43 protein-coding genes and 1 pseudogene are annotated in these 45,960 nt (G+C 63.8%); 21 read left to right on the top strand and 23 right to left on the bottom strand.

Translation table 11 applies throughout. The features are described from left to right. Nucleotides 1-79 precede the first annotated feature (79 nt). From NKI06_RS25575 to NKI06_RS25565, 3 genes are read left to right on the top strand one after another with little or no spacing between them, the layout of a single operon-like run. Nucleotides 80-1,159: an ABC transporter permease gene (locus tag NKI06_RS25575; RefSeq protein WP_502900618.1), complete on the top strand. Its 1,080-nt coding sequence runs from the start codon at nt 80-82 to the stop codon at nt 1,157-1,159. Beyond that, nucleotides 1,156-1,992, top strand: coding sequence for an ATP-binding cassette domain-containing protein (locus NKI06_RS25570; protein ID WP_023712088.1), 837 nt, complete (start codon nt 1,156-1,158; stop codon nt 1,990-1,992). The genes NKI06_RS25575 and NKI06_RS25570 overlap by 4 nt, the downstream gene beginning before the upstream one ends. A gap of 32 nt (nt 1,993-2,024) precedes the next feature. Then, nucleotides 2,025-3,131 carry a Gfo/Idh/MocA family protein gene (locus tag NKI06_RS25565; protein WP_352812022.1) on the top strand — a complete coding sequence of 369 codons (1,107 nt, stop codon included), beginning with the start codon at nt 2,025-2,027 and terminating at the stop codon, nt 3,129-3,131. 140 nt (nt 3,132-3,271) lie between these two features. Here the strand turns inward: NKI06_RS25565 and NKI06_RS25560 are convergent, their stop codons facing one another. Together NKI06_RS25560 and NKI06_RS25555 are read right to left on the bottom strand one after the other, a co-directional pair. Continuing rightward, nucleotides 3,272-4,048: a FadR/GntR family transcriptional regulator gene (locus NKI06_RS25560; protein WP_023682233.1), complete on the bottom strand. Its 777-nt coding sequence runs from the start codon at nt 4,046-4,048 to the stop codon at nt 3,272-3,274. A 107-nt stretch (nt 4,049-4,155) separates the two neighbouring features. Then, the gene (locus NKI06_RS25555) at nt 4,156-5,046 is read right to left on the bottom strand and encodes an NAD-dependent epimerase/dehydratase family protein (protein ID WP_352987545.1); all 891 of its coding nucleotides are present in this window, start codon (nt 5,044-5,046) and stop codon (nt 4,156-4,158) included. 117 nt (nt 5,047-5,163) lie between these two features. Between NKI06_RS25555 and NKI06_RS25550 the strand changes: the two genes are divergently transcribed. Then, nucleotides 5,164-6,102, top strand: a complete 939-nt coding sequence (locus NKI06_RS25550; RefSeq protein ID WP_352987544.1) for an NAD(P)-dependent oxidoreductase — start codon at nt 5,164-5,166, stop codon at nt 6,100-6,102. A gap of 18 nt (nt 6,103-6,120) precedes the next feature. On the opposite strand, the gene NKI06_RS25545 is transcribed toward NKI06_RS25550, so the two are convergent. Continuing rightward, on the bottom strand, nt 6,121-6,903 hold the full coding sequence (locus tag NKI06_RS25545; protein WP_023682236.1) for a FadR/GntR family transcriptional regulator: 783 nt from the start codon (nt 6,901-6,903) through the stop codon (nt 6,121-6,123). A 179-nt stretch (nt 6,904-7,082) separates the two neighbouring features. Beyond that, a complete protein-coding gene (locus NKI06_RS25540; protein WP_023673050.1) occupies nt 7,083-8,072 on the bottom strand; it encodes a sugar-binding protein in 990 nt (329 codons plus the stop codon). A 465-nt stretch (nt 8,073-8,537) separates the two neighbouring features. On the opposite strand from NKI06_RS25540, the gene NKI06_RS25535 reads away from it, so the two are divergent. The 12 genes from NKI06_RS25535 (at nt 8,538) to NKI06_RS25480 (ending at nt 19,515) form a co-directional block, all read left to right on the top strand. Continuing rightward, the gene (locus NKI06_RS25535; RefSeq protein ID WP_023682237.1) at nt 8,538-9,278 is read left to right on the top strand and encodes an ATP-binding cassette domain-containing protein; all 741 of its coding nucleotides are present in this window, start codon (nt 8,538-8,540) and stop codon (nt 9,276-9,278) included. 41 nt (nt 9,279-9,319) lie between these two features. After that, the gene (locus tag NKI06_RS25530; protein WP_023673048.1) at nt 9,320-10,318 is read left to right on the top strand and encodes an ABC transporter permease; all 999 of its coding nucleotides are present in this window, start codon (nt 9,320-9,322) and stop codon (nt 10,316-10,318) included. Between the two features lie 39 nt (nt 10,319-10,357). After that, a complete protein-coding gene (locus tag NKI06_RS25525; RefSeq protein WP_352987543.1) occupies nt 10,358-11,128 on the top strand; it encodes an SDR family oxidoreductase in 771 nt (256 codons plus the stop codon). Nucleotides 11,129-11,278: 150 nt separating this feature from the next. Further along, nucleotides 11,279-12,106, top strand: a complete 828-nt coding sequence (locus NKI06_RS25520) for an AraC family transcriptional regulator (RefSeq protein ID WP_023673046.1) — start codon at nt 11,279-11,281, stop codon at nt 12,104-12,106. A 111-nt stretch (nt 12,107-12,217) separates the two neighbouring features. Next, nucleotides 12,218-12,661, top strand: a complete 444-nt coding sequence (locus NKI06_RS25515) for an SRPBCC family protein (protein WP_023687951.1) — start codon at nt 12,218-12,220, stop codon at nt 12,659-12,661. Between the two features lie 16 nt (nt 12,662-12,677). Then, nucleotides 12,678-13,472 carry an FAD binding domain-containing protein gene (locus NKI06_RS25510; protein ID WP_352987542.1) on the top strand — a complete coding sequence of 265 codons (795 nt, stop codon included), beginning with the start codon at nt 12,678-12,680 and terminating at the stop codon, nt 13,470-13,472. 60 nt (nt 13,473-13,532) lie between these two features. Then, complete coding sequence (locus tag NKI06_RS25505) at nt 13,533-14,015, top strand: (2Fe-2S)-binding protein (RefSeq protein ID WP_352987541.1); 483 nt, start codon at nt 13,533-13,535, stop codon at nt 14,013-14,015. Between the two features lie 11 nt (nt 14,016-14,026). Beyond that, a complete protein-coding gene (locus NKI06_RS25500) occupies nt 14,027-15,394 on the top strand; it encodes a xanthine dehydrogenase family protein molybdopterin-binding subunit (RefSeq protein ID WP_352746584.1) in 1,368 nt (455 codons plus the stop codon). A 1-nt stretch (nt 15,395) separates the two neighbouring features. Beyond that, nucleotides 15,396-16,400 carry a xanthine dehydrogenase family protein molybdopterin-binding subunit gene (locus NKI06_RS25495; RefSeq protein ID WP_023699673.1) on the top strand — a complete coding sequence of 335 codons (1,005 nt, stop codon included), beginning with the start codon at nt 15,396-15,398 and terminating at the stop codon, nt 16,398-16,400. Nucleotides 16,401-16,407: 7 nt separating this feature from the next. Further along, nucleotides 16,408-17,289: an AAA family ATPase gene (locus tag NKI06_RS25490; RefSeq protein ID WP_352987540.1), complete on the top strand. Its 882-nt coding sequence runs from the start codon at nt 16,408-16,410 to the stop codon at nt 17,287-17,289. A gap of 202 nt (nt 17,290-17,491) precedes the next feature. Beyond that, nucleotides 17,492-18,628 carry a vWA domain-containing protein gene (locus NKI06_RS25485; protein ID WP_352987539.1) on the top strand — a complete coding sequence of 379 codons (1,137 nt, stop codon included), beginning with the start codon at nt 17,492-17,494 and terminating at the stop codon, nt 18,626-18,628. Beyond that, nucleotides 18,628-19,515 (top strand): amidohydrolase family protein, encoded by an 888-nt coding sequence (locus NKI06_RS25480; RefSeq protein WP_352739157.1) that lies wholly within the window; start codon nt 18,628-18,630, stop codon nt 19,513-19,515. The genes NKI06_RS25485 and NKI06_RS25480 overlap by 1 nt, the downstream gene beginning before the upstream one ends. 45 nt (nt 19,516-19,560) lie before the next feature. On the opposite strand, the gene NKI06_RS25475 is transcribed toward NKI06_RS25480, so the two are convergent. The 7 genes from NKI06_RS25475 to NKI06_RS25445 form a co-directional block, all read right to left on the bottom strand. Beyond that, entirely contained in the window at nt 19,561-19,968 is a 408-nt protein-coding gene (locus NKI06_RS25475; protein WP_352739155.1) for a carboxymuconolactone decarboxylase family protein, read from the bottom strand. A gap of 248 nt (nt 19,969-20,216) precedes the next feature. Next, a complete protein-coding gene (locus NKI06_RS25470; protein ID WP_023736014.1) occupies nt 20,217-21,713 on the bottom strand; it encodes a sugar ABC transporter ATP-binding protein in 1,497 nt (498 codons plus the stop codon). Beyond that, nucleotides 21,713-22,756, bottom strand: a complete 1,044-nt coding sequence (locus NKI06_RS25465; protein WP_023696217.1) for an SMP-30/gluconolactonase/LRE family protein — start codon at nt 22,754-22,756, stop codon at nt 21,713-21,715. Before NKI06_RS25465 ends, NKI06_RS25470 begins: the two co-directional genes overlap by 1 nt. Then, nucleotides 22,753-24,876, bottom strand: coding sequence for an ABC transporter permease (locus NKI06_RS25460; RefSeq protein ID WP_023746981.1), 2,124 nt, complete (start codon nt 24,874-24,876; stop codon nt 22,753-22,755). The genes NKI06_RS25465 and NKI06_RS25460 overlap by 4 nt, the downstream gene beginning before the upstream one ends. A gap of 79 nt (nt 24,877-24,955) precedes the next feature. Then, a complete protein-coding gene (locus NKI06_RS25455) occupies nt 24,956-25,981 on the bottom strand; it encodes a sugar ABC transporter substrate-binding protein (protein ID WP_023668177.1) in 1,026 nt (341 codons plus the stop codon). Nucleotides 25,982-26,041: 60 nt separating this feature from the next. Continuing rightward, nucleotides 26,042-27,028 (bottom strand): ABC transporter permease, encoded by a 987-nt coding sequence (locus NKI06_RS25450; protein WP_023668176.1) that lies wholly within the window; start codon nt 27,026-27,028, stop codon nt 26,042-26,044. A 272-nt stretch (nt 27,029-27,300) separates the two neighbouring features. Next, nucleotides 27,301-28,734, bottom strand: coding sequence for a DHA2 family efflux MFS transporter permease subunit (locus NKI06_RS25445; protein ID WP_023714823.1), 1,434 nt, complete (start codon nt 28,732-28,734; stop codon nt 27,301-27,303). 109 nt (nt 28,735-28,843) lie between these two features. Between NKI06_RS25445 and NKI06_RS25440 the strand changes: the two genes are divergently transcribed. Together NKI06_RS25440 and NKI06_RS25435 are read left to right on the top strand one after the other, a co-directional pair. Next, complete coding sequence (locus tag NKI06_RS25440) at nt 28,844-29,845, top strand: ornithine cyclodeaminase family protein (protein WP_023829197.1); 1,002 nt, start codon at nt 28,844-28,846, stop codon at nt 29,843-29,845. Beyond that, nucleotides 29,842-31,350, top strand: coding sequence for an HAL/PAL/TAL family ammonia-lyase (locus NKI06_RS25435; protein WP_352987538.1), 1,509 nt, complete (start codon nt 29,842-29,844; stop codon nt 31,348-31,350). The genes NKI06_RS25440 and NKI06_RS25435 overlap by 4 nt, the downstream gene beginning before the upstream one ends. Here NKI06_RS25435 and NKI06_RS25430 read toward each other — a convergent pair whose 3' ends face one another. The 12 genes from NKI06_RS25430 to NKI06_RS25375 all read right to left on the bottom strand — a co-directional run bounded on the left by NKI06_RS25430 (nt 31,351) and on the right by NKI06_RS25375 (nt 43,104). After that, on the bottom strand, nt 31,351-32,154 hold the full coding sequence (locus NKI06_RS25430; RefSeq protein ID WP_023682254.1) for a 3-methyl-2-oxobutanoate hydroxymethyltransferase: 804 nt from the start codon (nt 32,152-32,154) through the stop codon (nt 31,351-31,353). A gap of 85 nt (nt 32,155-32,239) precedes the next feature. Beyond that, complete coding sequence (locus NKI06_RS25425; RefSeq protein WP_352987537.1) at nt 32,240-33,334, bottom strand: fatty acid desaturase family protein; 1,095 nt, start codon at nt 33,332-33,334, stop codon at nt 32,240-32,242. Nucleotides 33,335-33,350: 16 nt separating this feature from the next. Continuing rightward, a complete protein-coding gene (locus NKI06_RS25420) occupies nt 33,351-34,265 on the bottom strand; it encodes a sugar phosphate isomerase/epimerase family protein (RefSeq protein ID WP_023804913.1) in 915 nt (304 codons plus the stop codon). Between the two features lie 54 nt (nt 34,266-34,319). Next, a complete protein-coding gene (locus NKI06_RS25415; RefSeq protein WP_352629231.1) occupies nt 34,320-35,408 on the bottom strand; it encodes a Gfo/Idh/MocA family protein in 1,089 nt (362 codons plus the stop codon). Between the two features lie 101 nt (nt 35,409-35,509). Then, nucleotides 35,510-36,574, bottom strand: a complete 1,065-nt coding sequence (locus NKI06_RS25410; protein ID WP_023714829.1) for an ABC transporter ATP-binding protein — start codon at nt 36,572-36,574, stop codon at nt 35,510-35,512. Then, nucleotides 36,574-37,362, bottom strand: coding sequence for an ABC transporter permease (locus NKI06_RS25405; protein WP_023685259.1), 789 nt, complete (start codon nt 37,360-37,362; stop codon nt 36,574-36,576). Before NKI06_RS25405 ends, NKI06_RS25410 begins: the two co-directional genes overlap by 1 nt. Next, nucleotides 37,362-38,231 (bottom strand): ABC transporter permease, encoded by an 870-nt coding sequence (locus tag NKI06_RS25400; RefSeq protein ID WP_023685260.1) that lies wholly within the window; start codon nt 38,229-38,231, stop codon nt 37,362-37,364. The genes NKI06_RS25405 and NKI06_RS25400 overlap by 1 nt, the downstream gene beginning before the upstream one ends. A gap of 66 nt (nt 38,232-38,297) precedes the next feature. Next, a complete protein-coding gene (locus NKI06_RS25395) occupies nt 38,298-39,359 on the bottom strand; it encodes an ABC transporter substrate-binding protein (RefSeq protein ID WP_352987536.1) in 1,062 nt (353 codons plus the stop codon). A 60-nt stretch (nt 39,360-39,419) separates the two neighbouring features. Further along, nucleotides 39,420-40,367, bottom strand: a complete 948-nt coding sequence (locus NKI06_RS25390) for a PfkB family carbohydrate kinase (protein WP_023685262.1) — start codon at nt 40,365-40,367, stop codon at nt 39,420-39,422. Next, a complete protein-coding gene (locus tag NKI06_RS25385) occupies nt 40,364-41,398 on the bottom strand; it encodes an ADP-ribosylglycohydrolase family protein (RefSeq protein ID WP_352987535.1) in 1,035 nt (344 codons plus the stop codon). Before NKI06_RS25385 ends, NKI06_RS25390 begins: the two co-directional genes overlap by 4 nt. 3 nt (nt 41,399-41,401) lie before the next feature. Beyond that, the gene (locus NKI06_RS25380; protein ID WP_023687928.1) at nt 41,402-42,127 is read right to left on the bottom strand and encodes a GntR family transcriptional regulator; all 726 of its coding nucleotides are present in this window, start codon (nt 42,125-42,127) and stop codon (nt 41,402-41,404) included. A gap of 206 nt (nt 42,128-42,333) precedes the next feature. Further along, a complete protein-coding gene (locus NKI06_RS25375) occupies nt 42,334-43,104 on the bottom strand; it encodes an IclR family transcriptional regulator domain-containing protein (RefSeq protein WP_023714833.1) in 771 nt (256 codons plus the stop codon). 116 nt (nt 43,105-43,220) lie between these two features. Here NKI06_RS25375 and NKI06_RS25370 point away from each other — a divergent pair, with 116 nt between their 5' ends. The 3 genes and pseudogenes from NKI06_RS25370 to NKI06_RS25360 all read left to right on the top strand — a co-directional run. Continuing rightward, nucleotides 43,221-44,078, top strand: a complete 858-nt coding sequence (locus NKI06_RS25370) for a CoA transferase subunit A (RefSeq protein WP_023685266.1) — start codon at nt 43,221-43,223, stop codon at nt 44,076-44,078. Continuing rightward, on the top strand, nt 44,075-44,863 hold the full coding sequence (locus tag NKI06_RS25365; protein WP_023685267.1) for a CoA-transferase subunit beta: 789 nt from the start codon (nt 44,075-44,077) through the stop codon (nt 44,861-44,863). The genes NKI06_RS25370 and NKI06_RS25365 overlap by 4 nt, the downstream gene beginning before the upstream one ends. A gap of 1 nt (nt 44,864) precedes the next feature. Next, nucleotides 44,865-45,869: pseudogene (locus NKI06_RS25360) on the top strand (thiolase family protein); the annotation flags it as partial. Nucleotides 45,870-45,960: the final 91 nt, after the last annotated feature.

The raw sequence follows: 45,960 nt of genomic DNA, 5'->3' as shown, positions 1-45,960 counted from the left end.
CCCCCCCCCGCCCCCGGGGGCCGCGGCCCCGCCCGGGCGGGCCTTCCCCCCCACCCGCCCGGCCGGTGCGGCCGCGCGGCTGGCCAGCACGGGCCGGCTGACTCAATGGCTGCGCCGGCCCGAAGCCGGTGCCGCCGGCGGCCTCATCGCCACCATTATCATCTTCGCCCTGCTGCCGGGTGCATCGAACCTCTATTCGCTGCAGGGGTCGATGACTTTCCTGACGCTGGCGGCCGAACTCGGCATCATCGCCACTGCCGCAGCCCTTCTCATCATCGCCGGCGAGTTCGATCTCTCGGTCGGCTCGATGGTCGGCTTCGCCGGCGTCGTCATCGGGCTGACGGTGAAATACTGGGGCCTACCGCTGTGGGGCGGCATCGCCTGCGCCTTCGCTGTCGCCATCCTCACCGGCTACGTCAACGGGCTGATCGTTGTGAAGACCCGCCTGCCCTCCTTCATCGTGACGCTGGCGTCGCTCTACATCCTGCGCGGCCTGTCGATCGGCATCACCCGCGCCGTCACCGGCCGCACGCAGATCCCCTACATCCTCGACGGCGCGCCGGACCCGGCAACCGCGGGCCTGTTCAACGGCCATCTCCTGACCGGCTTCTTCCAATGGATGGGCACGCAAGGCTGGATCGCCACCCGCACCGACGGCATTCCCTTCGTCGTCGGCATTCCGATGTCGATCGTCTGGTGGCTCGGCCTGACAGCGCTTGCCGGCTATGTCTTGACCCAGACCAAATACGGCAACTGGATATTCGCCACCGGCGGCGACCTCAATGCCGCCCGCAATGTCGGCGTGCCGGTCGACCGGGTTAAGATCGCGCTGTTCATCTACACCGCCTGTGCCGCGACCTTGCTTGCCACCATCCAGGTGATGGAGGCCGGCTCCGCCGACACCACGCGCGGCCTGCTCAAGGAATTCGAGGCAATTATCGCCGCGGTCATCGGCGGCGTGCTGCTCACCGGCGGCTATGGCACCGTCTATGGCGTGCTGTTCGGCGCGCTGATCTTCGGCCTGGTGCAGATGGGCATCTTCTACACCGGCATCGACACCGACTGGTTCAAGGTCTTCCTCGGCATCGTCATTTTGATGGCCGTGCTGGTCAACAACTACATCCGCCTCAAGGCGCTCGGACGCGGAGGTGGCAAATGACCTACCCAAACCCGTCCCCGGCCATCCAGCCAGCCATGGAATTGCGTGGTGTGTCGGTCAATTTCGGCTCGGTGCGCGCGCTCCAGGATATCGACATCAAGGTCTATCCCGGCGAGGTGCACTGCTTGCTGGGCGACAACGGCGCCGGAAAATCGACGCTGATCAAGGTTCTGTCGGGCGTGCACCGGCCGACCAAGGGCGAGATTTTCGTCGACGGCAAGCCCGTCACGTTCCGCAGCCCGCGCGACGCGCAGGACCTCGGCGTCGCGACGGTCTTCCAGGACCTCGGCATGATCTCGCTGATGTCGATCACGCGCAATTTCTTCCTCGGCCGCGAGCCGACCAGAAGCCGCCTGCCCTTCTCGCGCTTCGACAAGGAGCGCGCCAACACAATTGCCCGCCAGGCGATGGCCGATATCGGCATCGACGTGCGCGACCCGACGCAGGCCGTCGGCACGCTGTCGGGCGGCGAGCGCCAATCGGTGGCAATCGCGCGCGCAGTCCACTTCGGCGCAAAGGTGCTGATCCTTGACGAGCCGACCTCGGCGCTCGGCGTGCATCAGGCGGCCATGGTGCTGAAATTCATCATCGAGGCGCGCATGCGCGGGCTGGCGGTGATCTTCATCAGCCACAACATCCACCACGCCTACCCTGTCGGTGACACTTTCACGCTGCTCAACCGCGGCCGCAATCGCGGCACATACGCAAAGTCCGAGATCTCGCGCGACGAGGTGATTTCCATCATGTCGGGCGGCGAGGATCTGAAGGCGGTGGAAGCTGAGATTGCCGGGCTGTTGGCGCAGATCGGCAATCGGCCGGCCGCCGCACCCTGAGCCTGGAACACTTTGCAGAGAGTTTTAGCAGCATGAGCAGGATACGGGTTGGCGTTATCGGCGCCGGCATGATCTCGCAGGTCGAGCATATTCCGAATCTGTTGCGGCTCGGCGACCTGTTCGAACTGGTCGGCGTCGCCGACCCGTCAAGGATTTCGCGGGAATATGTCAGCGAAGTTCACGGCATCGCCAATTTCGAAACGCCGGAGCAACTGTTCGACCATAAGCTCGACGCCGTCGTGATCGGCTCGCCCGACCCGCTGCATCACGAGCAGGTGCTGGCCGCACTGGGGCGCGGCCTGCATGTCTTCTGCGAAAAGCCGCTCTGCTATTCCCCGGCGGAAATCGCCGAGATCATCGCCGCGCGCGATAAGGCCGGCAAGGTCATGCAGGTCGGCTATATGAAGCGCTTCGATCCGAGCTACCGGCTGGCGCTGGCCTCGCTGCCCGGCACGGCAAAGACGTTGCGGTCCGTCTCGGTCGAGGTTAACGATCCCGATGCCTGGCCGTTCATCGCCCACCAGCGCTACAAGCGCGGCAACGACATTCCCGAGGAGCTGATTGCCGCCGCGCAAGCCAGGCAGAAACAACAGGTCGAACGCGCTATCGGCCAGCCTTTGAACGATCTGGCTTTCCGTGGATTTACCGCCGCTTACAGCTCCGCCTTGATTCACGATGTGAATGCCGTACACGGCCTGCTCGACGCGCTCAGCGTGCCGGATGGCGAGGTCGTCGGCGCGCAGATCTTCGCCAATGGCGATGGCGGCCAGGGCGCAGTAAAACTGCTCGACGGCCAGGCGCTGTGGACGATGACGCATCTCACCGTGCCGAAGCTCGCCGACTACAAGGAACGCATCACGCTGTTCTTCGACGATGCCAGCCTCGAGCTCGAATTCCCCTCGCCCTGGCTCAACCATCACCCGACCCGGCTGACTGTGAAGACCTCGGACGGCCACACACTGTCGACGAAGGATCTGCGCGCCGGCTACGGTGAAGCCTTCGTCGAGGAACTGCGCGGCTTCTGGGGTGCGATCGTCAATCGCGACGAGGTGGTCAACCGCCCCGAGCACGCCGCCCGCGACCAGGCGCTGCTGATCGCGCTGACCAGGCAGCATTTGGCCACTTCGCAGGCCGGCTGAGCGCTCGCAGGATGTGTTGAGATTCAGGTCAGGCCGCGCCGAACACATTGGGTTTCGAGAACCGGAGCGGAGCGTACTTAAGTACGTGAAGCGCGAAAGCCGGCGTTTGCAGGCCGGCCTCACCTGAATATCAGCACATCCTACCGGGTGTTGATGACGCCGTCTGTATTGGCGAGCAGCTTGCGCACCGCGTTGCGGGCCGCATCCGGCCGCTGCAGGCGGATGGCCTTCTCGATCGCCTCGTGCAGTTGCTGTGCATGCTGCAGATCGTCGAGTTCGCGCGTCGTATAGGTGAACAGATGATCGAAGGCGGATTCGATCAGCACGCCGAGCGGCACCAGCAGATCGTTGCCGGAGGCGCGCAGGATGGCGAGATGAAAGCGTGTGTCGGCGCGCGTGCGCTCCTGCAGGCTCGACGCCTCGCCCATCTCGCGGCAGGCCTGGCTGATCTCGGCCATCTGCTCCTCGGTGCGTCGCATGGCGGCGAAGGCAGTCGCTTCCGGCTCGATGATGTGGCGGAATTCCTGCACCGTCTTCAGGAACACCTCACGGTCGGGCGCGGTCGCGTACCAGGCGAGCACATCGCGATCGAGCAGGTTCCAGCGCTCCCTGGGCTCCACCCAGCTGCCGATTTTAGGGCGTGATGCCAGAAGGCTTTTGGCCATCAGCATCTTGATCGCCTCACGCACCGCCGAGCGGCTGACGTTGAAGGTTTCAGACCATTTGGCTTCATTGGGCAGGATGGTGCCCGGCGGATAGTCGCCGCGCACAATCCGAAGCCCGATTTCGCTGGCCAGTGACGCATGCACGCTGGTGCCGGGCATCCGGGCCGCGTCAGCCCGGCGAAGGGTCGCCGGGCGCTCTGCGGATGCCGCCTTTTCAGGCATCTTTCCCTTATTCGGCTTTCCGTCCCTCATGCCTCCACAAAGTCCGGATTTCGGAAGCTGTCAAGCAAAGGGCGGGACGTTGACGGCAAAGGCTGCGGCTGTGCACAGATCAGGTCGCAACCTTGCCCCCGGCCGGCCTATTTGACGTATTTGCGCCAGCTGTGCTCGGGACGGAAGCCAAGCATGTCCCTGGCTTTGCGGTTGGAAAGCAGCGTCTCGTATTCGTCGAGCTCCGCCTTGACCGGCACGTCGGGGTAAAACCGCTTCAAAAGTTCCGCTGTCGGCAGGTCGGACGAGGTATCGTCATTGGCCGCGTTGAACACCTGGAAGCCGAGCCCGTCCGTTTCAACGGCGCGCAGCGTGATCTGGCCGAGATCGCGCGCGTCGACATAGCTCCAGGCGATGCGCTTGCGAAAGCCCGGATCGGCAAACCACTTCGGAAACAGCGAATATTCGTGCGGCTCGATGACGTTGCCGATGCGCAAGGCATAGATATCGGTGCCGTTGCGCTGCGCAAAGGCGCGCGCCGTGTGCTCGTTGACGACCTTGGACAGAGCATAGCTGTCCATCGGATCGACGTCGTATTCTTCATCGAGGGGAAAATATTTGGGGTCGCGCGGTTCGTTGGCGAACACCACGCCATAGGTGGTCTCGCTGGACGCGATCACCACCTTGGGGATGCCGAGTTTCACCGCCGCCTCGATGACGTTGTAGGTGCCCATCGCATTGATGCGGAACACCTCATTGTCGGTCGTGATCATGATGCGCGGTATGGCGGCGAAATGCACCACGGCATCGACCGGCTGCGGGCGCAGCGACGGGTCGAATTCGTGCAGACCCATATAGCTCGACAGCGCGTTGAACACCTGGCCGCTGTCGGTGATGTCGGTGATCAGCGTGCGTACCTTGGGATTGTCGAGCGGCCTGGTGTCGATGTTGAGCACCTGGCAGCCCTGTTCGATCAGATATTGCACGACATGGCGACCGGCCTTGCCGCTGCCGCCGGTGAACATGATCCGCTTCGTCATTTTCGTCTCCAATGCCTAGGATTTCTGTGTATTGTCAGACAATATGGCATTCCGCAACCACCCTCGCCCGCAAGACGGCGGCGCCCAATATCAATCATCGCAACAGGACTTCAAGACATGACCACGACCGCCGCGAGCGAAAAGATCGGCTTTATCGGCCTTGGCCTGATGGGGCACGGCATTGCCAAGAACATCGTCGACAAGGGCTATGGCCTGACCTTCCTCGGCCGCAAGAACCGCAAGCCGGCGGAAGACTTGGCTGGCCGCGGTGCGAAGGAAGTGGCCACCTCGCGTGAGTTGGCAGCGGCATCCGATATCGTCTTCATCTGCGTCACCGGCTCGCGCGAGGTCGAAGCCATCATCCGTGGCCCCGGCGGCCTCAAGGAGGGCCTGAAAAGAGGCTCGGTTGTCGTCGATTGCTCGACCGCCGATCCGGTCTCGACCGTGGCGCTGGCGGCGGAACTGAAGGAGATCGGCGTCGACTTCGTCGATGCACCGCTCAGCCGCACGCCGAAGGAAGCCTGGGAAGGCACGCTCGACGCCATGGTCGGCGCGCCCGACGCGCTGTTTGCCCGTGTGAAGCCGGTCATCGAAACCTGGGCCGGCCGCATCGTCCATATTGGCGATACAGGTGACGGCCACCGCATGAAGCTGCTCAACAACTTCATCTCGCTGGGCTATGCCGCGATCTATTCCGAGGCGCTGGCGCTGGCCGAAAAGGTCGGCATCTCGCCACCGCGTTTCGACAGCGTCATCCGCAACGGCCGCATGGATTGCGGCTTCTACCAGACCTTCATGCGCTGGACGCTGGAGGGCGACCGCGACGCGCATAAATTCACCATCGCCAACGCCTTCAAGGACCTGACCTATCTGGAATCGATGGCGGGTGCGGCCGGCATCGCCAACCCGCTCGGCAACGCCACCAAGAACTCCTTCGCCGGTGCCCATGCCACTGGCCCGGCCGAGCAATTCGTGCCGATGCTGGCGACATATATCGGCAAGGTCAACGGCGTCGACCTGATGCCCAGCAAGGATGGCAAGAAGCAGACGATTTGAGGTGGCGAAAAGCCTGTGTCAGCGCCTCGACCGGCCGATAACATCGTCGGTGTTGGCGAGCAGTTTGTGCACCGCATTGCGCGCGGCCGCAGGACGCTGGAGGCGGATGTTCTTCTCGATCGCCTCATGCAGCGCCTGCGCCCGCCGCTGATCGCTGGTCTCGCGTGTGACGAAGACAAAGAGATGATCGAGCGCCGACTCGATCAGAACGCCAAGCGGCACCAGCAGATCGTTGCCCGAGGCGCGCAGTATGGCGAGGTGAAAACGCGTATCGGCGCGGATACGCTCCTGCAGGTTCAGAGCCTCGCCCATCTCACGACAGGCCTGGCTGATCTCGTCCATCTGCTCGTCGCTGCGCCGCGTGGCGGCAAAGGCCGACGCTTCCGGCTCGATGATGTGACGGAACTCCTGCACCGTGCGCAGGAAGGCCTCCCGGTCCGGCCCGGTCGCGTACCAGGCCAGCACATCGCGGTCGAGCAGGTTCCAGCGTTCCCTGGGCTCGACCCAGCTGCCGATCTTGGGCCGTGAAGCCAGCAGGCTTTTGGCCATCAGCATCTTGATGGCTTCGCGCACCGCCGAACGACTGACATCGAAGGTCTCGGCCCATTTGGCCTCGTTGGGCAGAATGGTGCCGGGCGGATAGTCGCCGCGCACGATCCTGAGGCCAATCTCGCCGGCCAGCGAGACATGGACGCTCGCTCCCGGAAAATGCGCGGCACCGGCCCTGCGCATGACAGCCGGACCGAGGCTGGTTTGTGCCTTGGCCCGCTCGGCTCGCTTCTTTGATTTCTCGTCCGGCATTCACGTTCCAATGCGTCGGCCGTCTGCGTCCGGAATGGTCCGAACCTGCACGGCGCGCCGATCTCGTTGCCGAAAATCCAAACTACAGGCGTGTCAAAGCCGGAGCCTGCTGCCCCAACCGTTGCGTCCGTCCGGGAAGAGACGGGGCGCCCGTCAAAGGGCGCCCCGAAATCGAGAACCTACTTCTGGATGCAGGTGTCGACCGTGTCCTTGGTGCATTCGTCGAGGCCGGTGAACACCGGATCGGCGACCGCCTTGCCTTCGACCAGGTCGATCATCACCGATGGTGCCTTGTAGCCCATTTCGAACGGCCGCTGACCGACCAGAGCGGTCACAAGGCCGTCACGGGCGATCGCCACTTCATCGCCGATCGTATCGGCGGCGCCAATGACGAAGTCGTTGCTGGCGATGCGGTCCTTGAGCGGCCCGAACAGGTCGCGATAGGGCTGCGGTGCGCCAAACAGCGGCCAGCCGCCCATGATGCCGAAGGCGTCGAGCTTGGGATTGGCGGCGAGGATGTCGGTCATCGCCTGCACGCCCTTGGCGCCGTCGTCATTGGTGAACACCGGGCAACCGGCAACTTCGGTCCAGCCGCCTTCGCCGGCAAGTGCCGCCAGGCCTTCCTTGCCCGACAGCGCGTCACGCATGCCCTGCGCCCGGCGCAGGATGTTGTCGGCCGCGGGATTGCCTTCGATGGTACAGATCGTGCCGCCGTTCGGCTTGCCCTTCTTGATGTACTCGCCGATCTTGTGACCCATCAAATAGTTGTCGGTCCCGAGATAGGTCTTGCGCAGCGCGGCATCTTCCTTGCTGAGATCGGCGTCGAGCGTCATGATCGGGATCGTCGGATTGGCGGTCTTGATCGTCTGAGCGATCAGCGGCGCGTTGGATGGCGAAATCGCCATTGCCACCGTGTCGGCCTTGCTCAGCATGTCCTGAACGATCTGCGCCTCGCCGGCCTCGTCCGAGGTCGACGCCGGGCCGGTGTAGAAGCATTCATATTCCGAGCTGGCATTTTCCTTGTTCCATTTCTCGCAACCCTGGTGGATGGCTTCGAAGAATGGATTGTCGAGACCCTTCACCACGATGACGAGCTGTTTCTTGGCCAAAGCCGGCCCGGCGCCCAGCGCCATGGCGGCGACGGCGGCGAGCAAAAGTGTTTTCCTCATGTCAGTCCTCCCTTGAAACAGACGGACACGGCGTGCCCGCCACACAGATCGACCGGATGCTTAATGACCGAGGTTCGTTTCACGAGCACTCGTGTCGCCAAGACAGATCGATAAGCATTTCCAGATGCGGCATTGGCCCGGCTCAACACATGGGTGGCGCCGCAACCTCGACCGATAACCTCCGCCGATTCCGCCCGGCTAACCGCCAGCGGCATCGGCATAATCTCCTCCGACGCTTAGCTAATATCGGCTTGCGGCCAACGTCAATGCTATTTGTCCTACAAAACGGATTTTTGGATGACCAACGCTTCAATTCGTCCGACAATTGATTGACGAGCGCCGGCTTTTGCGTAAAAGAACGCTGACGCTGTTTCCGGGAGGAGATGGGGAGAGCGGGGCCAAAGCAGCGCCGGCATTCACGCCGGGAACAGCAGCGGGTCGCAAAACACGGGGAGGCAAAGACTGGTGGCGGTTCTCGAACTCACCAATATCTCGAGGCATTTCGGCGCCATCCAGGCGGTCAACGACGTATCGCTGTCGATCGAGCCCGGACAGGTGGTCGGCCTGATGGGCGACAACGGCGCCGGCAAGTCGACACTGGTCAAGATGATCGCCGGCAATTTCCGCCCCAGCCATGGCGTCATGCGCATGGACGGCAAGGAGTTGATCCTGCACAAGCCGGCGGAAGCTCGCCAGCACGGCATCGAGATCGTCCACCAGGACCTGGCGCTGTGCAACAATCTGACCGCCGCCGCCAATGTCTATCTCGGCCGTGAATTGCGCCGCGGCCTCGGCCCTTTACGCATCCTCGACTATGCCGCCATGTACAAGCGCGCCGGCCAGCTCTTCGCCGAGTTGAAGTCCGAGACCCGTCCGCGCGACCTTGTCAAGCAGATGTCGGGCGGCCAGCGCCAGGCAGTAGCGATTGCCCGCACCATGCTGTCGCAGGCCAAGATCGTGTTGATGGACGAACCGACGGCCGCGATCTCGGTGCGCCAGGTCGCCGAAGTGCTGAACCTGATCCGCCATTTGCGCGACCAAGGCATCGCAGTGGTGCTGATCAGCCACCGCATGCCTGACGTGTTCACCGTCGCCGACCGCGTCATCGTCATGCGGCGCGGCCGCAAGGTCGCCGACAAGACGATTGCGTCAAGTTCGCCCGAGGAAGTCACCGGGCTGATCACCGGCGCCATCGAACAGGTTTGATCTCAGCGAATTTCACCACGCACAGCACATGAAGGTCGACGATGGCACTGACAATTGACCAGCCGATCGAACAAAAACAACAATCCTTGCCGGCAAGACTGTTTGCCAGCCAGACCTTCTGGGTGGTGATCGCGGTCATCCTGGCCTGCCTGTTCCTGTCTTTTGCCACCGACGCCTTCGCCACGTCGAAGAACCTTTACAACATCACCCGCAACATCACCTTCGTCGCCATCATCGCGCTCGGCATGACCTTCGTCATCATCACCGGCGGCATCGACCTGTCGGTCGGTTCGGTGCTCTGCCTGTCGTCGATGGTGCTGGCCGTCACCATGCATGCCGGCTACTCCATAGAAGTCGGCATCCTCGCCTCGATCGCCACCGCGCTCGCCATAGGCGCCTTCAACGGCATCATGATCGCCTATCTCGGCTTTCCACCCTTCGTGGTGACGCTCGGTATGCTGTCGATTGCCCGCAGCCTCGCCATGGTCGCCTCCAACAACACCGTCGTCTTCCAGTTCGGCCCCGATCACGACAAGCTTCTGGCGCTGGGCGGCGGTGCCTGGGTGTTCGGCATCGCCAATCCGGTGCTCTACATGATCCTTTTGGCGCTGATCACCGGCTTCACGCTGCGCTGGACCAAGTTTGGCCGCCACATCTTCGCCATTGGCGGCAATGAGCACGCGGCGACGCTGACCGGCGTTCCGGTAAAGCAGATCAAGGTCGCCGTCTATATGATCTCGGCGCTGGCGGCGGGCATTGCCGGCATCATCCAGACCGGATGGCTTGGCGCCGTCACCACCAATCTCGGAACCGGCATGGAACTGCAGGTCATCGCCGCCACCGTGATCGGCGGCGCCAATCTCGCCGGCGGCGTCGGCACCGCTTTCGGCGCCATTGTCGGTGCCGCGCTCATCGAAGTGATCCGCAACAGCCTTGGTCTGCTCGGCATCAATGCTTTCTGGCAAGGCGTGTTCATCGGCGGCGCCATCCTGCTCGCGGTGCTGTTCGACCGGATCCGCAACTTCAGGCGCAATGACTGAATGTTTTTGGACTGAATCTTTCGGCTGGAAACCGTTGCTTTGACATCGAAATCCCTGTTCGACCTCAACGGCCGGCTGGCGCTGATTACGGGCTCCGGCCAAGGCATCGGCCTGGCGCTGGCGCGCGGCCTTGCCGAGCATGGCGCAAGTGTCGTGCTCAACGGCCGCGATGCCGGCAAGGTTGCCGGTGCTGTCGCCGGCTTGCGCGACGCTGGCTTCAAAGCGCACCCCTCGACCTTCGACGTGACGGATTTTCGCGCGGTCGATGCCGATGTCGCCCGCATCGAGGCCGAGATCGGCGCCATCGACATCCTGATCAACAATGCCGGCGTGCAGTTCCGCGCTCCGCTCGAGGACTTTCCCGAGGAGCAGTGGGAGCGGCTGTTCAAGACCAATGTCTCCGGCGCCTTCCATGCCGGCAAGGCGGTCGCCCGCAATATGATCGCGCGCGGCAAGGGCAAGATCATCAACATCGGCTCGGTGCAGAGCGAACTCGCCCGGCCCAACATCGCGCCCTATACGGCCACCAAGGGCGCAATCCGCAATTTGACACGTGGCATGTGCACCGACTGGGCGAAATACGGCTTGCAGGTCAATGCCATCGCCCCCGGCTATTTCCGCACCGAGATGAACCAGGCGCTGGTCGACAACCAGGAATTCTCCGCCTGGCTGGAAAAGCGCACGCCGGCTGGCCGCTGGGGGTATGTCGACGAACTGATCGGCGCCGCCGTGTTCCTCGCCTCCGACGCCTCATCCTTCGTCAACGGCCATACGCTTTATGTCGACGGCGGCATGACGGCTTCGGTTTGACGGGAAACCCTATCGCTCAGTCTGAAAATCCACCACTACGGCCGGCAGCACACAGCGGCTTTCGCCCCGCGCCTTGACGCGAGCCCGAACTCAGCCGCACAATCCCGTCGCAGGCGAAGGGAGGCCAGTCGTCTGCGGGAGGTATAACCCATGACGGACGCGATCAGGCTCTATTGGGGCCGGTTCGGACATGTTTCTGTCCTGAATGTCGCCAGCGACTTCGTCACCCATGCGCATGTCGAGGCCCACATCATCATCTGGCTGGAGGGCACGGCCGGCGAGATGACCGTCGGCCGCGAGACGGTGCCGCTGGGTCCCGGCACCGCCGCCGGCATCAATTCCTACCAGCCGCACAGCCACATTCTGTCGCAGAACGGCAGGCCCGGCCTGTTCCTCGCTTTCTACATCGATCCGGATTGGGCGCGCCGGCGCCGCGACCTGCCTTCGTCGGCGCCGTTGTTTGCACAGGCTGCGATCACGCTCGAACCCTGGCTGCACCAGGCCGCCGCCAACCTGCTCGACCATTTGAGCGATAATGAAAGCATCGACGACGTCGCCAATTACGAGATCGAGCGCTTCATCGATAGCCTGCTCGACGCCGCCGACGCCTCGGCGCCGCAGGAGGCGCGCATCCGGGTCAACACAATGCAGGATTTCCGCGTCCGCAAGGCAATCCAGCTGATGAAGGCCAATGTCTGCGAACGCATCTCGTTCGACGACGTCGCCCGCAGCGTCGGCCTGTCGCGGCCGCACTTCTTTGCTTTATTCAAGGAACAGACCAATCTGACGCCCAACGTCTACTGGAACACGCTGCGCATGGAGGAAGCCGTGCGGCAGCTGCAGTGGTCGCAGGAGCCGCTGATCTCGGTCGCCTGCAATCTCGGCTTCACCACCCAGGGCAATTTCTCGCGCTTCTTCCGCGACCATGTCGGCGTGCCGCCGACGCTTTACCGCGAAGCGGCGCGTGCCATGGCCTGAACGGGCTGTTCTTTTTCAGACTCCTTGATAGGGCCGCAAGACCCATTGATAAGCGCAGCGCCGGCCGCCGCCCTACCCTGCAGCGTATCGAATTCGTAGGGGAATGATCATATGGCTGAAGTCACCGTCTCCAGCGTCATCGACGCGCCGGTCGAAAAGGTCTGGGCGCGCATACGCGACTTCAACGGCCTGCCGGGCTGGCATCCGCGCATGGTCAAGAGCCATATCGAAGACGGCAAGAGCGCCGAAACCATCGGCTGCGTGCGTAATTTCGAGCTCGCCAGCGGCGCGCGTATCCGCGAGAAACTGCTCGACTTCTCCGATTCGAATTTCCGCGTCAGCTACTCCATCCTGGAGACGCCGCAGCCGCTGACCAATCACAAGGCAACGCTGCAATTGCGCCGCGTGACCGACGGCGACCGCACCTATGCAGAATGGACCGCAACTTTCGACGCGGCGCCCGAAGAGGCCGACAAGATCGCCGCCGGCATGGCCGCCAATGTCTTCCAGGGTGGCTTCAATGCGTTGAAGAGCCATTTTTCTGGCCAGAGCTGAGTCAGGGGAGACTGCCATGGCGCTTGCCCTCCAGACCTTTTCGGCCGTCAGGGATGCCAACGCGGCGCTGAAGGCGCCCGGCACCCGCTATCTCGGCGGCGGCACGCTGGTCGTGCGCGCCGCCAATGAAGGCGATGTCTCCGTCACCGGCCTCGTCCGCTCGACCGATCCGACCCTCTCCGGGATCACCGTTGCCGGCGGCAAGGTCCGCATCGGCGCTTCGGTGACAATGGCGGCCATCGCCCGCCATCCCGAGCTTGCGGCGCTGTCCAAGGCTGCGCGCGCCGTCGGCGGCCCGGCGATCCGCAATATGGCGACTGTCGGCGGCAATCTGTTCGCACCCTCGCCCTACGGTGATTTCGCTGTCGCCCTGCTGGCGTTGGATGCGACGGTCGGCACCGATGATGGGGAATTGCCTATCGAGGATTTTCTGGCCAGGCGGGACGACAGCCGCGCCATCGTCACATCAGTCGCCTTCGCGTTGCCGAAGGCCAAGAATTTCCGCTTCCTGAAAGTGTCGCGGGTCAAGCCGAAGGGCGTCTCCGTGATCAGCATCGCCGCCGTTCTCGAACAGGCCGGCGACGGCACTGTCTCCTCGGCGCGGATCGCGCTCGGCTGCATGGCAGACCGGCCGATGCGCGCCCGTGCTGCGGAAAAGGCACTGATCGGCAGCAGGCTCGAGCAGGACGGCGTCGCAGCGGCGCTGGCTGCAGCCGGTGAAGGCACTTCGCCAATCACCGACCCGATCGCCAGCGCCTGGTATCGCGCCGAGGTTCTGCCGGTCCATCTCGGCCGGCTGCTGCTTACTTAACCACCGCTTGGGGGGCGCGCGTCTGTCCGATCAACCGGGCAGGCGCGCTGGGAGGAAAACATGGCAAAGGTTCCGGTTCAGTTCACGCTCAACGGCTCGGAGAAGGCCGAAATTGTCGACAGCGGCACGACGCTGCTGCACGCGCTGCGCGACAAGATCGGCGACACCTCGCCCAAGGGCGGCTGCCACCAGGGCACCTGCGGCGCCTGTTCGGTCATCATCGACGGCGAACTCCGGCTCTCTTGCCTGACCCTGGCCGAGACCTGCGGCGGCGCCGACATTCGCACCACATCGGGCCTCGCTGAGGCCGGCGTCCTGCATCCGCTGCAGCGTGCCTTCCTCGACGCCTTCGCCACACAATGCGGCTTCTGCACGCCGGGCATGATCATGGCCGCCAAGGTGCTGCTCGACCATACCCCCAATCCGAGCCGCGAGGATGTGGTCGAGGCGCTGTCCGGCAACATCTGCCGCTGCACCGGCTACGAGCCGATCATCCAGGCGGTGCTGACCGCGGCCCGAGCCAATTCGCAGAACGCGGCCTAAGGACCAAAAGAATGGAACTGCGCAAAAACTATTTCGCCGATCAGCGCAAGGACGGCCTGCACGAGATCGGCCATGGGCGGCCGCGGCTGGATTCGCCGGGACATGTGACGGGCAAGACCGCCTATTTCGCCGACCGCAACGTCCCGAATATGCTTCACCTGAAAATGGTGCGCAGTCCGCACCACCATGCCCGCATCCGTTCGATCGACACTTCCGAAGCGGAGAAGCATCCCGGCGTGGTGAAAATCCTCACTGCCAGGGACGTTCCGCACAATGTCTACACCATCCTGATCCTGATCCAGGTCGGGCCGGAGGACGAGACGGTGCTGGCCGACGGCAAGGTGCGCTGGAAGGGCGAGGCCGTGGTGGCGGTGCTGGCCGAGACCGAGCGCGCGGCTCAGGAAGCGGCAGCCAAGGTCAAGGTCGACTACGAGGTGCTGCCGGCCGTCTTCGACATGGAGGAAGCGCTGAAGCCCGGCGCGCCTTTGGTCAACGAATATCACGGCCAGAACTATTATCTCTATGACAGCGGCGAGTGCCGCAAGGTGCGCTTCGGCGATGTCGAGGCGGGCTTTGCCGGCGCCGACCACATCCTCGAACAGAGTTATCAATCCTCGCCGATCGAGCATGCGCCGACCGAGACCACCGGTTGCGTCGTGGTGCCCGAAGGCAATGACCGCTTCACCTGCTACACCAACACCCAGGCGATGTTCTTCACCCTCGACAACGCCTCGATCATCCTGCAGATGCCCGGCTCCAAACTGCATTTCGCCGGCGGCACCGTCGGCGGCGGCTTTGGCGGCAAGGTCGACGTCATCGTCGAGCCGATCGCCATTCTTGGCGCCAAGCTCACAGGACGTCCCGTCTCCTTCATCTACAGCCGCGAGGAGGAGATGCAGATCTCGTCACCCCGAGCGGCCGAAAAGATAATCATCAAGGACGGCGTGATGAACGACGGCCGCATCGTTGCGCGCAAGGTGACCGGCTATACCGATGCCGGCGCCTATTCGCGCCATTCGCCTTATGGCGCGCAGAAGGGAGCGGCGCACTATCCCGGGCCCTACACCATTCCCAATGTCTGGATCGACACTTATTGCGTCTACACCAACCGCACCCCCTCCTCCGCCATGCGCGGCTTCGGCGTCACCATCGGCGACTTCGCGCTTGAGGTGCAGATGGACAAGCTGGCGCGGCTGATCGGCATGGACCCGCTCGAATTCCGCTTCATCAACGCCTATCGCGATGGCGACATGAAGGCGCATCGCCAGCCGACCGAAGGAGCGGCGCTGATCGAGTGCATGCAGGAGGCGTCGCGCGCCGCCAACTGGCCGGTGGCGGAGAAGTATATGGCGATGTCCTCCTACACGAAGGGAGCTTGAGATGGCGATAAGGCGCGGACGCGGCGTCGCCGCGATCAACTACCCGACGGGCATGAACCTTGGCGGCGACCCGACGCAGGCGCTGGTGCATTCGACGCCGACCGGCAATTTTATGGTCACACTTTCGTCGGTCGATCTCGGCCAGGGCCTGAAGCAGATCATGGCGCAGATCTGCGCCGAGACCATCGGCGTGCCGACCGACCGGGTCACCATCGACACCGCCGACACCGACACCGGCCCGCACTGCATGGGTACCTTCGCCTCGCGCGGCACCCACCGCGCCGGCAATGCCGTCATCCAGGCGGCCAAGGAAGCGCGCCAGGTGATGTTGGAAGTGGCGGCGGAAGAGCTGGAGGTCAACGCTTCCGACCTTGAGACTGACGGCCAGGGCAATATTCTGGTCAAGGGCGCGCCGCAAAAGTCGATCTCGATCTTCGATGTCGCCTTGTCGGCGCATTTCAAGCGCGGGCGCTCGATATCCGGGCGCGGCATGTTCCTGATCCCGCGCTCCTATCCGGAGAAAGAGACCGGCGCGATGAAGCCGTCGACCTGTTACGCCCATGCCTGCACGGTGGCCGAAGTCGAGGTCGATGACGAGACGGGCGAGGTTACGGTGCTGACCGTGAAGAACGTCTTTGAGATCGGCCGCGCGCTGAACCCGAAAATGGTCGAGCAGCAACTGGTCGGCGGTTCCTGGATGGGCATCAGCCACGCGCTCTACGAAACGACCGAGCCCTATTATCCCAACCGCGACCATGGCGGCACCGACTTCAACCAGTATCTGATGCCGGGACCGGGCGATCTCGCCCAAACCGAGATCATCGTGTTGGAGCGGCCGTCGGCGGATGGTCCTTACGGTGCCAAAGGACCAGGCGAAATGTGCGCGAACCCGCAGATCCCCGCGGTTGCCAATGCCGTCTTCGACGCCGTCGGCGTGCGCATCGACACGCTGCCGATCACACCGGAGCGCATATTGCGCGCGCTGAAGGCGCAAGCGGCGAACTGAGGACGACATGCAGGAGCCGAATGCCGTGACTGTCGCGACCTCGCCGGAGGCAGTGGCACAGCATCTCGCTGCTTCGCGCTACCTCGCCGACGACAGCCTGGCCACCGCCATCTTCCTGGCGATACGGCTCGGCAAGCCGCTGCTGCTGGAAGGCGCGCCCGGCGTCGGCAAGACCGAAGCTGCCAAGGCGGTCGCACAGCTCCTCGGCCGAGATCTGGTGCGGCTGCAATGCTATGAAGGCATCGACGCTGCGCACGCGCTCTACGAATGGAATTACCAGCGCCAGCTGCTCGCCATCCGCCATGCCGGCGAGCATGAGATCGACATCTATGACGACCGCTTTCTGATCGCGCGGCCATTGCTGCAGGCGCTGCGGGCGCCGGAGCAGCGCGTGCTGCTGGTCGACGAGATCGACCGCTCCGACCACGAATTCGAAGCGCTGCTTCTCGAATTCCTTTCCGATTTCCAAATCAGCATCCCTGAGCGCGGCACGATCCGCGCCGAGGCGCAGCCGATCGTCATCCTGACCTCGAACCGAACCCGCGAACTGGCGGAGGCGCTGCGTCGGCGTTGCGTCTATCACTGGATCGGCTATCCCGACGCCGAGCGCGAAGCCGCCATCATCATGCTGCGCGCCGGCGATGTCGCCGAGACCACCGCGCGGGCCGTGGCAGCCGCCGTCCAGACCATTCGCGCCCGGCCGCTAGCCAAGCCGCCCGGCATCTCCGAGGCCGTAGAATGGGCCAACGCCGCCACCATCCTGGAGAAGGGCGGCAGCCCGTGGCCGCAAGCCTTCCGCCGCGCCATCGGCGTGCTGATCAAGGACGAGGAAGATTTGTCTTATATCGCACCCGAGCTTGGCCGGATTGTCGAGGAGGCGCTAGGGTGAGCCGGGACCTCGGCAATTCGCAACGCCGGCGGGACAGCACCCCCCTCTGTCCTGCCGGACATCTCGCCCTCAAGGGGGGAGATCAGCTGTCATTGTGGCTTTCGCCAATCTCCAGAGTTGCAGACCTGAGCAAGGCGCCGAAGCCGCCAATCTCCCCCCTTGAGGGCGAGATGTCCGGCAGGACAGAGGGGGGCGCGAAGGAATGATGCGTCAGGGAACCCTTCCTCTCGCCTCCGCGCCCTTCCTCGACTTCGCCCGCCTTCTGCGCCGCCACGCTTTTGCCGTTGCCCCCGAGCAGGTCTCCAGCTTCATGCAGGCGGTCACCCTGCTCGGCCCCCGCTCAATGGCCGACATCCGCGAGGCGGCGATCGCAACGCTTGCCCCCCCGCCCGATCGCCGCGGCGAATTCGAGGCGCATTTTCGCAATCACTTCCATGGCGATGGCCAACCCTCGATCGAAGGCGAGGAAGACGAGGAAACCCGCATCAAGGACGATCACGGCACGCGCCAGGAGGAGAAACAGACCACGCGCCAGGAGAAAGGCGGCGAGCTGTCGTCGGCAATCGAACAGCTCAGCAGCCGCGACTTCCTCCGCGACGACGATGGCCTTGGGCCCTTCCGCCGCAAGCTCGCTTCAACCCTGCCCGCGCGCCGCTCCTTCCGCACCGTGCGCTCCCATTCGCGCGGCAAGCTCGATCTACGCCGCTCGCTGCGCGAAATCGTCAGCGCCGATGGCGACATCCCCTCGCCGCAGCTGCGCCGCCGCCAGACGGTGCCGCGCAAGCTGCTGATCCTGATCGATGTTTCCGGCTCGATGAAGCTGCATACATCGGATTATCTCAAACTGGCGCACGCCGCCGTACAAGGTGCTGACCGTGCCGAAATCTTCACCTTCGGCACGCGGCTCACCCGCATCACATCCGCACTGCGTATCCGCGATCGCGACCAGGCTCTCGCCCGCGCGGCGGCACTCGTCGACGACTGGGACGGCGGCACGCGCATGGGACCGACCTTGCTCGCCTTCCTCTCGGTGCCGCGTTTCTCAGCTTTCGCCCGCGGTGCCGCTGTGATCATCCTGTCGGACGCGCTGGAGCGCGGCGACCATGCCGATCTCGAGACCGCAATGCGCCGGCTGAGCGCCCGCGCCTTTCGCCTGTCGCTGGCCACACCGCTGGCCGGTGACCCGCGTTTCCTTCCCGCCACGGCAGCACTCCGCGCCATCCTGCCTGATCTCGACGATCTCATCGACGGCTCGTCGCTCGGGAGCCTCACCGATTTCATCCTGTCGCTCGCCCGCCCCGCCCCGGCGGCGTCGGCAATCTGGAAAAGGGTATTGTGATGCAGAAAGCCATCGACGCGCATTTCCACATCTGGCGCCAGCAGGACCAGCCATGGCTGGTCGGGCCGATGGTGCCGCGCATTTTCGGACCCTACGAACCGATCCGCCGCGACTATCCGATCGAGGAATTTCTCGCCGATCAGCAAGGCGCAGGTGTCGAGAAGGCCGTCTATGTCCAGACCAACTGGGCCAAGGAGGATTTCGAAAAAGAAGTCGCCTTCCTGCAGAAGACTGCCGACGAGACCGGCTGGCCGCACGCTATCGTCGGCTATACCGATATGACTGTCGACGATGTCCGGCCCCAGATCGATCGATTGAAAAAGTACCCGCTGCTGCGCGGCGTGCGCATGCAGCTGCATTGGCACGAGACGCCGGCCTTCCGCTTCGCTGCCTCGGCCGATCAGGTCATCGACCCCAAGGTGCGGGCCAATGTCGCGCGGCTTAAAGACTATGGCCTGTCCTTCGACCTGCAGCTTTTCCCTGCCCAGATGAAGGACGGGCTGACGCTGGTCGGCGAGAACCCGCAGATCAACTTCATCCTCACCCATGCCGGCATGCTGACCGGCATGGAGCCGGAAACCAACGAGGCCTGGAAAGCCGGCCTGAGTACGCTATCAACAGCGCCGAACTTCTACGCCAAGCTATCGGGCCTCGGCACCTTCGCCCACCGCAACGATCCGGCGTTGATCGCCTACATCGTCGACAATGCGATCGACATTCTGGGCGCTGACCACCTGATGTTCGGCTCCAACTTCCCGATCGAAAAACTCTGGACGACCCATGCCGAACTGATCAAGGCGCACCGCGCCGCGGTAGGCAAGCATGGCGCAGCCGCCGAGGCGGATATCTTCTGGAACACGGCCGAGAAGGTTTACAGACCGGCATAGCGCACTGCTTCCCCTCTCCCACAGGGGAGAAGGGAAATCCGCCCCTCACCTCACTTCAAACTCAGGATCGACCGGAATCTGCATCGCAGTCACCAGATGGTTGGTCTGCCCGGCCAGCCCGATGATCGACGCCAGCTCGCCATGCTGCGCATCGGTCAAGCCTTTGGCGCGGGCAGCTGCCGTATGCGAATGGACGCAATAGGAACAGCCATTGGCGGTGGAGACAGCGATGTAGATCATCTCCTTGGTCAGCGGGTCGATGGCGCTTTCCGTAGCCATCACCACTTTCACCTGGTCCCATGTCCGTTTCAGCAAGGCCGGATCGTTGGCCAGCCCGCGCCAGAAATTGTTGACGAAGTCCGACTTGCGCGTCGCGCGGATGTCGTCGAACACAGCCTTCGCAACCGGGATTTTTTCGACCTCGGCATCGCTGAGGAGTTTTGTGGCGGCCATGGCGTTTCCTTTCGTTGAATCGGTGGATCAGGTGGTTGAATCAGGTCTCGAGCAAGGGCGGCTAACCGGCTATTCCGATTCAGTTTTTGATGCTGACAGAACCATGGCGATTGGCCGAAGCATCTCAGCTTCGTCATTCAGGGGCGAAGCAGGCGCGAAGCGCCGTCGCGGAGACCCGAGCATGACGAAGGCGCTGAGGCCTTGGCCAATTGGTGACGTATGCGCACCGTCAAACACCGACAGGCAACCTAGTGCACTGCCGCATACATGATCTTCTCCTCCGTCGCCTCCGCCGGCGAGAACTCCTCGACGATGCGCCCCTGTCGGCACACCAGAATCCGATCCGACAGGTTCATGATTTCCGGCAGGTAGGACGAGATCACCACCACGGCCAGCCCCTCATCGGCCAGCCGGTTGATGATCTGGTGGATCTCGGCGATGGCGCCGACATCGACGCCGCGCGTCGGCTCGTCGAAGATGACGATGCGCGGCTGCTGCACCAGCCCCTTGCCGATCACCACCTTCTGCTGGTTGCCACCGGAAAGCTCGACCACGCGGGCGTTGTCGTTTATCGCCTTGATGTTCAGCGTCTTCGTCCATTCTGCGGAAAGCGTGCGCATCTCCTGCTGGTTGATCACCCAGGCCTTTTCGCGGCCCGCCGCCAGGAGCCCGCCGAACAAATTCTCGGCAATGCCCATCGTCTCGAAAATGCCCTCGCTTTTGCGGTCCTCGGAGACGTAGACGATGCCGTCGGCGACCGCTTCGCTCGGCACGAGATAGCGTACCGGCCGGTCGTCCAGCTCGATGGCGCCGCCGCGCAGGAAATCGCGCTTGTAGATGCCCGACACGATCTTGAAGGTCTCGGTGCGGCCCGAGCCGATCAGCCCGAACACGCCGGTGATCTGTCCCTGAAAGATCGAGAAGGAGGTGTTGCGCACGACATTGCTCATCGAAATGTCCTGCACCGACAGCACCTTCTTGCCGGCCTTGCGCAGCTTCGCCTCGTCGCGCTGGCGGTAGATCTGTCCCGACAAAGTGCGCCCTACCATGGCGGCGACGATCTTGTCGCGATCGAAGGCCGATGTGTCGTCGGTTATGACCAACTCGCCATCGCGCAGGATTGTGATGCGGTCGGCGATCATTAGCGCCTCTTCCAATGCATGGCTGATGAAGACGATCGAGACGCCGTTCGCCTTCAGCCGCCGGATCAGTGCGAAAAAGTGCCGCTTCTCCTCCGGCGTCAGCGTCGCCGTCGGCTCGTCGAAGATGATAATCTCGGCATTGTGGTGAACGGCGCGCGCGATCTCGACCATCTGACGCTTGGCCGCGCCGAGCGTTGCCACCATGGCGTTCGGGTCGACCGGGAAGTTCAGCGATTGCAAAAACTGTTGCGCCGAAATGTAGGTGCCGCGCAGCCGGTTGAGAAACTTTTCGGTGCCGAGATAGAGGTTCTGCGCCACTGTCATCGACGGCACCAGGCTGGTCTCCTGGAACACCATGGCGATGCCGGCCTCGAGCGCCGCATGCGGCGAGGCGTAGGCGATCTCGCGGCCTTTGTGGAACATCTTGCCGGAAGTGGCGTCGACGACGCCGGCAATGATCTTGGTCAGTGTCGATTTTCCGGCGCCATTCTCGCCGAGCAGCGCGTGGATTTCGCCCTTGCGCAGTTCGAAGCTGACTTGTCTGACCGCGGGCACGCCGCGATAGTTCTTGGTGACATTTTCCAGGCGCACGATCGGTTCCATCAGAAACCTCCCGCGTCGAGCACGCAATCGCCACCCCTGGAGGCGATGAATAGAAGTCCGTCCTTCTCCGCCACGCTGCAAATGCCGTGGCGCGTGCCGTCGGCGCGGCTGTGCAGGCTGAATTGCGGCTGCATGGTCCGGTCGAGCTTCACCACCAGCCCGTAGGAGCGGCTCGGCGACCAGGGCTTGTGGATGCCCATGGTGCGGATGCCGCCACATTGCAGCGGTTCGAGGAAGCTGCGGTTGGAGGCCAGCGCCGGCGCGATCCAATAGGCCGGCGGCACTTGGTCGATCATGTCGCGCCGGTAATGCGTTTCCTGCAGCACGAATTCGATCAGCCGGTTGCGCGGCGCGAACAGGGCCAGCCACGCGCCGCCATCGCCGGCCGGCGCAAGGCGCGCGGGATAGCCGGGCAGATGCGTCAGCACGGTCGAGCGGCTACCGGTTGCACCATCGAAGCGAACAAGCTGGTGACGCCAGCTTTCGCTGACCAGCACATCTCGCCCCGTGGGATGGAGCCCATAGGGAAAGGCGATCTCGCCGGCCACTTTGCGGAACCCGCCGCCGGCTGCGTCCCGCCTCCAAAGCGATCCGGACGCGCCCTTCTTCATCAGGTCGGCGGCCCATAGCGACGGCGCATGCTCAGCCGAGCCATTGGCCAGCCACAACGTGTCGTCCTCGGCATAGGCAAGCGCGGTGATGCAGCTGACGCCAGACGGCAGCGAAACCTCCTTGCCGGCGACCAGCAGCTTGCCGCTCTCAAGTCCGACCGTCAGTTCTCCCGACAGTGATAGAGCCAGCGCAGTGATGGGGGAAGGAAAGGTCTCGACAACCTTCGGCTCCACTTCTGCGGCAAGCGAATAGATGGCGTTGCCGCTGGAAGCGAGCAGCCGGCCATCGGCAACCAGCAGATTGTCGGGTTCGATCAGTCCGGCAAAAACCGGCGCATCATCGAGCCGCGTGTTGGGCCGGAAGGCGCCGTCGAGCGGCGGGATGGTGACGGCCTTGCCGCGAAACATGTCCAAGATGGGATCGAGGATCATGGCTGCGTTCCCCAATAAGAAGCGGAGCTGGTCCAGGTCGGGTCCGCGCCCGCAATCTTGTAGCGGCCGATGCGGTTGTTGAGGATGCCGCCGACGAACAGGAAACCCTTGTGCTCGCGCATCGAGGTGACCATCGGATGCGCGCCGCCGGTGAGGTCGCCCATCGCCTCGATAATGCCGCCCTTGTCGTTGAATTTCACCACGCCGCCGGTGTTGATGTTGGGGAACAGCCACTCGTCCTGCGGCAGCCGGCGCGTCATGCGCTTGCGCATATCGGGATGGCGCAGCGACAGGTCGAAGCTCGGCGTGCGCATGCCGAGCCATGCCATCCAGTAATTGCCGTCGGAGGCGCGGTTGATGTTGTCGGGATAGCCCGGCATGTCGCGGATGACGCATTCGGCGGCGCCCGCCTTCGGCCCTTCCAGCCAGTAGCGATGCACGCGGCAGGCCCAGCTCTCAGCGAAGAACAGCGACTTGCCGTCATGCGCCATGCACACACCGTTGGTGTAGCGGTAGCCGTCGAGCAGTGTCTTCGTCGAACCGTCCTTCGGGTCATAGACCAGCAGCCGGCCGGTGGCGCGGTTCTCGATCGAGTCAAGCGCCCAATCGTGGGCGTCATAGCGCTTGGTGGAGTCAGTGAAATAGATGCGCCCGTCCGGCGCGATGTCGCAATCATTGGGGTCGCGCAGCCGCGCATCGTCTACGATCGAGGTCCAGGAGCGCGACGTCTCGGCCGACAAGCGCCTCACTTCCCGATCCGGTGAGACGGAATAGAGCCCCATGGCGCCGACGCAGCTGATCAGATTGCCCGATTTGTCGAAGGCCAAGCCTAGCGGAAAACCACCGATATGGGCAAACACCTCCGACTTAACGTAATCCGGTGCGAAAAAGCGGACGATCTCGCCATGGCGCGTGCCGCAATAGAGATGGTCGTCGCGGTCGAGGATGACGTCTTCCGGCCCTTCCAACTCGCCGAGCCCGATATGGTCGGCCGCCGACAGCCGGTTGTCGAGCGCGTAGGGCGTGCCTGAGCCCGGCACCGCAGACTGTGTCTCGCCCATCTTGAGATAGACCGGCGCGACATAGACTTCGTTGAGCACCTTATGGCGGTTCTTCAGCCAGCGGATGTCGATCGTCACCGCCACCGCCAGCATGATGCCCAGCACCATCTGGTTGGTGCCGGTGCCATAGCCCAGCCGGATCAGCCCGTTAGTCATGGTCAGCACGATGATGGCGCCCATCAGCCCCTTGATGACCGAGCCGCGGCCACCACCCAGGCTGACGCCGCCGACCACCGCCGCCGTCAGCGCCATGATCTCAAGGTTGAGGCCGGTGCCCGGCCCTGCCCCACTCAGGCGGCATGCGATCAGGAAGCCGCCGATCGAGGCGCAGAAGCCGGAAAAGACATAGGTCATGAACACGGTGCGGCGCACGCGAATGCCGGCATTGTGCGCCGAGCGCCTGGATCCGCCGACCGCCAGCACATGCCAGCCCGGCCGTGAGCGCGTCAGCGCGATATGGGTGACGATGGCAAGAATGATCGCCAGCCACACCGAGACCGAAAGCCCCCAGAAGGTGCTGTCGCCGATGAAGTCGAGCACATCGGATGTCGCCTGGGAAAGCTGCACGTCTGCGGCATAGGTGGTGACGAGAATATCGAACAGCGCCCGGCCAAAAATGAAGGTGACCAGCGTAGTCAGAAAGGCGCGCAGCCTGAGATAGCCGACGAGGTAGCCGTTGACGGCGCCGAAGATGAGCCCGGTGGCAAGCGATGCCGCCAGCGCCAGCCAGATAGACTGTTCGAGGATGAAGAAGACATAGACGGCGGAGAAGCAGGACAGCGCGAAGATCGAACCGACGGACAGATCGATGCCGCCGCCCAGCATCACCACCGTCATGCCGGTGACCACCATCGAGAACTCGCCGAGCTGGCGGGTCGATTCCTGTAGCGAGGTCAGCTTGAAGAAGCCGGGAATGATCGAGCCGAACACGCTGAGCGTCGCCACCAGCGCCAGGAACGGAATGGCGTTGTCGGTCCAGCGTTTTGTCAGGATTTCGCCGACCAGATGGTCGGGCACGAGATTGTAGCGCCAGGACTGGAGGCGTTCGCGAAAGGACATCGGCGGCTGCTATTCCATGAGGGAACGAGGTGACCGGATTGTCCAGCCACCTCGTTTATTTCAGTCGAAAAAGCGCGGCTTACTTCGCCGCCGCTTCGGCCTGCAGCGCCTTCAGGTCCCAGCAGCTGTCGGGCTTGAGGTCGGCCTTGGTCGTAGCCTTCTCCAGTGTGTAGATGTAGGTGTGCGACGTGCCGGCCGGCTGGCCGCTCTGCAGCAGGAACTTGATGATAGCGTTCATGTCGCCGGACTGGCGAGCCAGATCGGTCATCACCACGGCGCCGTAAGTTCCGTCCTGCAATTTGTCGCAATCGGCCGCCTTCTCGCCGCCGCCGGTGGTGACCAAAAAGACCTTGCCGTCGAGCTTGGCGTCGCGGATGGCGGCGGATGCGCCGGTGGCGTCACCATCCCAGAAGTCGATGATAGAGCAGATGTCCGGGTTCTGCTGCAGCATTGTCGTCGTCACGTTGCGCGACGTCGTCGGATCCCAGTTGGAGTCGGGCTTGGCCACGACTTTGAAGTCGGGGTGCTTCTCCAGCACCTTCATGATGCCGGCATACTGGTAGAGACTGGACGAGTTGGCCTGATCACCCTGCACAAGGCCGATCTTCTTCGACGAATTCTCGCCGCAGCCCTTGATCGCCGCTTCGGCCTCGAGTTGGCCGAGCCGGTCCCAGTCACTGCCGACAAAGGCGTCGGCCGGGAAGTTGGCGGGATTGTCGACCAGTATGACGTAGGTTCCGGCAGCCTGCGCCTTCTTCATCAGCTTGGAATAGGAGTTGAGATCCGGCGCATGGATGATCAGCACGTCCGGCCTTGTGTCGGACGAGATCGCGTCGGTGATCGCCTGTGCGCCGGCATCGACGACCCAGTTCGGATCGCGTGTTTCGAAGGTGCCGCCCCAGGCCTCGACTTCCGTCTTCAGATAGTGCGACCAGCCCTGCGCAAGGTCGAAGCCCATCGCCAGCGGCACCAGCATGACGCGCTTGCCCTTGAGCGCCTGCGCGTATGCGGCCGGGCCCGGATCGTCGGCGGCGAAGGTCGGCGCGACGAAGGCGGTAGCGGCAAGCGCCGTGGCGGCCGCCATCAGTGTTCTGATCAGTTTCATGTCACATCCTCTGTTTTTCACTTATTGCCGGCCGGTCGGCATGACCCGGTCGGGTACCCCTTAGATGTCGCCCTGCTGCGCGGTCTGTTCGTCACGCGGATTGATGATGCCGTCGACGATGATGGCTCCGAGCAGGATCGCCGCCTTGATCAGGTTTTGATAGAGCAGCGGAATGTCGATGATGGTCATCGCGTTCGACAGGATGCCGATAAGTGCAGCGCCCACCAGCACATTGCGCACCCCGCCCCGCCCGCCGGAAAGGCCGATGCCGCCGATCACCGCCACCAGCACGATGTCATAGAGCAGCGTCGAGTTGACGACGCGGGTGTTGATCGAGTGCAGGCTCGACGCCGTCAGCAGGCCGGCGATCAGCGCGACGAAGGCCGAAACCACATAACGCAGCACCAGCATTGGCCGCACCGGAATGCCGATGTTGCGCGCGGCGACCGGATTGTCGCCGGCGAAATAGATGTAGCGGCCCCATTTGGTGTAGCGCAGGAACAGGAAGAACAGGAAGGCGAGCCCGGCGAAGACGAACACTTCGATCGGAATGTCGAGGAAACGCAGGCCGCCGAGCAACTCCACCCAATGGCCCTGAGGCACCGGCACCGCATCCTGTGTGATCAGTTGCGAGCGGACATAGCCGAAGACGAAGGAGCCGGTCGCCAGCGTCACGAAGATCGCCGGCACGTCGGCATAGGCGACGAGAAAACCGTTGAGCAGGCCGATGGCGAGCACGCCTGCCAGCACATAGGCGAAGGCGAGCCCATCAGGCGTTCCGGCGTTGAGCAATTGTAGATACCAGGCGACCGACATCGCCATGATCGCCACCGCCGACAGGTCGATGCCCCTGCCGATTATGACGACCGCCATGCCGAGCGCCAAAATGCCCAGCACCGACACCGAGCGGACGATGGCAACGAGATTGTTGGCAGCGATGAAACCAGGCAGCCCAATGGCAGCGGCGACGAACAGCACCACGGCGATGGCAAAGACAATGCCTTCCTGATTCAGGCTCCTGACATTTGGCCAGCCAATCGTGTTCATGTCTGCATTCGCCCCGATGGCAGCTCTGCCACCCCTTCCGAAGAAAGCTAATCGGCTCGGCGCCGCTTCGTCAAATGAATCCGCGCTCGGAACGCCCGTTGGCAGTGATAATCTTCCAGTGGACGCACCGATTGCTAGAACTGGCGCAATCCTAGGAAAAGGCTGCGCTTTTGGCATTTGGTTGCGCCATTGCGCGTATGCGCGAAGGTGCCGTTCTGAGGCGAAAGCACGAGGCGGAATTAATTGCCGCCTGAGCGGCGAAAATCGCGAATTCAGGTCCTGGTCATGTGGCCTGAAACTTCGGCGCCTGCACCGGGCGGCAGCACGAGGAACCGCAACGCCGCCACCAGCCCGATGGCGCCGATGATCAGGAAGGCGATGCGAAAATCGACGAGGTCGAGCGCCGGCCGGTCCCTGACGATCTGCGACAGGTTGAGAATGGCAGCCGCCACCGCCACGCCGAACAGCATCGATATCTGCTGCAGCATGGACGACAAAGTCGCCGCCGAGCTGCGCTGCGCGGCATCGATGTCGGCGAAGGCCAGAGTATTCAGCGCCGTGAACTGCATCGAACGCGTCAGGCCGGCGATCAGCATCAGCATCACTACCAGCGCCTGCGGCGTTTCGGGCGAGATCGCCGCGCAGGCCATGATCGAGGCCGAGGCGATCAGGCCGTTGACGACCATGACCGTGCGAAAACCAAAGCGCCGCAGCGTCGGCGTCGTCACCGTCTTCATGCCGAGATTGCCGAGGAAATAGGCCAGGATCATCAAGCCGGCATCGACCGGCGAAAGGCCAAAGCCGACCTGAAACAGCAGCGGCAAAAGGAACGGCGTGGCGTTGATCGCCACGCGAAAAATGGTGCCGGCGGCAAGCGTCGAGATGGCGAAGGTCTGCACCCTGAACGCGCTGAGATCGAGCAGCGGATGCGGCGCGCGCCGGAGATGCCGCACCGCCAGCCAGCCGATGACGATGCCGGCGGCAATCAGCAGCACGGCGGGCAAAGCGCCGTCTTCCGGATGTGCGATGCGCTCAAGGCCGTAGAGCAGCAGCGCGAGCCCCAGCGACGTGAGGAAAAACCCCGGCCAATCCAGCGGCTTGGGATCGGCCGCGCGGTCGCCCGGAATGAAGCGCGCGACCAGCGCCAGCCCGACCAGCCCAAGCGGGATGTTGATGAAGAAATTCCAGTGCCAGGAGAGATAGGTTGTGATGAAGCCGCCAAGCACCGGCCCGACCACGGGCGCAAACAACGCCGGCCAGGTGATCAGCGCCGTGGCGTTGAGCAGCTCCGACTTCGACGCATTGCGCAGCACCAGAATGCGCCCGACCGGCGTCATCAGCGCGCTGCCCAGGCCTTGCACGACACGGGCGGCAACGAACTGAGGCAGATTTTGCGAGAAGCCGCAGGCCAGCGAGGCCAGCGTGAACAGCACAATCGCCAGCAGGAAGATGTTGCGCGCGCCGAAGCGGTCGGCAAGCCAGCCCGACAGCGGCACGAACACCGCCATGGTCAGCATGTAGGCGGTGATGCCGATGCTCATCGCCACCGCCGTCACGCCGAAGGATTGTCCCATCTGCGGCAGCGAGGTCGAGATGATCGTCGAATCCAGCAGCTGCATGAAAAACGCGATGGCAACGATCAACGCCACGCGCCGCGCATTGCTGGCGGTTGCGGCGGAGGCCTCGGTGTCGGGAACGGCAGTCATAGCGAACCGCGTTGAACAGCATATGGCTGGCCCCGTCCAGAGCTTATCCAACAAACTTCCGTGTCGGCTCGCAGCCTGTTATGGATGGGCGGGCGGCCAAGGACATTGCATGAAGCCTATCTATATCGACTACCTCAATGCCCTAGATATCGAAGCCCTGGAGATGACCGACGGCGAAATCATTGCCGCTGTCGAAGCCGGGCTTATCGCGCAAGGCAATGGCCAGACGGTGATCGAGCCGCGCGTCCATCTTGAACCCGACCCTTCCTTCCATGGCCATTTCAACGTTCTGCGCGGCTACGTTGCGCCGCTCGATACGGCGGGCGTGAAAATCGTCGGCGACTATGTCGACAATTATCTGCACGGGCTCCCTTCAGAATTTGGCATTCTAAACCTGTTCGATCCGCGCACCGGCACGCCGCGCGCCATTCTCGACGCCACCGTCATCACCGACATGCGCACCGGCGCCGTCACCGCTATCGGCGCCAAACATCTGGCGCGCAAGAACTCCAAGGTGCTGGCCCATATCGGCGCACGTGGCACCGCCTATTGGAATGTCCGCCTGCTCGACCATCTCTTCGACTTCGACGAGATCCGCGTTCATTCGCGCCGCCCGAAAAGCCGCGACGGCTTCGCTGCCAAACTCTCGGCCGATCTCGGCAAGAAAGTTACCGCGGTTGCCGACTGGGAGAGCTGCGTCAAGGGCGCCGACATCGTCGTCGAGGCCTCGCGGCTGCCGGAGCCGCAGCCGCTGCTCAAGACCGAATGGATCAAGCCCGGTGCGCTGGTCGTGCCCTATGGTACGATGAGCGCGGTGGAGCTGTCATTGACCGACATCATGCAGAAAATGGTCGTCGACGACTGGGGCCAGTGCAAAGGCGGCAAGTTCGGCTCGCTGCGCGCCCATGTCGAGACCGGGCGGCTGGGCGAAGCGACGCTGCACGCCGAGCTCGGCCAGATCGCTGCCGGTCTCAAGCCGGGACGCCAGAGCGACGACGAGACGATCCTGTTCTGGCATCGCGGCCTGTCGCTGTCCGACATTGCGCTGGGCAAGGCGATGCTGGCCAAGGCTGCTGATAAAGGCATCGGCCAGAGGCTGCGCTTCGCATGAGCGCGCTCGTCCTCACCGGCGCCGGCGTCAGCGTCGAGGACGTTGCGCAGGTCGCCCGCGGCGGCCGCAAGGTCGAGGTTGAACCGACAGTCATCGAGAGGCTCGACAAAGCGCGAAAAGTGCTCGATCAGGTCGCCGCGTCCGGTCAGCAAATCTATGGGCTCAACACCGGGCTCGGCGCCAATCTCGGCACATCGGTCGAGGGCGATGCCAGCGCCTTCCAGCGCCAGTTGCTGGAAGGGCGAAGCGGCGCTGTCGGCGAACCGTTGCCCCAAGAGGCGGTGCGGGCGACCATGCTTGCGCGCGCAGCGATGCTGGCAGTCGGCGGCTCCGGCATTTCGCCGGCGGCTTTCACCGCCCTTGTCGATGCGCTCAATGCAGGCGTGCATCCGGTAATGCCGCAGTTGGGCTCGATCGGCGCCGGCGATCTCGTGCTGATGGCGGCGCTCGCCCGTCTGCTGACCGGCGACGGCGAAGCTGACTATCAGGGTCGGCGCATGCCGGCGGCCAAGGCGTTGATGATGGCGCGGTTGGCTCCGATCAGCCTGGCGCCGAAAGACGGCCTGTCGCTGATCAACGCCTCGGCGGTATCAGCCGGCACTGGCGCGTTGGTACTGGCCGACGCGCTGTCGGCCTTTGCGCAACAGCAGCAGGCCGGCGCGCTGACCATGGAAGGGTTTGGCGCCAACCGCACCATCCTCGATCCGCGCCTGCATCTGGCGCGGCCGGCAGCCTGCCAGCAACTCGCGGCCAAGGGCCTGCGCGACCTGCTTGCTCGTGACGAGGAGCCGACGCCGACCACCTTGCAGGACCCGCTGTCGATCCGCTGCATGCCGTCGATCCATGGCGCGCTGATCCAGGCGATCGACCAGGCGCGGCTGGCGCTGGAGATCGAACTCAATGCCGCCGCCGACAATCCGCTGGTGCTGGGCGATGACGGGCTGGTCCTGTCGACCGGCAATTTCCACACCGCATCGCTGGCGCTTGCCTTCGAGACGCTCGGCCTGGCGATCGCGCAATGTGCCGCGGCAAGCGTTGCCCGCTTCATCCAGCTCGCCGGCTCCGGCCGCAACGGTCTGCCCAGATATTTGTCGCCGGTCGGCGGCGCCTCGGCCGGTTTCGTGCCGCTGCAAAAGACCGCAACGGCAATCCTGGCCGGCATCCGCCACAAGGCCAATCCGGTGATGCTGGATTTCCTGGCCGTGTCCGAAGGCGTAGAGGACCACGCCACGCAGACGCCGCTTGCCGTGTCGAAATGCGCCGGGATGATCGCGCTGTGGCGACGGCTGATCGCCTTCGAACTGATGGCCGCCGCACAGGCCGTGGACCTGCGCGACGGTCTCAAGCTGGCGCCCGGCACAGCAGCGGTCCATACCGCGGTGCGCGCGCATGTAGCGATGCTCAGGGAGGACCGGCCGCTGGGAACGGATGCCGAGGTGCTCCATGCCATGCTCGCCGACGGAACATGGCAAGGTGCAGCGATGATCGGCAAGGAGGCCGAGTAGTTAGCCCTTTGCGTCCACCCGTTTCATGAACAGGCTGAGCTCGGCCGGATCCATGCGCACGACATGCCTGTCTTCCGGATAGGCGCCGCTATCGACGTCGGCAACGTACTCGGAAAACGCCGCGACGCGTTCCGCCTGCAGGCGATCGTACTCGGCGGCGAAGTTGCGGTAGACCTTGGAATGACGCGGCATGTGGCCCCGGTTCTGGCCAAGAATATCGTCGGCAAACAGATATTGCGCGTCGCAGCCGGTGCCCGCACCCATCGACAGCATGATCAGCGAGGTCCGTTCCGAGATCGCCTTCGCCACCTCGATCGGCACCACTTCGATCTCGGCGCCGAGAGCTCCAACGGCCTCATACTGCTTGACCGCCTCAAAAATCTGCATGGCGGTGTCGGCGGTCTTGCCGACGGCCTTGAAGCCGCCGGTCCAGGTGGCGCGGGACGGAATGAGGCCGACATGGCCGATGACGGGGATCGCGTCGTCGGCGAGCCGCTTCACGGTAGCGAAACCGGCGCTGCAATAAACGGCGTCGGCGCCGGCCTTGTAGAGCCGGAACGCCCAGCGCAGGAAATCGTCCGCCGTGCCGATCTCATAAAAATTCTCGCCCGGCATGGTGAACAGGCTGGGCGCCGCATCGCGATACTCAGGGTTGAGCACCAGCTCGGGCGGCACCGAGACGATATCGACCCCTGCCCGCTCGGCAGCCTCGGCCTCGTCCATGGTCAGGACGCGCAGCATGGTCAGCTGGCGCTTGCCCTTCATGGCGCGCAGATCGGCGACGGTCGGTCTCTTTCGGCTCATCGGGATGTCCCTGTTGGCTGGTTGCTTTTCCCGGTCACCTTACCGGCCCCGTAACAGGCCGGATAGAAGGCGGGTGGTTTATTCGCTACTCGGCCGCCGCCGACATATCGAGCTCGTGAAATTCACCGCGATAGGGCCGCGCCGTCGGCGGCAATTCGCGCTTGAGGAAATAATCCTCGTACCGCAGCTGCTTCAGCAGCACCGGCCAGACCTCGCGATAGGCATGCCACATGGACGGGTTCGCCGCCGGCAGGTCGTGCTTGACCAGCTCGTGCAGCCTCGGCAGCGCATGGTAGGGCACCATCGGAAACATGTGATGCTCGACGTGGTAATTCATGTTCCAGTAGATGAAGCGGCTGACCGGGTTCATGTAGACGGTGCGCGTGTTCAGCCGGTGGTCGACGACATTGTCGGCCAACCCGATATGCTGGAGCAGGCCGGTCAGAACCATGTGCCAGCTGCCATAAAGACGCGGCAGGCCGATCAGCACCAGCGGCAGCCATGAACCCAGCGCGATCGCGAGGGCGATCGTCGCAACGTACACGGCGACATGCCAGCGCGCCGCCGTGATGGCCTTGCCCTGTTCGGTCTCAGGAATGTAGCTCTTTTCGTCGTCCGACAGCTTGCCCAACGCCTGGCGCGCCAGGATCGGCAGCGAATAACGGAAATCGAGAATGCCGGTGAAGGCAAGCGCCGCCTTGACCAGATTTGGCGGCCGCATTACCGCGATCTCGGCGTCACGGCCGACGATGATCGTGTCGGTGTGATGCCGCGCATGACTCCAGCGCCATTGCACCGGATTGCGCACCACCATGAAGCTGGCGATTTCGTAGATCGCATCGTTCATCCAGCGTGTGCGGAAGGCGGTGCCATGGCCGCATTCGTGCCAGCGCGAGTCGCTCGACGATCCATAGAGCACGCCATAGACGAGCAGGAACGGCACCACCCACCACGTGCCCCAGAACCAGATGATGCCGGCGGCCGAGCCCAGGATGGCTGCGATCCAGATGATGGTATCGCGGATCGCCGGCCCGTCGGAGCGCTGCATCAGTTCCTTCATTGCCTTGCGCGGCACGTCGGTGTGATACCACTCGGCCGAGGCCAGCCCGGTCTCGATCGCCCGGCGGGTGCTTTCGCCGACCAGGCCGTAATCGCGCTTTGTCTTGGCCGCCGTCGCCATCACCGTCTCGCCTACCTCAAAGCCCGTTGGCGCGGAACTTCCCGTCGAGAAATGTTTTCGCCCGCGGCACGTCGTCCTCGGTCAGATGCTCGATGATAACAGGGATGTTCGGGTGCTTCTCACTGAGCCGCTGCAGATAGAGATCGTAATTCAGCGATCCCAGCCCGGGCGCCGGCAGCTCGATCTCGCCGACGCCGCGGAAGGTCAGCCCCTCATGCGCGTCCGCGTCGCCGATATCGGCATGCTTCTCGGTCTTGTCGCTGCCTGAGCGCTTGACGTCCTTGGCATGGGCGATCCGGATCTTGTCGGCCAGCGTGTCGAATACCTGGTTCAGCACCTGGTCCATGCGGTCGATATTGTGTGCCTCGAAATAATTGGTCGGATCCATCAGCAGGCCCAGGCCCGGATGGTCTACCTGCGCGAACATTTTGACCGTCTCCTCGACCGAGCCGACGACATTGTTGACATAGGTTTCGAGCAGGAACACCGCGCCGTGGTCGTAAGCCGTCTGGGCAAGGTCCGAGATCACCTTGCGGCATTCCTCGAAGCCTTCCTCGGTCTTGTTCCTGGGGTGATGCACCCAGTCGGATTCGGTGTTGTAGGTTCCGGTCTCCGAGATCACGTAGGGCGAGCCGAAGGCGCGCGCATTGCGGATGATTTCCTTGAGATAGCCGACGCGCTTGTCGCGCTCGGATTTGTCGGGATGAATGATGTTGGTGTAGCCCGAGATGCAGCAGACCGGCAGATTGTGGTCGCGAAACGTGTCGCGCACTGTCCTCGCCTTGTCCCCGGTGATCTGCCCGGCCGTGAGATCGACATCCCTGAAATGCATGTCGAGCTGCACTGTGTTGAAGCCGAGTGCGCGGATGCGGCGGGCGGCCTCCGCGAGCTCGTAGGGGAAATAGCCGGTGAATATACCTGCTTGCATCATGATGTGACTCCTCCCGGTAAGCGATTCAGCCGCCACACTATTCGGCGGGCATGTTCAGTCGATCGATATCTCGGACAGTTTGACGGTGCGGCCTTGCGCCATCGAGCGATAGCCCGCCTCGACCAGCGCCATCGTCTTGACGTTGTCGGCCACCGATAATGCCGGCGGCGTGCCGGTCTTCAAGGCGTGCTGCAGTTGCTCCATGACGCCGATGAAGGCATGCGGGAACCACATCGTGTCCCAGCTCGGGCTGACCCACTTGCCATCCGTCGTCTCGGTCGAGGCATAGGTCAGCGTCGAGGCCACGCCTTTCGGCCAGCCGATCGTGCCTTTGGCGACACCGTTGGTGCCGTCGACGCGCCAGTTGATGTGCTGGTCGTCCAGATAGCCCTCCTGACGTGGGCCGGACCAGACATCCTCCAGCGACACGGCGAGCACGCCGGAGGGAAAGCGCAGCGTCGAGATGGTGATGCCGTCGGTATGTTCGAATGTCGTGCGCGGGTCCTTGCGTGTCAGCGTGGTGATTTCCGAGGGATCGCCGAACAGGAAGCGCAGCACGTCGAGATGATGCACGCTCATATTGGCGAGCGTCAGCCGGTCGTAGTCCTGAAGGAAGGTCTGCCAGTGCGGGATCGCATGCATGTCGATCTGCGCGAAGACGATGTCGCCCAGCGCGCCGCTGTCGATGATCTGCTTCAGGACGCGCATCGACTGGTCGTAGCGCATGTTCTGGTTGACCGAGAGGATCTTGCCGGACTTTGCGGCTTCGTCGCGCAGTTTCACGGCTTCATCGACCGACAGCGCCAGCGGCTTCTGCGCCAGGATCGCCTTGATGTGAGGCTGCTTCAGCGCATGGCGGATCAATGCCGGCTGCTGGTCGGGTGGAAAGGCAAGGTCGACGATCTCGATCTCGGGATTCTCGATCAGTTGTTCCGGCGTGTCGTGGATGGTCGGAATGCTCCAGCGTGCAGCTACCTTCTCGGCGCTGGCCTTGGTGCGCGAAGCGATGGCGACGACTGGGAAACCGGCCTGCGCATAGGCGGCAAGATGGCATTCGGCCATGATCATGCCGGCGCCGATGCAACCGATCCGGTATCCGCTAGTGCGAACCCTCACATCCGGCTCGAAACCCTGGCCTGCCATCCATTCCTCCCTGGAGGACGGATATAACGCCATGGCCCGTCGATCAGCCAAGGTCCGCTCCATCAATTCCCATCAGAACGATGCCGGGGTGACGGTGCGAACTAGTTAGCGGCAATCAGCACAGTGCTTTCCGGCGACCAGCTGAGCATTACATTCTGGCCCTCGGCCAGCCGGTCACTGCCGGTATTCTGGACGATGACTTTCAACGTCTGGCCGGCGCGCTCGACGAAATAGGTGCTGTTGTTGCCGGCGAAGATGCGCTTGGAGACTTGCCCCTTCAGCGTGTTGGCATTGCCGCTCGATGCCCCGGCGTCGGTGGCGATACGAATGCGTTCGGGTCGCACGGCGCAGCTGGCCTTTGTGCCGGCGGCAAGCCGACCACCCACCCCGGCGGCAATCGCCGTGCCATCAGGCAGCCGGATGCCGTTGCCGGTCGCATCGCCGCGAAGGATATTGGCGTCACCGAGGAAGGTGGCGGCGAATTCGCTCTTCGGCCGGTCGTAGATTTCCTCCGGCGGCCCTTCCTGCACGAGCCTGCCGTCCCGCAATATGCCGATGCGGTCGCTCATCGTCAGCGCCTCTTCCTGGTCGTGGGTGACGAAGATGGTGGTGATGCCGATCTCGCGCTGGATGCGCTTCAGCTCGATCTGCATGTCGACGCGCAGCGCCTTGTCGAGCGCGCCGAGCGGCTCGTCGAGCAACAGCACGCGCGGCTTGGTGACGATGGCGCGCGCCAGCGCCACACGCTGGCGTTGGCCGCCGGAGAGCTGGTGCGGCCGGCGCTCGCCGAGCTTGCCGAGCTGAACCAGATCGAGCGCGCGCTGCACTTCGGTGGCGATCGTCGCTTTCGTTTCGCCGCGCACCGACAGGCCGAAGGCGACATTATCGGCGACGCTCATATTGGGAAACAGCGCATAGTTCTGGAACACCATGCCGATGCGTCGCTTTTCGACCGGCACGCGTTCCACACTCTCACCGCCAATGGTGATGCGGCCAGTATCGGGAAAGTCGAAGCCGGCGATCTGGCGCAGCAGCGTGGTCTTGCCGCTGCCCGAGGGGCCAAGCAGCCCATAGAAACCGCCATCGGCGAAATCGATGGAGACGTCGTCCAGCGCCTTGTGCGCGCCAAAACTGCGGGAGACGTTCGATACCTGCACGCCGGCCATTATTTCTCTCCGCCGAATTTGAAGAAGCGCGCCGTGAGCAGCATTAGCGCCATCGACACGACGATGATGATGGTCGAGACCGCGTTGATCTCGGGCGTGAAACCCTTGCGGATCGCGGCGTAGATTTCGACCGGCAGCGTCGTCTGGCCCGGCGTCGCCAGGAAGTAGGAGACGACGAACTGGTCGAACGACACGGCAAATGCGAACAAGCCGCCGGCAATGACGCCGGGCATGATCCACGGCAGCGTCACACGCCTCGTCACTTGCCACTGGTTGGCGCCGAGCGAGCGCGCCGCCTCTTCCAGCTCCGGTGCAAAAGTCTGCAGCCGGGCCGAGACGACGACGATGACATAGGGCAGCGCTAGCGCCACATGGCCGAGCAGGATGGCGAACAGGCCGCGGCCAATGCCGACGCCGAAGAAGAAGATCAGCATCGCCGTGCCGGTGATCAGCCACGGAATGGCGATTGGCGGAAACAGCAGCGCCTGCAGCACTTTCTTGCCGCGGAAATCATAGCGGAACAGCGCCAGCGAAGCGGCCGAGCCAAGCACCACTGAGATGAGCGTGGTGATGACCGCGATCTTGAGGCTGTTCCAGGTGGCCGCGATCAGCTGGTCGTTCTGCCAGAGCGAGGCATACCATTCCGTCGTCCATTCGAACGGCAATTGGTAGAAGGGCGAGACGTTGAACGACATCAGCGCCATGATGATGATCGGCAGATAGAGGAAGGCGAGCAGCAGTCCGATGTAGAAGCGGCCTAGTCCTTCGAGGATGCGGGTCGTCATCATCAAGCAGCCCTCCGCAGCACCGGCGAGGCAACCGCCAGGATCACCAGCACCACCGCCAGCAGGATGAAGGAAAGCGCCGCCCCCAGCGGCCAGTTGAAGACGGCGACGAACTGGTCCTCGATCACCGTGCCGTAGAACGTGCCGGTGCGGCCGCCGAGGATGCGCGGCTCCATGAACGAGCCGACGACCGGCACGAAGATCAGTGCCGCACCTGCCACCAGGCCGGGCATAGACAGCGGGATGATCACCCGCTTCAGCACCTGCAGCCGCGAGGCGCCGAGCGAGCGCCCGGCCTCGATCAGCGAGTCGTCGATTGCCTGCAGCGTGAGATAGCAGGTCAGCACCATATAGGGCACGTAGGAGTGCACCAGGCCGATGATGATTGCGGGATAGGAATACATCAGGTCGATGTTGATCTTGAACGGCAGCACGGCGTTGAGCGCCGTGTCGAGGATGCCGCCCTCGCGCAGCACCATCGCCCAGGAGAAGATGCGCACCAGCCCGTTCGACCAGAACGGCAGGATGACCAGCAGGAAGATCGCCTCGCGGCTGCGCCCCTTCAGCACCTTGGCCAGCACATAGGCGGCGGGGTAGCCGATGACGACGCACCACAAAGTCACTTCGAGGCCGAGCCGCAGCGAAGCGAGCAGCAGCGTCAGGTACAGGCTCTGCGAGAAGAAGGCGGCGTAATTGCCAAGGGTGAACGCCCATGGCTTTCCCGACAGCGGCAGGTCGGTCATGAAGGAGAAGAATACCATGGCCGAGAGCGGCAGGAAGATCGCCACCGTCAGCCAGAGATAGGCCGGCGCCAGCAGCGGCAGGGCCGATCTCAGCCCGCTGCGCGACGCGACCGCACCCTGTACTGCCATGATACCCTCCTCCCCAGGATTGAAGGGCCAGCCGGCGCCAACCGCCGGCTGGTCCGGACGTGAGCGTTACTTCACGTCGACTTTGAGCTGCTGCCACAGCGCCAGATAGGCCTCGCGCTGCGCGTCGGTGATCGGCGCCTGGAACTGGATGCGCTTGGCCACCTCGGGATCGCCCATCACCTTGCGGTTGAAGGAGTCTTCAGGCAGCGCTTCCACCGCCTTGGTGTTGGCCGACACCGGCGCGCCGACCTTGGTGACCCATTCGACATAGAATTTCGGATCGATCATCCAGTTGATGAAGGCCTGCGCACCCTCGACATTCTTCGAGCCCACGGGAATAGAGAACGCGTCGAGCCAGGCGACGGCGCCTTCCTGCGGAACGACCAGCGAGACCGGCAGCTTGAAATGCGTCTTGGCACGGTCGGCCGAGCCGCTCCAATAGGTGCCGATGTCGATCTGGTTGGAGGCGACCATCTGGTTCCAGTCGTTCTCCGAGCTCCAGAACGTCTTGATCTGCGGCATCAGCGAGGTCAGCTTCGCCTTGACCGCTTCCATATCCTTGATGTCGTTGATATTCTGACCGGTGGCGATGGCGCCGAACTGCACCGCTTCGACAGCGTCGTCGCGAATGACGACCCGGCCCTTATGCGCTGGGTCCCACATTTCGGCGATCGAGGTCGGTGGCTTGTCGAAGGACTTTTCGTTGATTGCCAGCGCCGTCAGGCCCCACACCCACGGCACGCCATAGACCTTGCCGTCATGGTCGAGCATCGGCGATTGCGCCTTGTCCTTGCTGATGTCGGCATAGTTCGGCACCTTCGAGACATCGATCGGCTGGATCAGCTTTTCCGCCATCGCCTGATCGTTGAAGGCGGCGTTGATCATGACCACGTCATAGAGGCCCGGATTGGTGCGGATCTTGGTCAGCATTTCCTGTTCGGAATTGAAGAAGTCGTTGACGACCTTGTTGCCGGTCGCCTTTTCGAAGGCTTCGATCGCCCACGGCTCGTCGGCGCCGTAGCCCTTCCAGTTGAGCACATGCACTTCGGCGGCACTGGCGGCCAGCGTGAGCGCGGAGGTGATGACGGCGGTCGCCGTCAGCAGGGCAGTCAGTCTTGGCATGCGCATGTTCGTTCCTCTCTTGTTTGCCCGCTTGGCGGGTCAGGCTGTCTGATGGGCCTTCTGGTTCTAGCCCGGCTCGCCCGTGGCGGCCTGGCTCAGGAAAGTCTGGATCTCGCTGTCGGTCGGCGCCGATGAGCCGCCATGGCGGGTGACGGAAAGTGCTGCCGCCGCATTGGCATAGCGCGCCGCCTCGAAGGGATGCACGCCGCGCGAGAGTGCACTGACGAAACCGCCGATATGGGTGTCGCCGGCGCCATTGGTGTCGATGGCATCGACCTTGAAGCCGGCAATGGTCTGCGTCTCGCCATTGACCAACCTCACGAAACAGCCCTTGGCGCCGGCGCGGATAACGACGCCTTCGGCCTTTGGGCAGTGGTCGGCGAGCAGCCGGGCGGCGAGTGCCTCGACATCGCCTTGCCCAGCGATCTCGACCGCTTCCGTCATGTTGCAGCTCAGCCATGTCGTACGGGCAAGTACCCGCGACAGGATGGGACGTGGGATATCCGCGATGACCGGCGTTGGATCGAAAACGAAGGGAATGTTTTCTGGCAGCGCCTCGATCCAGTCGGTCAGCGCGTTGTGGCTTCCGAGATAGCTCAGCGTGTAGCCTGACGTGAACACCCAATCATCAGACGTGACCACCACGGGCCTCATCATCTCGAGGCTGAGAATGCTCTCCGCACCGGGCCACGACACGAAGGTGCGCTCGGCATCGCCGGAGATCATGGCGACGCAATTGCCGCTGTCCATGACCGGCGATGGCGACGTCAGCGTTATGATGCCTTCGGCCGCAAACGCGGTGCGCAAAAAATCGCCATTCGGTCCGCTGCCGAGCTGGCCGCCGAACACCACCGTCATGCCGGTGCGGCTGGCCGCGACCATCATGTTGAAGCCGCCGCCGGCGACCTGCGCAAAGCTCGACGCGGTCTTCTCGCAGCCCGGCGCCGGCAAGGCGTCGATGCGGTAGACATAGTCGACGACGGCGCTGCCGATATGGACCAGACGCCCACTCATGCCGCGGCATCCTTGCTGGCCTTTGCCGTGCGCGCCGCGACGAGCTCTTCGGCAAGCGAGCGCACCTCCCCCATATCCATGCCGACGAGCCCGGCAATGTGTTGTTGCGGCAGTTGCGAAAAGCCGACGCAGGCGCCGGCCATGCCTGAGGCAATCGCGCCGATCGTGTCGGTGTCGCCGCCGAGATTGGCGCTGATGATTGCCGCTTGCCAGGGATCGCCCTGCGCGACTTCAAGCACGGCGAAAGCTGCCGGCACGGACTCCTGGCTGGCCACACCGGTGCCGACGAGATCGGTGATGAGCCCGATCGCATCCCGCGTGGTCTTGCCGCGCACGAGCTCCTGCGCCCAGGCGATACGCGCGGCGATATCGCCACCAGTCACCCAATGTCCGAGCCTGGCGCCTCGCCGCGCGGCTGCTACCGCGCTGTCGGAAGCGGCACGCCAGTCGCCGCCGGCGACGCCACGGCTGACGGCGGCGGCGACGGCGGCAGCCGTGGCAATGGCGATCGAGGTGTTGTGCGTCGCGCGGCAGGTCTCCGCCACCTTGGCGATAAAAGCGTCGAGCGGTTCCAGCGGCATCATGATGCCGACCGGCGCGATGCGCATGGCCGCGCCATTGGTGTCGCCCCGGCTTCCCGCCTCTTCCGCCGGCACGCCGTCATTGATGGCGTCGATGGCGCGCTTGGTCGATGGTCCCAGCAGGTCATAGCTGCCGCGCGCCTTGACCTCGCGCTCCCAGTCGAGCAGTGCGTTCACCCAGCGCGCATGATCGAAGCGGTCGCCGGACTCGACGAGAATGCGACCAAGCAGCAGCGCCTGTTCGGTATCGTCGGTGATGGTGCCGGCAACGAGCCCCTTCGACACCGGATGATCGGCAAACGGCGCCACGAAATCCTCGACATGGCCGTATAGCTCGGCGATCCGCGCCGGCGACAGAAGCTGCGTCGGCATGCCCAGCGCATCACCGAGCGCCCCACCGACAAGCGCGCCCATGGCGCGATCGAGCGTGTCGTTGGTTCTGTCCGGCATCGCTCAAAACCTCATATGCAGCGCGAAATGCGCCGGGTTGAGCAGGCTGGTTACATATTCGATCGGCCGGTCGTCAGCCGCACGCGTCAGCCGGCGTCCGCGCAGGAACGGCGTGCCTTGCGGGCAGCCGAGAATGGCGGCGTCTTCGGCATTCAGCATCTCGATGCCGACCCATTCCTCGCCATGGTCTGGGATGAGGCCGGCGCCGCGCAGCGTCTGGTGCAGCGAGCCTTCGCGCAGACCGCGCAGCGGCACGTCCTCCAGTTCGGGCGACAGCGGCAGGCGGCTGCGTTCGATGGAGATCGCATGGCCGTCGCTGGCATTGGTGCGCACCCGGTCGACGGCGATGAAGAACGGGCTTTCGATGCCAAGCAGCGCGGCAAGATCGGCATCCTCGATCACTTCAAGCCGCAGCGTCCGCGTCTCGGCATTGGCGCCGGCATTGGCCAGCGCCCGCGACCAGCCAATGCTGTCATCGACCGGCTTGCCGTCGAAAGTGACGAAGGAGCCGATGCCGACCTTGGTCGTGATCAGCCCACGGCTGGACAACTCCTCGAGGCCCTTGCGGACCGTGTTGCGGCTGACGGAAAAGCGCTGGACGAGTTCGTTCTCGCTTTGCAGGCGGTCGCCGAAGCCAAGCACGCCGGAGCGGATCTCATGTTCGAGAACGGTGGCGATCTGCTCGGGCTTGCCCGTGCCGGGAGAAAGTTGAACCGCGCGCCGCTTCATATGGGTACCTGTTCAGTAAACCTGTATAGTCCTGTTCGATATTGGAGTTGAAGGGCGGCGTCAACGATATATTTGGATTCACGCATATGCGTTGTGCTCAGGTGCCCCGGGCATCGTTTGTTCGCATGGCGACGCTAACCGCGCAGGGCGTCGCGTCTCCGAGACAGAGCGGGGGCAGCGCTTCCCTCAGGCGATTAGCCTTGCGCTCACACGAAGAAAAATTCCTCAATCCGTTGCTTGGCCGTCCGCAGCGCTGGCAGGATATCCCGCTCCATCGCCTCGACGGAGAACCGCGCCGACTGCGTCGAGACGTTGATCGCCGCCACGGTCTTGCCGGCGCGGTCATAGATCGGCACCGCTATCGAGCGCAGGCCAAGTTCCAGCTCTTCATCGACGACGGCAAAGCCATCCGCCCTCGCCGCGTCGATGGCCTTGGCCAGCGCGGCGCGGCTGGTGATCGTCTTCGGCGTGCGCCGTTCGATCCTCGCCTCTGCAAGCAAGGCCTTCAGCTCATCCGCGCCCAGCCCCGCAAGCAGGACGCGCCCCATCGAGGTGCAATGCGCCGGCAGCCTGGTGCCGACATCGAGCGAAACGCTGAGGATGCGGCGGCCAGGAATGCGCGCGACATAGACGACTTCCTCGCCCGACAGCACCGCCGCGTTACAGGCCTCGTCGAACTGGGCGGCCACGTCGCGCATGATGGGTGCGGCGAATGTCCACAGCGAGGCGCCGCCGAGCCAGGAGCGCACGATGGTGAGCAGGCGCGGCGATAGCGAAAACTGCCGGCCGGATTGCGTGGCATAGCCGGTCGCGGTTAGCGTCAGCAGGAAGCGACGCGCGCCGGCGCGGGTCAGCCCCGCCTCCTCCGCCATTTCGGTCAGCGTCATCCCGGCCGGATGCCGGGCCAGTATCTCCATGACTGCAAGGCCGCGCTCCAGCGAGCCGACATGGTCGCGTGTCGTTGCCTCGTCCTCCATGCGGCCTCCGCAAGACAATGCGCCGCCTTGACTCGTCTCGGCGGCGCGATGTAAAAATATCTCATACAAAACAAATGTTCGCAATACGAACTTTTTGAACTTCGGAGTTCTTGGCGATGGTCAATTTCCTGCCGCTCAAACAGGCCGTGGCTGAGAACCTGCATGATGGCGATACGGTCGCCTTCGAAGGCTTCACGCATCTGATCCCGACGGCGGCGGCGCATGAGGCCATCCGCCAGGGCTTTCGCGACCTGACGCTCATCCGCATGACCCCCGACCTGATCTACGACCAGATGATCGGCATGGGCATGGCCAAGAAGATCATCTTCTCCTATGTCGGCAATCCCGGCGTCGGCCTGCTGCGCCGCGCCCGCGACGCCATCGAGAACGGCTTCCCCCGGTCGATCGAGATCGAGGAGCACAGCCATGCCGGCATGGCCAACGCCTACGAGGCGGGAGCTGCCGGCCTGCCTTGCGCGGTGTTCCGCGGCTATCGCGGCGCCGGGCTGGCGGCAGTCAATCCCAACATCCGCTCGGTCACCTGCCCGTTCACCGGCGAGGTGCTTGCCGCCGTTCCTTCCATCCGACCGGACGTGACCTTCATCCACGCTCAGAAGGCCGACAAAAAAGGCAATGTGCTGGTCGAAGGCATTATCGGCATCCAGAAGGAAGCGGTGCTCGCGGCCAAGCGCGCCGTGGTGACGGTAGAGGAAGTCGTCGACAATTTCGACGACCTGCATCCCAACCTCACCGTGCTGCCGCGCTGGACCATCGCTGCGATCTCGGTGGTATCAGGCGGTTCGCATCCCTCCTACACGCACGGCTACTATGCCAGGGACAACGCCGCCTATCTCGAATGGGACGACATCGCCGCCGACCGTGAAAAATTCCAGACCTGGATGCAGGCCAATGTCCTTGAGCGCACGGCGGACGATTTCGCCGGCCGCGTAAAGCATCTGAGGAGCGCGGCATGAGCGGCTTTACTCCCAATGAGATGATGACGATTGCCGCCAGCCGAGCCCTGAAAAACGACGATGTCTGCTTCGTCGGCATTGGCGCGCCGTCGGCCGCCTGCAACGTCGCGCGACTGACGCATGCGCCCGACATCACGCTGATCTATGAAAGCGGCACCATCGGCACCGCGCCCGATGTTTTGCCGCTGTCGATCGGTGACGGCGAACTTTGCGACACCGCCGTCACGACCGTCTCGGTGCCGGAGATGTTTCGCTACTGGCTGCAGGGCGGTCGCATTTCGATCGGTTTCCTCGGTGCCGCCCAGCTCGACAAGTTCGGCAACATCAACACCACCATCATCGGCGACTATGCGCATCCCAAGACCCGCCTGCCCGGCGGCGGCGGCGCGCCGGAGATCGCCACCTCGTCGAAGGAGATCTACATCACCATGGCGCAGTCCAAGCGCGGCATGGTCGAGAAGATCGACTTCTTCACCTCCTTCGGCCATGGCAATGGCGGCGACCATCGCCAGCGCCTCGGCATCGAGACCGCTGGACCGACGCTGCTGATCACCGACCTCGCCATCTGGAAGCCCGACCCGATGAGCAAGGAATTCACCGTGGTGTCGCTGCATCCCGGCGTGACGCGGCAGCAGGTGCAGGACAGCTGCGGCTGGATCGTAAAGTTCGCCGAGGCGCTTGACGAAACGCCGGCGCCGACGGAACTCGAGCTGACGACATTGCGTGACCTGCAGGCCCGCACCAAGGCGGCGCATGAGGGAAGCGGAAAAGAAAAGGCCGCATGACATGACCGAGGCATTCATCTGCGATTACATCCGCACCCCGATCGGCCGTTTCGGCGGCTCGCTGTCGTCGGTGCGGGCCGACGATCTTGGCGCCATCCCGCTGAAGGCGCTGGTCGAGCGCAATGCCGGCATCGACTGGCAGGCTGTCGACGACGTCGTCTATGGCTGCGCCAATCAGGCCGGCGAGGACAACCGCAATGTAGCCCGCATGTCGCTGCTCCTGGCCGGACTGCCGAAGGAAATTTCAGGCTCGACCGTCAATCGCCTCTGCGGGTCCGGCATGGACGCGCTCACCATTGCCGCCCGCGCCATCAAGGCGGGCGAAGCCGAGTTGATGATCGCCGGCGGCGTCGAATCGATGAGCCGCGCGCCCTTCGTCATGCCCAAGGCCGAGACCGCCTTTTCACGCCATGCCGAGATCCATGACACCACCATCGGCTGGCGTTTCATCAACCCGCTGATGAAGAAACAATATGGCGTCGATTCCATGCCGGAGACCGGCGAGAACGTCGCCGAGGATTTTTCAGTGTCGCGCGCCGACCAGGACGCCTTTGCCGTGCGCAGCCAGGACAAGGCCGTCGCGGCACAGGCCAATGGCCGGCTGGCGAAGGAGATTACCCCGGTGACGGTCCCGCAGAAAAAGGGCGATGCGACTATCGTATCGAAGGATGAGCATCCCCGCGCCGGCACCACGGTCGAGTCGCTGGCCAAATTGCCGACGCCGTTCCGGCAAGACGGCACGGTCACCGCCGGCAACGCATCGGGCGTCAACGATGGCGCGGCGGCGCTGATCATCGCCTCCGAAGCGGCTGTGAAAAAACACGGCCTGACGCCGATCGCCCGCATCCTCGGCGGCGCTGCCGCCGGCGTGGCGCCGCGCATCATGGGCATCGGCCCTGCTCCGGCGACACAAAAGCTCTGCGCTCGCCTCGGCCTGACACCGCACCAATTCGATGTCATCGAACTCAACGAAGCCTTCGCCTCCCAAGGCATCGCCGTGGGGCGCCCCAAACGCCACGCCGCGGGTTGGGGGCGCCGCGCCCCCCAAAGGCGGGGCCCCGCGCGGGGGTCTACCGGTGGGGGTGGGGTTTAAAAAA

Origin of the sequence: Mesorhizobium sp. M0772 (genome assembly GCF_040320135.1) — a bacterium.
Taxonomy (GTDB): domain Bacteria; phylum Pseudomonadota; class Alphaproteobacteria; order Rhizobiales; family Rhizobiaceae; genus Mesorhizobium.
The sequence above is the reverse complement of the archived record's forward strand: the minus strand, read 5'-3'. Positions and strand labels throughout refer to the sequence as shown.

Bases quoted from the DNA above. Each gene is read 5' to 3' on its own strand.
- NKI06_RS25570 (WP_023712088.1), top strand. From the start codon at position 1,156: ATGACCTACCCAAACCCGTCCCCGGCCATCCAGCCAGCCATGGAATTG.
- NKI06_RS25565 (WP_352812022.1), top strand. From the start codon at position 2,025: ATGAGCAGGATACGGGTTGGCGTTATCGGCGCCGGCATGATCTCGCAG.
- NKI06_RS25560 (WP_023682233.1), bottom strand. From the start codon at position 4,048: ATGAGGGACGGAAAGCCGAATAAGGGAAAGATGCCTGAAAAGGCGGCA.
- NKI06_RS25555 (WP_352987545.1), bottom strand. From the start codon at position 5,046: ATGACGAAGCGGATCATGTTCACCGGCGGCAGCGGCAAGGCCGGTCGC.
- NKI06_RS25550 (WP_352987544.1), top strand. From the start codon at position 5,164: ATGACCACGACCGCCGCGAGCGAAAAGATCGGCTTTATCGGCCTTGGC.
- NKI06_RS25545 (WP_023682236.1), bottom strand. From the start codon at position 6,903: ATGCCGGACGAGAAATCAAAGAAGCGAGCCGAGCGGGCCAAGGCACAA.
- NKI06_RS25540 (WP_023673050.1), bottom strand. From the start codon at position 8,072: ATGAGGAAAACACTTTTGCTCGCCGCCGTCGCCGCCATGGCGCTGGGC.
- NKI06_RS25530 (WP_023673048.1), top strand. From the start codon at position 9,320: ATGGCACTGACAATTGACCAGCCGATCGAACAAAAACAACAATCCTTG.
- NKI06_RS25520 (WP_023673046.1), top strand. From the start codon at position 11,279: ATGACGGACGCGATCAGGCTCTATTGGGGCCGGTTCGGACATGTTTCT.
- NKI06_RS25515 (WP_023687951.1), top strand. From the start codon at position 12,218: ATGGCTGAAGTCACCGTCTCCAGCGTCATCGACGCGCCGGTCGAAAAG.
- NKI06_RS25510 (WP_352987542.1), top strand. From the start codon at position 12,678: ATGGCGCTTGCCCTCCAGACCTTTTCGGCCGTCAGGGATGCCAACGCG.
- NKI06_RS25505 (WP_352987541.1), top strand. From the start codon at position 13,533: ATGGCAAAGGTTCCGGTTCAGTTCACGCTCAACGGCTCGGAGAAGGCC.
- NKI06_RS25500 (WP_352746584.1), top strand. From the start codon at position 14,027: ATGGAACTGCGCAAAAACTATTTCGCCGATCAGCGCAAGGACGGCCTG.
- NKI06_RS25495 (WP_023699673.1), top strand. From the start codon at position 15,396: ATGGCGATAAGGCGCGGACGCGGCGTCGCCGCGATCAACTACCCGACG.
- NKI06_RS25490 (WP_352987540.1), top strand. From the start codon at position 16,408: ATGCAGGAGCCGAATGCCGTGACTGTCGCGACCTCGCCGGAGGCAGTG.
- NKI06_RS25485 (WP_352987539.1), top strand. From the start codon at position 17,492: ATGATGCGTCAGGGAACCCTTCCTCTCGCCTCCGCGCCCTTCCTCGAC.
- NKI06_RS25480 (WP_352739157.1), top strand. From the start codon at position 18,628: ATGCAGAAAGCCATCGACGCGCATTTCCACATCTGGCGCCAGCAGGAC.
- NKI06_RS25475 (WP_352739155.1), bottom strand. From the start codon at position 19,968: ATGGCCGCCACAAAACTCCTCAGCGATGCCGAGGTCGAAAAAATCCCG.
- NKI06_RS25470 (WP_023736014.1), bottom strand. From the start codon at position 21,713: ATGGAACCGATCGTGCGCCTGGAAAATGTCACCAAGAACTATCGCGGC.
- NKI06_RS25465 (WP_023696217.1), bottom strand. From the start codon at position 22,756: ATGATCCTCGATCCCATCTTGGACATGTTTCGCGGCAAGGCCGTCACC.
- NKI06_RS25460 (WP_023746981.1), bottom strand. From the start codon at position 24,876: ATGTCCTTTCGCGAACGCCTCCAGTCCTGGCGCTACAATCTCGTGCCC.
- NKI06_RS25455 (WP_023668177.1), bottom strand. From the start codon at position 25,981: ATGAAACTGATCAGAACACTGATGGCGGCCGCCACGGCGCTTGCCGCT.
- NKI06_RS25450 (WP_023668176.1), bottom strand. From the start codon at position 27,028: ATGAACACGATTGGCTGGCCAAATGTCAGGAGCCTGAATCAGGAAGGC.
- NKI06_RS25445 (WP_023714823.1), bottom strand. From the start codon at position 28,734: ATGACTGCCGTTCCCGACACCGAGGCCTCCGCCGCAACCGCCAGCAAT.
- NKI06_RS25440 (WP_023829197.1), top strand. From the start codon at position 28,844: ATGAAGCCTATCTATATCGACTACCTCAATGCCCTAGATATCGAAGCC.
- NKI06_RS25435 (WP_352987538.1), top strand. From the start codon at position 29,842: ATGAGCGCGCTCGTCCTCACCGGCGCCGGCGTCAGCGTCGAGGACGTT.
- NKI06_RS25430 (WP_023682254.1), bottom strand. From the start codon at position 32,154: ATGAGCCGAAAGAGACCGACCGTCGCCGATCTGCGCGCCATGAAGGGC.
- NKI06_RS25425 (WP_352987537.1), bottom strand. From the start codon at position 33,334: ATGGCGACGGCGGCCAAGACAAAGCGCGATTACGGCCTGGTCGGCGAA.
- NKI06_RS25420 (WP_023804913.1), bottom strand. From the start codon at position 34,265: ATGATGCAAGCAGGTATATTCACCGGCTATTTCCCCTACGAGCTCGCG.
- NKI06_RS25415 (WP_352629231.1), bottom strand. From the start codon at position 35,408: ATGGCAGGCCAGGGTTTCGAGCCGGATGTGAGGGTTCGCACTAGCGGA.
- NKI06_RS25410 (WP_023714829.1), bottom strand. From the start codon at position 36,574: ATGGCCGGCGTGCAGGTATCGAACGTCTCCCGCAGTTTTGGCGCGCAC.
- NKI06_RS25405 (WP_023685259.1), bottom strand. From the start codon at position 37,362: ATGATGACGACCCGCATCCTCGAAGGACTAGGCCGCTTCTACATCGGA.
- NKI06_RS25400 (WP_023685260.1), bottom strand. From the start codon at position 38,231: ATGGCAGTACAGGGTGCGGTCGCGTCGCGCAGCGGGCTGAGATCGGCC.
- NKI06_RS25395 (WP_352987536.1), bottom strand. From the start codon at position 39,359: ATGCGCATGCCAAGACTGACTGCCCTGCTGACGGCGACCGCCGTCATC.
- NKI06_RS25390 (WP_023685262.1), bottom strand. From the start codon at position 40,367: ATGAGTGGGCGTCTGGTCCATATCGGCAGCGCCGTCGTCGACTATGTC.
- NKI06_RS25385 (WP_352987535.1), bottom strand. From the start codon at position 41,398: ATGCCGGACAGAACCAACGACACGCTCGATCGCGCCATGGGCGCGCTT.
- NKI06_RS25380 (WP_023687928.1), bottom strand. From the start codon at position 42,127: ATGAAGCGGCGCGCGGTTCAACTTTCTCCCGGCACGGGCAAGCCCGAG.
- NKI06_RS25375 (WP_023714833.1), bottom strand. From the start codon at position 43,104: ATGGAGGACGAGGCAACGACACGCGACCATGTCGGCTCGCTGGAGCGC.
- NKI06_RS25370 (WP_023685266.1), top strand. From the start codon at position 43,221: ATGGTCAATTTCCTGCCGCTCAAACAGGCCGTGGCTGAGAACCTGCAT.
- NKI06_RS25365 (WP_023685267.1), top strand. From the start codon at position 44,075: ATGAGCGGCTTTACTCCCAATGAGATGATGACGATTGCCGCCAGCCGA.